The organism is Enterobacter cloacae complex sp. ECL414, assembly GCF_021869685.1.
Taxonomy (GTDB): Bacteria; Pseudomonadota; Gammaproteobacteria; order Enterobacterales; family Enterobacteriaceae; genus Enterobacter; species Enterobacter kobei.
Genome location: NZ_CP091481.1, coordinates 4,181,319 through 4,236,287, shown reverse-complemented (window position 1 = coordinate 4,236,287; position 54,969 = coordinate 4,181,319). Strand labels below are relative to the sequence as shown.

Sequence of the window (54,969 nt, the reverse complement as noted above, 5' to 3'; positions counted from 1 at the left end):
ATGGTTGATTCATGCATCTCGACGGCCTGAGCGATATCCGCCAGTACCATCGGTTTCATATATTCTTCGCCCTGCTCAAAGAATGCCTGCTGCTGTTCGACGATACAGCGGCTCACGCGAAGCAGGGTATCATTTCGGCTCTCCAGACTCTTGATCAACCATCGCGCTTCCTGAAGGTTGCTACGAATATATTGATTATCGGCGTCGTTGCGCGCGCTGGTGCACATGGAGGCGTACTGCTGGTTGATTTGCAGGCGAGGGATGCTGTCAGAGTTCAGTTCAACGACCCAGCGGTCGTTATGTTTTCTGACCAGCACGTCCGGGATCACGTACTCGGGTTCACTCGTCTGGATCGACTGAGCAGGCCGCGGATCGAGGGACTGAATCAGATTCACCGCCTCTTTCAGCACCTCTTCTTTGAGGCGCGTAACGCGCATCAGGCTACGAAAGTCGTGGTTAGCGAGAAGATCCAGATGATCGCTGATGATTAAGCGTGCTTCGTCGAGCCATGGCGTCTCTTTGCTGAACTGAGAAAGCTGGATCAGCAGGCAGTCGCGCAGATCTTTCGCTGCCACGCCTACGGGATCGAAACGCTGAATACGTTTCAGAACGGCTTCAATCTCTTCCAGCTCAATCTCTTCATCGCCCATGCTCTCCAGAATGTCGTCCAGCGTGACGGTCAGATAGCCGGTGTCATCAACGGCGTCGACAATGGAGGTGGCAATGGCACGATCGGTATCGGAGAACGGGGTCAGCTCCACCTGCCACATCAGGTAATCCTGCAGCGACTGGGTGGTTTCGCCCTGATAAACCGGCAGCTCATCGTCCTGGTAGTCTGCACGCGTACCGGAAGGGGTGCCGGCGGTATAAATTTCATCCCAGCTGGCATCCAGAGGAAGCTCGTCCGGCATCTCTTTTTGTTCGAGTGCATCTGCGGTATCGAGCGATTCTGTATCCTGGGACTGCTGTGTATCTACCTCATCATGAAGATCGGCTTGCTCCAGCAGGGGATTGCTATCCAGCGCTTGCTGGAGCTCCTGCTGGAGTTCTAAGGTGGACAGTTGCAACAGACGAATTGCCTGCTGTAACTGCGGCGTCATCGCCAGTTGTTGGCTGAGCCTTAATTGCAAACCTTGCTTCATGTTCAGAGCATTTTTCTCCGGTTCGGCGTTACGTTACCTCTACCCTATCAGAGTCTGAAGTCTTCCCCAAGATAGACGCGCTTAACATGATCGTTTTCGAGGATCTGCTGCGGCGTACCGTGGGCGATAAGATTGCCCTGGCTCACAATGTACGCGCGCTCACAGACGGCAAGCGTTTCACGCACGTTGTGGTCGGTGATCAGCACGCCAAGCCCGCTGTCACGCAGATGCTCAATGATACGTTTAATGTCGATGACGGAGATTGGGTCAACACCTGCAAACGGTTCATCCAGAAGGATAAATTTCGGGTTTGCAGCCAGCGCGCGCGCAATCTCAACACGACGGCGTTCACCGCCGGACAATGCCTGACCCAGGCTGTCGCGCAGGTGCTCGATGTGAAACTCTTCCATCAGCTCGTTGGCGCGATCCTGACGCTGTTCGCTGGTCAGGTCGTCACGAATTTGCAGAACCGCCATCAGGTTATCAAAGACGCTCAGACGGCGGAAAATAGAGGCTTCCTGCGGCAGATAGCCGATGCCACGACGCGCGCGCGCGTGCAGTGGCAGCAGGCTGATGTCTTCATCATCGATGATGATGTTGCCGGCATCACGCGGGACAATGCCAACCACCATGTAGAAGGTGGTGGTTTTACCCGCACCGTTAGGGCCAAGCAGGCCCACAATTTCGCCGGAGTTGACGGTCAGACTGACATCTTCTACGACACGGCGGCCCTTATAGGCCTTCGCGAGATTTTTTGCAGTTAATGTTGCCATAACGAATTAGTTACTCTTCTTCTGTGCCGGGGCCTGACCCTTGCCTTTATCCTGCAGCTGAGACGGAACCAGCACGGTGGTTACGCGTTTGCCTTTCTCGCTGGAGGCCTGCATTTTTTGCTCTTTCACCAGATAGGTGATCTTGTCGCCGGTAATGTTGCTGTCCAGCTGTTCCAGATACGCGTTTCCGGTCAGGATAACCAGGTCTTTCGCCAGCTCATAGTGCATATGCGAGGCGCGGCCTTTCACCGGCTTGCCGTTGTCCTGCATCTGGTAGAAGGTGGCCGGGTTGCCGTAACCATCAATGATCTCTTTGCCCTGCTCGCCACCCGGACGGGTAACGACCACTTTATCAGCGTTAATTTTGATGGTGCCCTGCGTCATCACGACGTTACCCGTGAAGGTGACGACGTTACCCTGCATATCGAGGGACTGAGTGTCAGACTCGATGTGGATCGGCTGGTCGGTATCACCCGTTACAGCAAGCGCGGGGAGACTGGCCGCCAGCATCGCGCTGGCGATAATTACTTTAAGGCTGAGTTTGTTTGTTTTGAATTTCATAGGAGGTTCTAACCTTTTCAATCAGCTCGGCGTTCTTGCTGCGTAAGTTCCCGCGCATTCTTAAACCGCTGGAATTAAATGTTGTGCCATACAGTGTGACCAGATCCTGCGAGGTCACGTCCTGGGTTACCAGGTTGATCTGGGCATTATCGGTCGTAATTTTCCGCAGTTGCGAGTCAGCGGTCAGGGCGTTGACTTCAACGTGGCCATACAGATAAAGCATACGGTCATTTGTCAGTTTGGCCCGATCTGACTTAATTGACCACGTCGGCACTTTGTCTTTATCGAATGTGGTCATGACGGGTTGGGTAAACCACGAAACGCCGTCATCGGAAAAATATTCCACATGCTGGGCAACCAGGCGATAGTTCAGCGCACCTTCCGGGCTATAGACCACGGTGTCGCTGTGATCGCTTTTGTAGGTTGGATCGTTATTGTTGATCACTTCCGTTTGCGTATCGTCGCGATCGGCCAGGTTCACGCCAATCAATACCAGTGCGACAAGCGAAAGCAGAATGATAACCCAACGTCTGGTTTTACTCATATTGATTGCCCTTTGGCCTCATCAAGCTTGCCCTGCGCCAGCAGAAGCAGGTCGCAGACTTCACGTACGGCACCGCGGCCACCGTTGATGTGGGTAACGTAGTCAGCGCGTGGGAGCAGCAACGGGTGAGCGTCAGCAACCGCAATGCTGAGACCGACTTCAGCCATCACTGGCCAGTCAATCAAATCGTCCCCGACATAGGCCACGTTTTCCGGCGCGATCGCCAGTTTACCCAGTAAATCGTTGAACGCTGCCATCTTATCGGATTGCCCCTGATACAGATGGGTAATCCCTAAGGTTTCACAGCGGTCTTCTACCAGTTTAGCTTTCCGCCCGGTGATGATAGCCACCTCGATACCCGAGGTGAGCGCGCAGCGAATTCCGTAGCCATCGCGGACGTTAAACGCTTTCAGCTCTTCGCCATGATTGCCCATGTAAATCAGGCCATCGGAGAGTACGCCATCGACATCAAGGATGAGCAGACGAATATTTTCCGCCTTTGCCATCATCTGGTTACTAACCGGTCCATAACAGGTTGCAAGGGATGCACCCGCATTACTCATTGTCTTATCCTTCATTACACTACGCCTGCGCGCAGCAGATCATGCATATGTACCACACCCAGCAACTGGTCGCCATCGGCAACCATAACTGAGGTGATATGGCGGGACTGCATCAGGTTCAGCACATCCACGGCCAGCGTACCAGGACGCACGCGAATCCCGCCGGGCGTCATGACATCGGCAATGCCAAGTGTACGGACATCTACACCCATGTCGAACACGCGACGCAGGTCGCCATCGGTGAAGATCCCCTGAATTTTCATCAGGTCGTCACACACGACCGTCATGCCCAGATTCTTGCGGGTGATTTCCAGCAGCGCATCACGCAGGGAGGCCTCTTTACTGACGTGAGGGATCTCATCCCCGGTGTGCATAATGTCGTTTACCCGAAGCAGCAGCTTGCGTCCCAGCGCGCCACCCGGGTGGGAAAGCGCGAAGTCCTCCGGCGTAAAACCACGCGCTTCCAGCAACGCAACGGCAAGTGCATCGCCCATGACCAGGGCCGCGGTGGTACTGGAAGTTGGCGCCAGACCGAGAGGACAGGCTTCTTTGGGTACTTTTACGCACAGGTGAATATCGGCTGCACGCGCCATGCTGCTTTCCGGGCGGCTGGTCATGCAAATCAGCGGCACCTGCAGGCGCTTCAGTACCGGGATTAGCGCCAGGATTTCATTGGATTCACCGGAGTTGGACAGCGCGATGACAACATCCTGCGGCGTGACCATCCCCAGGTCGCCGTGTGCGGCTTCTCCCGGGTGGACAAAGAAGGAGGAGGTTCCGGTGCTGGCAAACGTTGCCGCCATTTTGCGGCCAATATGACCGGATTTGCCCATCCCCATCACCACGACTTTACCGGCACAGTAAAACATCTTCTCACAGGCCAGACTAAAATCCTGATTAATGTACTGATCTAACTGCGCCAGACCTTCACGTTCAATCTCCAGAACGTCTTTGCCTGCTTTCTGAAAGTCAAAACCCGGCTGCAATTCTATTTGCGACATAATGCGTTTCCGTTTACCCAGAGAGAAGAGGCGAGAGCCAGTACAGCATCGCCATCCATACGATAAATCCACCTGTCAGCAGCGCACCTGCGCCTTTGCCGATCTGTCGTTGCCGCCGCCAGCAGAGCAGGGCGAATATCACGCTGACCAGCAACATCACTCCGTAATCGCGAGAGAATGCCAGAGGGTTGAAGGGCCCTGGCGTAATCAGGGCCGGCAGACCCATCACAATCGCGATATTAAATATGTTGGAACCGATGATATTACCAATGGCAATGTCATCTTCCCCTTTACGTGCCCCCGCAATGGCGGTGGCCAGCTCCGGCAGGCTGGTGCCGATAGCAATCACCGTCAGGCCAATCGTCAGTTCACTCATGGCGTAAAAGTTCGCCAGCACCGTCGCGTTATCCACGACCATGCGCGTTGCCATCGGCATAATAATCAGCGCGACGCCAAGCCAGAGCAGGGCGACCGGCAGCGTACCTTCGCGCGGGAGTTCGGCGACCTGCTCACGCGTGAGGCTGTCATGACCCAGCTTCTCAGCGTGGCGGGCGATTTTAACACTATACAGCAGCCAAATGACGGCCAGCGCCAGCAGGAAAATGCCGTCGCTGTAGCTCAGTACGCCATCATAAAATACGCAGCCTGCCAGCAGACTTACGATTAACATTAGCGGCAATTCACGGCGCAGAACATCAGAATGCACGCGAAATGGATGGAGCAGCGCCGCCAGGCCCAGGATCAGTAAGATGTTGACGATGTTAGAGCCAATCGCGGTGCCAATTGCAAGGTCTAACTGACCGTGCAACGATGCCGAGACAGAGACGATGATTTCAGGAAGCGACGTGCCAACACTGACAACGGTCATCCCGATGACAACCGGCGGTACGCCCGTCAGGCGACACAGGATTGATGCAGCAAACACTAAACGGTCAGCACTGTAGACCACCAAAAGTAAACCAATTATTAACAGTGCTGTTGCTAAAAGCATCAAAAGTCCTTTCTTCAGGTATACTTGTCGGTCCATCGCGCGGGAATGGCTGGACTGCATACGGTCTGAGGCGTAACGAATTCCTAATTTTGACTTTATGCGCCGGAAAAGTAAAACAAATGCCAGCTTTCGCTAACCTCAATGGCTAATATTCTGTAAAAATGCTGAGTTTAGGGCTGATTCAGGCTGCACGCTTAAACGTGAGCAGGGTAAGAAAGGAACCATAAATGAGCCAAACGATGGCGAATTTAGTCGATGTCCGCGGTGTGAGTTTCTCGCGTAGTAATCGATTGATATTCGATGATATTTCGTTGACCGTACCGCGTGGCAAAATTACCGCCATCATGGGGCCGTCCGGGATCGGTAAAACGACCCTTCTGCGCCTTATTGGTGGGCAGATACCACCTGATAGCGGTGAAATCCTCTTCGATGGCGAAAACATCCCGGAGATGTCGCGCTCGCGTCTGTATACTGTCCGCAAACGTATGAGTATGCTCTTTCAGTCGGGGGCGCTGTTCACCGACATGAACGTCTTTGATAACGTGGCTTATCCGCTGCGAGAACATACCAGCCTGCCGCCTGAACTGCTGAAAAGCACGGTGATGATGAAGCTTGAAGCTGTCGGTCTGCGAGGGGCTGCGAAACTGATGCCTTCAGAACTGTCTGGCGGGATGGCGCGACGTGCCGCACTGGCGCGAGCCATTGCATTAGAACCCGATTTAATCATGTTCGACGAACCGTTTGTCGGACAGGATCCCATCACGATGGGCGTGCTGGTGAAGCTTATCTCTGAACTGAACAGCGCGCTCGGCGTAACCTGTATTGTGGTGTCTCACGATGTACCGGAAGTGTTGAGCATTGCCGATTACGCCTATATCGTGGCGGACAAAAAGATCGTCGCACACGGCAGCGCCCAGGCGCTTCAGGAAAATTGCGATCCGCGCGTGCGGCAATTCCTCGATGGTATTGCTGACGGACCCGTACCGTTCCGCTATCCGGCGGGCGATTATCGTGACGATTTACTGGGATTAGGGAGTTAAGCCACTCATGCTGTTAAATGCGTTGGCCGCCCTTGGACACCGTGGCATAAAAACCATCAGGACGTTCGGGCGTGCCGGATTAATGTTATTCAACGCGCTGGTTGGCAAGCCGGAGTTTCGCAAGCACGCGCCTCTGCTGGTGCGGCAGCTTTATAATGTCGGTGTGCTGTCGATGCTCATCATCATTGTCTCCGGCCTGTTTATCGGTATGGTGCTGGGGCTGCAGGGCTACCTCGTTCTGACCACCTACAGTGCGGAAACCAGCCTCGGGATGCTGGTGGCGCTCTCACTGCTGCGTGAACTGGGGCCGGTTGTGGCGGCGCTGCTGTTCGCCGGTCGTGCAGGGTCAGCACTCACGGCAGAAATTGGCCTGATGCGCGCCACCGAGCAACTCTCCAGCATGGAGATGATGGCGGTCGACCCGCTGCGTCGGGTCATCTCTCCGCGTTTCTGGGCGGGGGTGATCTCGTTACCGCTACTGACTATTCTGTTTGTCGCCGTGGGGATCTGGGGTGGTTCGCTGGTGGGGGTCCACTGGAAAGGCATTGATGCCGGTTTCTTCTGGTCCGCCATGCAGGATGCCATCGATCTGCGAATGGATCTGGTTAACTGCCTGATTAAAAGCGTGGTATTTGCCATTACGGTCACCTGGATCGCCTTGTTCAATGGTTATGATGCCATTCCGACGTCGGCGGGCATTAGCCGTGCAACTACACGTACTGTCGTACATTCGTCGCTGGCCGTACTGGGTCTGGATTTTGTGCTCACCGCACTGATGTTTGGGAATTGAGTTCATGCAAACGAGAAAAAATGAAATTTGGGTCGGCGTGTTTCTGCTGCTGGCGCTGCTGGCCGCACTGTTTATCTGTCTGCGAGCGGCGGATATCACCTCAGTGCGCACCGAGCCGACATACCGTGTCTATGCCACCTTCGATAATATCGGCGGCCTGAAAGCGCGCTCACCGGTGCGTATTGGTGGCGTTGTTATCGGGCGTGTATCAGACATAACGCTTGATGAGAAAACGTATCTGCCGCGCGTTGCGATGGATATCGAAGAGCGTTACAACCACATTCCGGACACCAGCTCCCTGTCAATCCGTACTTCCGGCCTGCTTGGAGAGCAATACCTGGCGCTCAACGTTGGCTTTGAAGACCCTGAGCTTGGAACGACTATCCTTAAAGACGGTAGCGTTATCCAGGATACGAAGTCCGCGATGGTGCTGGAAGATATGATTGGTCAGTTCCTTTACAACAGTAAAGGGGATGATAAAAAGTCTGACGATGCCCCTGCGCAGAGTGAAGACCATACCAACGCTGCGCCGACCCCAGGTGCGACGAATTAATTCAGGAGAAGTCATTCATGTTTAAACGACTGTTAATGGTTGCCATGCTGGTCATTGCTCCTCTGACTGCGGCTCATGCTGCGGATCAAAGCAACCCGTACAAACTGATGGACGAAGCTGCGAAGAAAACCTTCGACCGTCTCAAAAACGAACAGCCAAAAATTCGCGCGAATCCTGATTATCTGCGTGACGTGGTAGACCAGGAACTGCTGCCCTATGTGCAGATCAAATATGCTGGTGCACTGGTGCTGGGACGTTATTACAAAGATGCGACGCCTGCGCAGCGTGAAGCCTACTTTGCTGCGTTCCGTGAATACCTGAAACAGGCGTATGGTCAGGCGCTGGCGATGTACCACGGCCAGACCTATCAGATTGCTCCCGAGCAGCCGCTGGGTGATGCCACCATTGTGCCTATCCGCGTGACGATCAACGATCCTAACGGCCGTCCACCGGTGCGCCTGGATTTCCAGTGGCGTAAAAACAGCCAGACCGGGCACTGGCAGGCCTATGACATGATTGCCGAAGGGGTAAGCATGATCACCACCAAACAGAACGAGTGGAGTGACCTGCTGCGCACCAAAGGTATTGATGGCCTGACCGCGCAACTGCAGTCTATTGCGCGTCAGAAAATTACTCTGGACGAGAAAAAGTAATGTCGCAGCAACTCAGCTGGTCGCGTGAAGGTGAGACGTTAAAGCTGTCCGGTGAACTTGATCAGGACCTGCTGAACCCACTGTGGGATAAACGCCACGACGCGATGCAGGGCGTGACGCTCATCGACTTAACCGACGTCACGCGGGTGGATACGGCAGGTGTTGCGCTGCTCGCCCATCTGGTCGCTGTGGGGAAAAAGCAGGGGACAAGCGTCAGGCTTCATGGCGCGAGCGATAATGTCGTTACCCTTGCCCAACTCTACAATTTGCCTCCGGACGTCCTGCCTCGTTAATATTTTCAGTGCGTTACTTCCGAAAGCCCTGACAGTTTCATCGTCGGGGCTTTTTGCTTGTTTAAGACGACGCCACTTTGCTCTAAGATGTTGGGCTTGTTTTCACTATCAGATGATTAAGAACCCATGGAAAATCATGAAATCCAGACAGTGCTGATGAATGCACTCTCCCTTCAGGAAGCCCACGTCACTGGCGATGGCAGTCACTTCCAGGTTATTGCTGTGGGTGAGATGTTCGACGGTATGAGCCGTGTGAAGAAACAGCAGGCTGTGTACGCGCCGCTGATGGAATATATTGCGGATAACCGCATCCACGCCCTGTCGATTAAAGCGTTCACCCCGCAAGAGTGGGCACGCGATCGCAAACTAAACGGTTTTTGAGCTGAGGGCGACAGGCCCGCAGCACGGTTGAATTTATAAGAGAGCACACAATGGATAAATTTCGTGTACAGGGGCCAACGCGTCTCCAGGGCGAAGTCACAATTTCTGGCGCGAAAAACGCCGCGCTGCCAATCCTCTTTGCTGCGCTGCTCGCGGAAGAGCCGGTAGAAATTCAGAACGTACCGAAGCTGAAAGATATCGACACCACCATGAAGCTGCTCACCCAGCTGGGCACGAAAGTTGAGCGTAACGGTTCCGTCTGGATCGATGCCAGCAACGTGAACAACTTCTCTGCGCCTTACGATCTGGTGAAAACCATGCGTGCATCCATCTGGGCGCTTGGCCCGCTGGTGGCGCGTTTTGGTCAGGGTCAGGTTTCACTGCCGGGCGGTTGCGCCATCGGTGCGCGTCCGGTTGATCTGCATATCTATGGTCTGGAGAAACTGGGCGCTGAGATCAAGCTGGAAGAAGGTTACGTTAAAGCCTCCGTCAACGGTCGTCTGAAAGGCGCGCACATTGTCATGGACAAAGTGAGCGTGGGCGCAACCGTCACCATCATGTCTGCGGCAACGCTGGCAGACGGCACGACCATCATCGAAAACGCCGCGCGTGAACCTGAGATTGTGGATACTGCCAACTTCCTCGTGGCGCTGGGGGCGAAGATCTCCGGCCAGGGTACTGACCGTATCACCATCGAAGGCGTTGAGCGTCTGGGCGGCGGTGTGTATCGCGTTCTGCCCGATCGTATCGAAACCGGCACCTTCCTGGTGGCCGCAGCGATCTCTGGCGGTAAGATTGTTTGTCGCAACGCGCAGCCTGATACCCTGGATGCGGTGCTGGCGAAACTGCGTGATGCAGGCGCGGATATCGAAATCGGCGAAGACTGGATCAGCCTCGATATGCACGGTCAGCGTCCAAAAGCGGTCAATGTACGTACGGCGCCGCATCCGGCGTTCCCAACGGACATGCAGGCGCAGTTCACCCTGTTGAACCTGGTTGCCGAAGGGACAGGCTTCATCACAGAGACCATTTTCGAGAACCGCTTTATGCACGTACCGGAACTGATCCGTATGGGTGCGCATGCTGAGATCGAGAGCAATACCGTGATTTGCCACGGCGTGGAGAAACTGTCAGGTGCTCAGGTGATGGCAACCGATCTGCGTGCGTCTGCAAGCCTGGTGCTGGCGGGGTGTATTGCGGAAGGTACCACGGTGGTGGATCGTATTTACCACATCGATCGTGGTTATGAGCGTATCGAAGACAAACTGCGCGCGCTGGGTGCCAATATCGAGCGTGTGAAGGGCGAGTAATCGTTCCGGCAGCCCCCTGCCAGAGATGACCGGGGGGTTGCTGTTCCTGCTAAAAAGCGCGTTATTCCTGTGGTTCTTTCTTTAACTTTCTATGGCGCATCATGCGCGTTCTGTCGATGAATTCATGGGTAATGGGATCGTGGTAGCGCGAGGGCCAGATCACCCACGGGTGCGTTTCCAGCGCCGTCGCGATAATTAATTCTCCCTTTGGCCAGGGGCGGGTCAGGGCGTTGGCCAGGGTGGAAGAACTCAGACCATGGCGGCGGGACTCTGCTGCCAGTGACGTCCCTCTTTTGCGCAGTGCCGCAATGATATCTGCCGTATGCCAGTCGATAAATTTCGTATCCATAACGCTGTCCTTAAGTGCGGATTCACCTACGCCGTTTCTTCTGAAACGACTGGCTTACTATACCCATTTCAAACTCTTGTTCTAAAAAGTTCGCGTTACTTGAAGGGATATTCAGAATAAGACATGCCTTTATTCATGCGGTCTCTAAACCGATGAATTTACATGAATACGGAATTTACTGGGGTGTTTTAGAACCTCCCCGCGATGGAAACGGGGAGGCGTGAAAGGATTAACGATCGCGTTGAACAGCGATGTGGGCAAGGCCAATAAGGGCATCACGCCACGGGCTGTCTGGAATAACCTGAAGGGCAGCGATGGCTTTATCAGCCTCTTCTTCGGCACGCTGACGCGTCCATTCCAGTGAACCGCAGATCGCCATAGTTTCCAGTACCGGTTCCAGAAGATGGCGACCATTTCCCTGTTCGATCGCCTCACGGATCATTTTCGCCTGATCTGCAGTTCCGTTGCGCATCGCATGGAGCAGCGGCAGGGTCGGTTTGCCTTCGTTCAGGTCATCACCCACGTTTTTGCCGAGCGTTTCGCCGTCCGCACTGTAGTCCAGCAAATCATCAATTAGCTGGAAGGCTGTCCCCAGATAGCGACCATAGTCCTGGAGCCCTTTTTCCTGAGCCTCAGAACAGCCAGCCAGGATGCCGGAGCACTGCGCGGCCGCTTCAAACAGGCGTGCTGTTTTGCTGTAGATGACGCGCATGTAGTTTTCTTCAGTGATATCCGGATCGTTGACGTTCATCAGCTGCAGCACTTCGCCTTCAGCGATGACGTTTACGGCTTCTGACATCACTTCCAGCACTTTCAGCGAGCCCAGGCTGGTCATCATCTGGAAGGCGCGGGTATAGATAAAATCCCCGACCAGAACGCTGGCGGCATTACCGAAGGCGGCATTGGCCGTGGCCTTACCGCGACGCATATCGGATTCATCCACAACATCGTCATGCAGAAGCGTCGCTGTGTGAATAAATTCGATCAGTGCGGCGATCGTGACGTGGGCATTTCCCTGATAGCCAACGGCTCTGGCAGCCAGAATGGCAATCATCGGGCGAATGCGTTTACCGCCGCCGCTGACAATGTAATAGCCCAACTGATTGATCAACTGAACGTCAGAGTTGAGTTGCTCCAGGATTGCTGCATTCACACCCGCCATATCTTGCGCGGTTAACTCATTGATTTTTTCTAAATTCATCGCAAAAGCCGGGCTTTTCATCCTGTTGATCCCATTTTCAATGGGGTAACGAAGGGTTTCGGTTTATCAATAGTAGTGCTGATTGTACTGAAAAAACGGCTCAGATAAACGTTACCGTACGTGTTGTGTTTTTTTTCTTCATGTATTGATGGTAGCACTTGTCAAAGGCTCGCGTTTTGCGTAATATTCGCGCCCTATTGTGAATATTTATAGCGCACTCTGAATCATACGAGGATGTGCGCGGAAGCGGAGTTTATATGTACGCGGTTTTCCAAAGTGGTGGTAAACAACACCGAGTAAGCGAAGGTCAGACCGTTCGCCTGGAAAAGCTGGACATCGCAACTGGCGAATCTGTTGAGTTCGCAGAAGTTCTGATGATCGCAAACGGTGAAGAAGTCAAAATCGGCGTTCCTTTCGTTGATGGCGGCGTTATCAAAGCTGAAGTTGTTGCTCACGGTCGTGGCGAGAAAGTTAAAATCGTTAAGTTTCGTCGTCGTAAACACTACCGTAAGCAGCAGGGCCACCGTCAGTGGTTCACTGATGTGAAAATTACTGGCATCAGCGCCTAAGACCTGAGGAGAGATTTAAATGGCACATAAAAAGGCTGGCGGCTCCACACGTAACGGTCGCGATTCAGAAGCTAAACGCCTGGGCGTTAAGCGTTTCGGTGGCGAATCCGTTCTGGCGGGTAGCATCATTGTTCGTCAACGTGGTACCAAATTCCACGCTGGCAACAACGTAGGTTGCGGTCGTGACCACACTCTGTTTGCTAAAGCAGACGGTAAAGTGAAATTTGAAGTTAAAGGCCCGAACAACCGTAAATACATCAGCATCGTTGCTGAGTAAGGTTTTCTCGGTCCGGTAACGGATTAAAGCCCCGCAACGTGTTGCGGGGCTTTTTACATTGGAAACCCGGAAAATTTTCTGTAGGGAAAACGGGCATGAAGCAGCAGGCCGGCATTGGTATTCTTTTGGCGCTCACGACCGCAATGTGCTGGGGTGCGCTGCCAATTGCAATGAAGCAAGTACTGGAAGTGATGGAGCCGCCTACGGTGGTCTTTTATCGCTTTCTGATGGCAAGCATCGGCCTCGGCGCCATTCTGGCTATCAAAGATAAGCTTCCGCCTTTGCGACTTTTCCGCAAACCGCGCTGGCTGGTGCTGCTGGCTATCGCGACGGGCGGTCTGTTTGGTAACTTCATCCTGTTCAGCTCTTCTCTGCAGTATCTTAGCCCTACAGCGTCACAGGTGATTGGTCAGCTTTCACCTGTGGGCATGATGGTCGCCAGCGTGTTTATCCTCAAGGAGAAGATGCGTGGGACGCAGATTATCGGGGCGAGCATGTTGCTGTGTGGTCTGGTGATGTTCTTTAACACCAGCCTGATCGAAATTTTTACCCGCCTGACGGATTACACCTGGGGTGTGATTTTTGGTGTGGGAGCAGCTACGGTCTGGGTAAGCTATGGCGTCGCGCAAAAGGTGTTATTGCGGCGCCTGGCCTCACAGCAGATCCTTTTTTTGCTGTACACTTTATGTACAGTTGCATTATTGCCGTTAGCAAAGCCGGGTGTCATTACCCAGCTGAGCGACTGGCAGCTGGCGTGCCTCATTTTTTGTGGGCTTAACACGCTGGTTGGTTATGGCGCGCTTGCTGAAGCAATGGCGCGCTGGCAGGCGGCACAGGTTAGCGCATTGATCACGCTGACTCCGCTGTTTACCCTGTTATTTTCAGATTTGTTATCAATGGCCTGGCCCGATGTCTTCGTCAGACCGATGCTCAACCTGTTGGGCTATCTCGGTGCGTTTGTCGTGGTTGCGGGCGCGATGTATTCCGCCATTGGTCATCGTCTTTGGGGACGTTGGCGCAAAAATGAAGCGGTCCCCGCTCAGGCGAATGAGTTACGGAGAGTAAAATGAAGTTTGTTGATGAAGCAACGATCCTGGTTGTGGCTGGTGATGGCGGCAACGGTTGCGTGAGCTTCCGCCGTGAAAAATATATTCCTCGAGGTGGCCCGGATGGCGGCGACGGCGGGGATGGTGGTGATGTGTGGCTGGAGGCGGATGAGAACCTCAACACGCTGATCGACTACCGTTTCGAAAAATCCTTCCGCGCTGAACGTGGTCAGAACGGTCAGAGCCGCGACTGTACCGGTAAACGCGGTAAAGACGTGACCATTAAAGTGCCGGTTGGTACGCGCGTGATTGACCAGGGCACCGGTGAAACCATGGGTGACATGACCAAACACGGTCAGCGCCTGATGGTTGCAAAAGGCGGCTGGCACGGTCTGGGCAACAGCCGCTTCAAATCATCCGTTAACCGTACTCCGCGTCAGAAGACGATGGGGACGCCGGGCGATAAGCGCGATCTGCAGCTGGAGCTGATGCTCCTGGCAGACGTAGGTATGCTGGGTATGCCAAATGCCGGTAAATCGACCTTTATTCGCGCGGTTTCTGCGGCGAAACCAAAAGTGGCGGACTATCCGTTTACCACGCTGGTACCGAGCCTGGGTGTTGTCCGTATGGATAACGAGAAGAGCTTCGTTGTTGCTGACATCCCGGGTCTGATCGAAGGTGCAGCGGAAGGTGCCGGTCTCGGCATTCGCTTCCTGAAACACCTTGAGCGTTGCCGCGTACTGCTGCACCTCATTGATATCGATCCTATTGATGGTTCCGATCCGGTTGAAAATGCCCGGATCATCATCGGTGAGCTGGAAAAATACAGCGAAAAACTGGCGTCTAAACCGCGCTGGCTGGTCTTCAACAAGATCGACCTGATGGATAAAGCGGAAGCGGAAGCGAAAGCTAAAGCGATTGCTGAAGCGATGGGCTGGGAAGATAAATACTACCTGATCTCCGCGGCAAGCCAGGTTGGCGTGAAAGATCTCTGCTGGGATGTGATGACCTTTATCATCGAAAACCCGGTTGTTCAGGCTGAAGAAGCGAAACAGCCAGAAAAAGTCGAATTCATGTGGGATGACTACCACCGTCAGCAGCTCGAAGAGCTGGAAGCGGAAGAGGAAGACGACTGGGACGATGACTGGGATGAAGACGACGAAGAAGGTGTCGAGTTCATCTACAAGCACTGATATCTGTCTAAAGCCCCCATTCCGGGGGCTTTTTTTATTCCAGCGTTGAGGGGAGCCAGCAGCTTGCTATCAGGCCGCCTTCAGCACCGTTCTCCAGCGCCAGCTTACCGCGGTGGAGTTGCAGGATACGCTGTACGATACTCAGGCCCAGGCCGCTACCGCCGTAGCGCTGATCAAGCCGACGGAACGGCTCGGTGATCGACTGTCGATGTGCTTCATCGATGCCGGGCCCCTGATCGCTCACGCTGACCAGCGTACCTCCCGCAACCTCGGTTAGTGCCACGGTGATTGTTGTGCCTGGTGGACTGTAACGTCCGGCATTTTCCAGCAGGTTACGCAGCATCAGTCGCAAAAGCACCGCGTCACCCTGCACCGTAAGGTTACTTTTGGCCGGCCATATCACCGTATGTTCTTTGGCTTCATGCTCAAGACCAAGGGGCGTTATGATCGTGTCCGTCCAGTTAATGGTCTCATAGTGACCGCTCGCCATCGCCTGTCCGGCACGGGCCAGCATCAGCAGTTGTTCAACGGTATGCATGAGCTGATCGATACGGCTGATTAACGTTGTCGCCTGCGGAGAGCCTGACTGCGCCATTAACTCCAGATGAAGCCGGATCCCGGCCAGTGGCGTTCGCAGTTCGTGGGCGGCGTCTGCGGTGAAGAGACGCTCCTGCTGAATGGTACTGTCCAGCCTGGCGAGTAGCTGGTTGAGAGAGGTGGTAACGGCGCCTATTTCTTCCATGTCGGAATACATAGGCAGCGGCGTTAAGTTATCCGCCGAACGGTTAGCGAGGCTGTCGCGGAGTTTATTCAGAGGCCGGGTTATCCAGGTGACCGCCCAGAATGAAAACAGCAGAGTGAAACTGACCATCACCAGGGAAGGGACCAGAAGAGATGCAATCGCCTCGCGGATCTCTTTTTCGACATGGTTATTGCGGGCTTTTGCAGACAGCGTTTCATTCACCAGAAAGCCAATCTGCTCACGACTTTCATGCCACAACCAAATCACGCTTATCAGCTGGAAAAATAACAGAATGACCGCCAGCAACACCATTAATCGCCGACGCATGCTGTTCATTTCTGGCTCTCCAGACGATAGCCAACGCCGCGGACGGTTTTTATCCTGTCTTTGCCAAGCTTGCGACGCAGGTTATGGATGTGGACTTCCAGGGTGTTAGAGCCGGGATCGTCCTGCCAGGAGTAAATGTCCTGTTGCAGCGTTTCACGGTGCACCGTTTGCCCGCTGCGCATAATCAGGCGGGTCAGGAGGGCGAACTCTTTTGGGGTCACTTCAACGGGCTGGGACTGACGCAGTACCTGCTGGGTTTGCAGATTGAGCGTGATGTCGCCGTCCGTCAGCAGATTATCGCTGTGCCCCTGATAGCGCCGGATAAGCGCCCGCACGCGTGCCTGAAGTTCTGCGAGCGCAAAGGGCTTCACCAGATAGTCATCTGCGCCAGCATCGAGGCCGGTAATACGATCTTCAATCGCATCGCGTGCTGTCAGGATCAACACCGGGTTAGCGATGCCGCGCCGACGCCATTGGGTGAGCAGCGTCGCGCCGTCTTTGTCCGGCAAACCCAAATCGAGGATCACCAGACTGTATTCGCCGCTCTGGATCAGGGAATCCGCCTCTGCCGCGGTACCGGCACAATCCAGAGCGTACCCTTCGTTGGCAAGCCCTAGCGCGAGTCCTTCCTGCAATAACAGATCATCTTCAACTATGAGTAGTTTCATCGCTAGTTATTCTGATAAATGTCTTTATAAAGCCTGCTTTCGAAGCGAACCAGCGGAATACGACGGTTGCGCTGATCGGTCGGTTCGACGGCATAGCCGGAAAGATACTGTACGAAGGCCATGCGTTGTCCGCTGGCGGTCGTGATGAACCCTGCAAGATTGTAAACGCCCTGCAGTGAACCTGTTTTAGCGGATACTTTGCCATCTACGCCGGCCGCGTGAAGCCCGGCGCGATACTGCAGAGAACCGTCATGCCCGGCAAGCGGCAGCATTGAAATAAAGTTTAGCTCAGAGTCATGTTGTGCAATGTACTGAAGCACTTGCATCATGGTTGCCGGTGCGATCAAATTATGACGCGATAATCCGGAACCATCGACAGCAATGGTATTACCCAGATCGATTCCCGCCTGTTGGCGCAGGATCTGGCGCACAGCGTCTGAGCCCGCGCGCCAGGTTCCCGGCACGCCAAAACGCGCGTGGCCGATCATGCGGAACACCGTATCAGCAATCATGTTGTCAGACTTTTTCAGCATAATTCGCAGCAAATCGTGCAGCGGAGGCGACTGTTTGCTGGCGATGACCGTTCCGGGCTGGTTGACCTGCGTCTGGCGGAGTAGCGTACCGGAGTAGCTAATGCCTGCCTGCTTCAGTTCATCCTTCAGAATGGCGCCCGCGTAGCTCGCGCCATCTTGTATCGCAAAGGCCAGCGGCAGGGGATCGGCGCGCTGGGTCAGACAGCCGGTGAGCGTGAAACGGTTAAGATCGCCAGGCACCACGTCCAGTTCGCAATACTGGGCATCCGGGGAGCCTTTGGCCAGCGTACGCACCTGGCTAAACATGGTCACCGGGTAGTAGGATGCCACGCGGATAAACGCTAAATCATCCGGTTTGGGCGCGCTGTAAAGGGAAATTGAAAAGCAGTTGCGGTCAACAATCGCGGCGGCGGGTGGTGCGCTAAAGCATTGCGTCATGTCGTTCCACGGCCAGCCTGGCGCTTTATCATGGCTGGCAAAAATCGAGGTGTCGATCAGCACGTTACCCTCGATTTTCGTCACACCGGATTTTTTCAGCACCGCCACCATATTGCGGATATCCTGGCGCTTAAAGGTCGGATCGCCGCCAAAACGGGCGATAAGATCGCCTTTCAGCACACCGCCGTCAATGTTGCCTTTGCTCTCAAGCGTGGTGGTAAAACGAAAGTCAGGGCCGAGCTGAAGCAGCGCGGCGAGGGCAGTGATCACCTTTTGGGTACTGGCAGGCAGCGCCATCTGTTGACTGTGATAGTCAATCTCTGGCGTCTGCGCCCCGACCTTCTGCACCATCAATGCAAGGTTAGCACCTGCGGGTAGCTGATTAATGTACTCATCAACATTCGCGGCCTGAACGCTGAACGCTATACTGGTAGTCAATCCGATGATAAATCTGGAAAATCGCATAATCTCGCGCTAACAACCCGAAAACAAACCGTCATACTACGGTGCATAGCACTGCAAAGTAAACGATGACCCATAGTGAACTTCGCGGTAAAATGCGTATCAAATTGAAAAATTGCTGCTGACCTGGGGCGTTGCTCCCGGGTCGGTTTTCTTTTTGCTTCTTGCCCGCTTAGGGGGGCAGGGGCAGGGAACACTGCTCCCAACAGGAATGTTTAAGAGGTATAACAAATGCAAGCTATTCCGATGACCTTACGTGGTGCCGAAAAACTGCGCGAAGAGCTGGATTTCCTGAAATCCGTTCGTCGCCCTGAAATTATCGCCGCTATCGCGGATGCGCGTGAGCATGGCGACCTGAAGGAGAACGCTGAATACCACGCGGCGCGTGAGCAGCAGGGCTTCTGTGAAGGACGTATCAAAGATATCGAAGCAAAACTGTCCAATGCGCAGGTTATCGATATCACCAAGATGCCTAACAATGGGCGTGTGATCTTTGGTTCAACCGTGACCGTGCTGAACCTGGACAACGACGAAGAGCAGACCTATCGCATCGTGGGTGATGATGAAGCAGACTTCAAACAGAACCTGATTTCCGTGAACTCTCCGATTGCTCGCGGCCTGATTGGCAAAGAGCAGGATGATGTTGTTACCATTCGCACGCCCGGCGGTGAAGTGGAATACGAAATTATCAAGGTTGAATACCTGTAATTCGCATCTCTGGTAAGATGTTGATACATTGTAAAGAAAAGAAAAAGGCCGCATAGCGGCCTTTTATCAACTCAAGGAGCATGGCATTTTGCTCGCCTGCTGACAGAAATCCCTCGTTTCACACAGAAAATGTGTTCGATTCAGGATATCCTTAGCGTGGCAGCGAGATTTTACGCTCTTTAGATGGGCGGTAGAGCACCAGCGTTTTACCGATGACCTGTACATTACAGGCGCCGGTTTCGCGCACGATGGCTTCCACGATCAGGTTTTTAGTGTCTCTGTCTTCAGAGGCGATTTTCACCTTGATCAGCTCGTGGTGTTCCAGCGCTTGTTCAATCTCGGCAAGCACCCCTTCGGTCAAACCATTGTTGCCAAGCATCACTACAGGCTTGAGCGGATGTGCCAGACCTTTAAGGTGCTGTTTTTGTTTAGTACTCAGATTCATCGTATATTTTTGCTTACGTTGGGATTGAAAACGGTTCATTCTACCGCCATCTCCCTTATATCGCCAAATAGCTGCGTAGAAATTTACGTCACAGGCAAGTAACGATGAACCAGGACGGAAATGTTAAATGACAGGTAAAAAGCGTTCTGCCAGCTCCAGCCGCTGGCTTCAGGAACACTTTAGCGATAAATATGTTCAACAGGCGCAGAAAAAGGGGTTGCGTTCCCGTGCCTGGTTTAAACTTGATGAAATACAGCAAAGTGACAAACTTTTTAAGCCGGGGATGACGGTTGTTGACCTCGGTGCGGCACCTGGCGGATGGTCCCAGTATGCGGTAACGCAGATCGGCGGAACGGGCCGAATCATCGCGTGCGATCTTTTACCAATGGATCCTATCGTCGGTGTCGACTTCCTTCAGGGCGACTTTCGTGATGAATTAGTGCTTAAAGCGTTACTTGATCGTGTAGGTGACAGTAAGGTCCAGGTTGTCATGTCAGATATGGCACCAAATATGTGTGGAACACCGGCGGTGGATATCCCCCGCGCCATGTATCTGGTGGAGCTAGCGTTAGAAATGTGTCGTGATGTACTAGCGCCTGGTGGTAGTTTTGTTGTGAAGGTGTTTCAGGGCGAAGGTTTCGAGGAGTATCTTAAGGAAATTCGCTCCCTGTTTGCGAAGGTCAAAGTTCGTAAGCCGGACTCTTCCCGGGCCCGTTCCCGCGAAGTGTATATTGTAGCGACCGGGCGAAAATGATAACCGGTAGATTTCAGGCGAAAGTTTGAATGAAACTGGATATAGAGTATCCTGACGCTGTTTTTAACACAGTTGTAATATGAGGTTAATCCCTTGAGTGACATGGCGAAAAACCTAATACTCTGGCTGGTCATTGCCGTTGTGCTGATGTCAGTATTCCAGAGCTTTGGGCCCAGCGAGTCGAATGGCCGCAAGGTGGATTATTCTACCTTCCTGCAGGAGGTCAATCAGGACCAGGTTCGCGAAGCGCGTATCAACGGACGTGAGATCAACGTTACCAAGAAAGATAGTAACCGTTACACGACTTACATCCCGGTGAACGATCCTAAGCTGCTTGATAACCTTCTGACCAAAAACGTCAAAGTGGTAGGCGAGCCGCCAGAAGAACCAAGCCTGTTGGCTTCAATCTTCATTTCCTGGTTCCCGATGCTGCTTCTCATCGGCGTCTGGATCTTCTTTATGCGCCAGATGCAGGGCGGCGGTGGCAAAGGTGCCATGTCGTTCGGTAAGAGCAAGGCGCGTATGCTGACGGAAGACCAGATTAAGACTACGTTCGCTGACGTTGCAGGTTGTGACGAAGCGAAAGAAGAAGTCGGTGAACTGGTTGAATACCTGCGCGAGCCGAGCCGTTTCCAGAAACTGGGCGGTAAGATCCCGAAAGGCGTGCTGATGGTCGGCCCTCCGGGTACCGGTAAAACCCTGCTGGCGAAAGCTATCGCAGGTGAAGCGAAGGTGCCGTTCTTTACTATTTCAGGTTCTGACTTCGTCGAAATGTTCGTGGGTGTCGGTGCATCTCGTGTGCGTGACATGTTCGAGCAGGCTAAGAAGGCAGCACCATGCATTATCTTCATCGATGAAATCGACGCCGTAGGCCGCCAGCGTGGCGCGGGCCTGGGCGGTGGTCACGATGAACGTGAACAGACCCTGAACCAGATGCTGGTTGAGATGGACGGCTTCGAAGGTAACGAAGGTATTATCGTTATCGCCGCAACTAACCGTCCGGACGTACTTGACCCGGCGCTGCTGCGTCCAGGCCGTTTCGACCGTCAGGTTGTGGTCGGTCTGCCAGATGTTCGTGGTCGTGAACAGATTCTGAAAGTGCACATGCGTCGCGTACCGCTGGCGCCAGATATCGACGCGGCAATTATTGCGCGTGGTACCCCGGGCTTCTCCGGTGCGGATCTGGCTAACCTGGTCAACGAAGCTGCTCTGTTCGCCGCTCGCGGTAACAAGCGCGTGGTGTCCATGGTGGAGTTCGAGAAAGCGAAAGACAAAATCATGATGGGTGCGGAACGTCGCTCCATGGTGATGACGGAAGCGCAGAAAGAGTCCACGGCATATCACGAAGCCGGTCACGCGATTATCGGCCGCCTGGTACCGGAGCACGATCCGGTACACAAAGTGACGATTATTCCGCGCGGTCGTGCGCTGGGTGTGACCTTCTTCCTGCCTGAAGGCGACGCGATCAGCGCCAGCCGTCAGAAACTGGAAAGCCAGATTTCAACCCTGTACGGTGGTCGTCTGGCGGAAGAGATCATTTACGGGCCGGAACATGTTTCTACCGGTGCGTCGAACGACATTAAAGTGGCGACAAACCTGGCACGTAACATGGTCACTCAGTGGGGCTTCTCCGACAAACTCGGTCCGCTGCTTTATGCAGAGGAAGAGGGTGAAGTATTCCTGGGCCGCTCCGTGGCAAAAGCGAAACATATGTCCGATGAGACGGCTCGTATCATCGACCAGGAAGTGAAAGCGCTGATTGAACGTAACTACGGTCGCGCGCGTCAGATCCTGAACGACAATATGGACATCCTGCATTCGATGAAAGATGCGCTCATGAAATATGAGACCATCGATGCACCGCAGATTGACGACCTGATGGCTCGCCGCGAAGTGCGTCCGCCAGCAGGCTGGGAAGACCCAGGTGCTTCCAACAATTCTGACAACAATGGCACCCCGCGTGCGCCGCGTCCGGTCGATGAACCGCGTACGCCGAACCCGGGCAACACCATGTCAGAACAGTTGGGCGACAAGTAAGTCACTGCTGTTGAAGCGTTTGTCTGTATCTCAAACCCTGGAGCTTGCTCCGGGGTTTTTCTTTTTCATTTAACCATATTGATACCAGGGATTTAGCCATGAAACTCTTCGCCCAGGACTCGCATCTCGATCTCTCACATCCTCATGTGATGGGTATCCTGAATGTTACCCCTGACTCCTTCTCTGACGGCGGCACGCACAACACGCTTATCGACGCGGTTAAGCACGCGAATTTAATGATCAACGCGGGTGCTACCATCATTGATGTCGGCGGTGAATCGACGCGCCCAGGGGCAGCGGATGTGTCGGTGGAAGAAGAGCTGGCGCGCGTGGTGCCGGTCGTTGAGGCAATCGCACAACGTTTTGAGGTATGGATCTCCGTCGATACTTCCAAACCAGAAGTGATTCGTGAAGTGGCGAGAGTGGGTGCTCACATTATTAATGATATCCGCTCGCTGACTGAACCCGGTGCAATCGAAGCCGCTGCTGAGTCAGGGTTGCCTGTGTGCCTGATGCACATGCAGGGGCAGCCGAAAACCATGCAGGAGGCGCCGAAGTATGACGATGTCTTTGCTGATGTGAATCGCTTCTTTATTGAGCATATTGAACGCTGTGAGCGTGCAGGCATCCCAAAAGAGAAATTGCTGCTCGACCCGGGGTTCGGTTTCGGTAAAAATCTCTCCCACAACTATGCACTGCTTGCGCGCTTATCGGAATTCCATCACTTCGGCCTGCCGCTGCTGGTGGGGATGTCGAGAAAATCGATGATTGGCCAATTGCTTAACGTAGGGCCGAGCGAGCGCCTGAGTGGTAGTCTGGCCTGCGCGGTCATTGCGGCGATGCAAGGCGCGCATATTATTCGTGTCCATGACGTCAAAGAAACAGTAGAAGCCATGCGCGTGGTGGAAGCCACACTGGCAGCGAAGGAAAACAAACGCTATGAGTAATCGTAAATATTTTGGGACCGATGGTATCCGTGGGCGTGTCGGCGATGCGCCTATCACGCCTGATTTTGTCCTTAAGCTCGGCTGGGCTGCTGGCAAGGTACTCGCACGTCATGGCTCCCGTAAGATCATTATTGGTAAAGATACCCGTATTTCAGGTTATATGCTGGAATCGGCGCTGGAAGCCGGACTGGCAGCCGCGGGGCTGTCAGCTTCCTTTACTGGCCCAATGCCAACGCCGGCCGTTGCGTATCTGACCCGTACCTTCCGCGCGGAAGCGGGAATTGTGATTTCGGCCTCCCATAACCCGTTCTATGACAACGGCATCAAGTTCTTCTCCATTGATGGCACCAAGCTGCCGGATGAAGTGGAAGAAGCCATTGAAGCCGAAATGGAAAAAGAGATCACCTGCGTGGACTCCGCAGAGCTGGGTAAAGCAAACCGTATCGTCGATGCCGCGGGTCGCTATATTGAGTTTTGCAAAGGCACCTTCCCGAACGAACTGAGCCTTGCCCACCTTAAAATTGTGGTGGACTGCGCCAACGGTGCGACCTACCACATTGCGCCAAACGTATTCCGCGAGCTGGGCGCCAAAGTGATCACCATTGGCTGCGAGCCGGATGGTCTGAACATTAACGAGCAGGTTGGCGCGACGGACGTGCGTGCCCTGCAGGCGCGCGTGCTGGCAGAGAAGGCCGACCTGGGTATTGCGCTGGATGGCGACGGCGATCGCGTGATCATGGTCGACCACGAAGGCAACAAGGTTGATGGCGATCAGATCCTCTACATCATCGCCCGCGAAGGGCTGCGTCAGGGTCAACTGCGCGGTGGTGCCGTCGGCACGCTGATGAGCAACATGGGTCTGGAGCTGGCGCTGAAACAGCTGGGTATCCCGTTTGTTCGCGCGAAAGTGGGTGACCGTTACGTGCTGGAGAAGCTTCAGGAGAAAGGCTGGCGCATTGGCGCAGAAAACTCAGGCCACGTGATCCTGCTCGACAAAACCACCACCGGTGACGGCATCGTGGCTGCGCTTCAGGTCGTCGCAGCGATGGCCCGTAACCATATGAGCCTGCACGATCTCTGCAGCGGCATGAAAATGTTCCCGCAGATCCTGGTGAACGTGCGTTTCACGGCAGGTAAAGGCGATCCGCTGGAAAATGACAATGTGAAAGCGGTAATGGCTGACGTTGAAGCGGCGCTGGGAAGCCGTGGCCGCGTGCTGCTGCGTAAGTCCGGAACTGAACCACTGATTCGCGTTATGGTGGAAGGTGAGGATGAAGCGCAGGTGACTGAATTTGCCCACCGTATTGCTGATGCCGTTAAAGCTGCATAAACTTGCACGCTAACTGTTTAAAAAGGCGACTTTTGTCGCCTTTGTTTTAAGCAATTAATGGCTTTTTGCTGTTTTTTTCCGCAGTTGATACAATGGCTCAAAAATGCCCTTGCGAAGGCCATTCGCTTTGGTTAGTATTCACACCCGCTTCAGTGGGAAACAAAATCCTGCTAATTGGTCGAAGCATTGGTATGCGGCAAATCCGCAAGGAACAGGTTGATTATGTACGAAGCTCTTTTAGTTATTTTCCTTATTGTAGCCATCGCTCTCGTAGCGCTGATTATGCTGCAGCAAGGTAAAGGCGCTGATATGGGAGCCTCCTTCGGAGCAGGCGCTTCTGGTACGCTGTTCGGTTCAAGTGGTTCTGCGAACTTCATGACCCGTACGACAGCGATTCTGGCTACGCTGTTCTTCATCATCAGTCTGGTGCTGGGTAATATCAACAGCAACAAGACCAGTAAAGGAAGTGAGTGGGAAAATCTGAGCGCGCCAGCGAAAACTGAGCAGACTCAGCCAGCTGCACCGGCGAAGCCAACCAGCGATATCCCGCAGTAAGTATTCCGTACCGAGGTGGTGGAATTGGTAGACACGCTACCTTGAGGTGGTAGTGCCCTAACGGGCTTGTGGGTTCGAGTCCCATCCTCGGTACCAATATTCCAGAAGAAAGACGTCGAAAGACGTCTTTTTTTTCGTCTGTACTTATTGTTTTCGTAGGCCCGGTAAGCGCAGCGCCACCGGGCAAAATGGCGGGTGGCGCTGCGCTTACCCGCCCTACAAAAGGGCATAAAAAAGGCACCCTAAGAGTGCCTTCTGCATTTCTGAATAGCGATTACTTCTTATCGCTGTGCTCCAGGTTTTCCACCTGCGGCAGGCCGTTACCGGAGCTTGCGGAGAGCAGACCATTCTCAACATAGTTGAACAGCTTTTCACGGGTATCGGTGATGTCCAGGTTACGCATGGTCAGCTGACCAATACGGTCATCTGGCGAGAACACCGACTCACCTTTCTCCATGGTCAGACGCTCTGCTTTATAGGTCAGGTTGTCAGACACGGTGTTCAGGATGGAGTAGTCGTTACCGCGACGCAGTTCCAGAGTGACCTCACCGGTAATGGCACTCGCCACCCAGCGCTGCAGCGCATCACGCAGCATCAGCGCCTGCGGATCGAACCAGCGACCCTGATACAGCAGTTTACCCAGCTGACGACCATGAGAGTGATATTGCTCAATGGTGTCTTCGTTGTGGATCCCGGTCAGCAGACGCTCATAAGCGATATGCAGCAGCGCCATCCCCGGTGCTTCATAAATGCCACGGCTTTTCGCTTCGATAATACGGTTCTCAATCTGGTCGCTCATGCCCAGACCGTGACGGCCGCCAATGCGGTTCGCTTCCAGCATCAGCTCTACATCGTCAGAGAAGGTTTTACCGTTCAGGGCAACCGGATGACCACGCTCGAAACGTACGGTCACCTCTTCTGCCGCGATCTTCACGTTCTCATCCCAGAACTTCACGCCCATGATTGGGTTAACGATCTTCACGCTGGAGTTCAGGAATTCCAGGTCCTTCGCTTCGTGCGTCGCACCCAGCATGTTGGAGTCGGTGGAGTAGGCTTTCTCAACGGACATCTTGTAGTCAAAGCCGCAGGCAATCATAAACTCGGACATTTCATGACGGCCACCCAGCTCGTCGATGAAGTCGGTATCCAGCCAGGGTTTGTAGATCTGCAGCTCGGCGTTGGTCAGCAGGCCATAACGATAGAAACGTTCGATATCGTTACCTTTATAGGTGCTGCCGTCACCCCAGATGTTCACGCCATCTTCTTTCATCGCGGCAACCAGCATCGTGCCGGTAACGGCGCGACCCAGTGGAGTGGTGTTGAAATAGGTCAGACCGCCGGTGGTGTTATGGAACGCACCACACTGAATAGCCGCAATACCTTCCGCGACGAGTTGCTTACGGCAGTCAATCAGGCGCGCGTTTTCTGCGCCATACTCTTTCGCGCGACGAGGAATAGCATCGTAGTCGTCCTCATCCGGCTGACCCAGGTTCGCAGTATATGCATACGGAACCGCTCCCTTCTGGCGCATCCACAGCAGTGCAGCGCTGGTATCCAGGCCGCCTGAGAAAGCGATGCCAATACGTTGTCCTACCGGAAGATGCTTGAGAATCGTCGTCATAGAATAAAACCCTGCTTGATTGACTGATTAGAGACCGCTTTCGCTCTCTTGTGCATTTTTATGCAAAATAAGTGAGTATTCATTTAATCATCTTTTATCGAATACCGGAAGAGACTCGTGCGTTTTTTGTAAAAAATTTGGTCTGTTTCGTCTGATGGAAGTTGGGTTGACAGGTGGGGTCAACTATCAATATACTAAACGCCGATTTTACGTCCCGTCTTCGGTACCAAATCCCAGCATTATTTGCAAATTCTGTCCAAAACGCGTAGAATTTGCCACGTTTCAGGCGCGGGGTGGAGCAGCCTGGTAGCTCGTCGGGCTCATAACCCGAAGGTCGTCGGTTCAAATCCGGCCCCCGCAACCACTTTCCCATAAAGTTCTTTTTCAAATATACTGTGAAGACTCAGAGCCTTCGTAGCTGGATTTGAAAAAATTCTTTCGGAGAGTGCTCCAGGCCACAGTTGTGGCTATAGGGTTCAGTTATCTAAAGCCCCGATTTATCGGGGTTTTTTGTTATCTGACTACAGAATAACTGGGCTTTACGCCCTTTTTTTATGTCTTGGGGGTGGGCTTGTCCACATTAGAGCAAAAATTAACAGAGATGATTACTGCACCGGTCGAAGCACTGGGCTACGAACTGGTCGGCATCGAATTCGTTCGCGGCCGTACATCGACGCTGCGCATCTATATTGATAGTGAAGATGGCATCAATGTTGATGATTGTGCTGATGTCAGCCACCAGGTGAGTGCGGTTCTTGATGTTGAAGACCCAATTACCGTTGCGTACAACCTGGAAGTTTCCTCACCTGGCCTCGATCGTCCGATGTTCACGGCCGAGCACTATGTGCGCTTTACCGGTGAAGAAGTGGCTCTCGTTCTGCGTATGGCCGTACAGAACCGCCGTAAATGGCAGGGAATTATCAAAGCCGTTGATGGTGAAATGATCACGGTGACAGTCGAAGGCAAAGATGAAGTGTTCGCGCTGAGTAATATCCAGAAGGCGAACCTGGTTCCCCACTTTTAACAGTCTGGATTGAGGTGAAAAGCCCGCGATGAACAAAGAAATTTTGGCTGTTGTTGAAGCCGTCTCCAACGAGAAATCACTGCCGCGTGAGAAGATTTTCGAAGCGCTGGAAAGTGCACTGGCTACAGCAACCAAGAAAAAATACGAACAAGAGATCGATGTTCGCGTAGAAATCGATCGTAAAAGCGGTGACTTCGATACATTCCGTCGTTGGGTAATTGTTGAAGAAGTGACCCAGCCGACCAAAGAGATCACGCTGGAAGCGGCACGTTTTGAAGACGAAAGTCTGAACGTGGGTGACTACGTTGAAGATCAGATTGAATCTGTCACCTTTGACCGTATCACTACCCAGACCGCGAAACAGGTTATCGTGCAGAAAGTGCGCGAAGCCGAGCGCGCACTGGTGGTTGACCAGTTCCGCGATCAGGAAGGCGAAATCATTACCGGCGTGGTGAAGAAAGTAAACCGCGACAACATCTCTCTGGAGATCAAATCCGAAGGGATGCCGGGTAACGCTGAAGCGGTGATCCTGCGTGAAGACATGCTGCCGCGTGAAAACTTCCGCCCGGGCGACCGTATCCGTGGTGTGCTGTACGCCGTGCGTCCTGAAGCGCGTGGTGCTCAACTGTTCGTGACCCGTTCTAAACCGGAAATGCTGGTTGAACTGTTCCGTATCGAAGTACCGGAAATCGGTGAAGAAGTCATCGAAATCAAAGCGGCGGCTCGCGATCCGGGCTCCCGTGCGAAAATTGCGGTGAAAACGAACGACAAGCGTATCGACCCGGTCGGTGCTTGCGTCGGTATGCGTGGTGCGCGTGTTCAGGCGGTATCTACCGAGCTGGGCGGCGAACGTATTGATATCGTTCTGTGGGATGACAACCCGGCGCAATTCGTGATCAACGCAATGGCTCCGGCAGATGTGGCGTCTATCGTTGTTGACGAAGACAAACACACCATGGATATCGCTGTTGAAGCGGGCAACCTGGCGCAGGCGATTGGCCGTAACGGTCAGAACGTACGTCTGGCGTCACAGCTGAGCGGCTGGGAACTCAACGTAATGACCGTTGACGACCTGCAGGCCAAGCATCAGGCTGAAGCCCATGCGGCGATCGATACCTTCACCAAATACCTCGACATTGACGAAGATTTCGCCACTGTTCTGGTTGAGGAAGGTTTCTCTACGCTGGAAGAACTGGCCTATGTGCCAATGAAAGAGCTGCTGGAAATTGACGGTCTGGATGAACCAACCGTTGAAGCCCTGCGTGAACGCGCTAAAAACGCACTGACCACCCTGGCACTGGCTCAGGAAGAAAGCCTTGGCGATAAGAAGCCGGCTGATGACCTGCTGAATCTGGAAGGTCTTGATCGTGCGATTGCGTTCAAGCTGGCTGCCCGTGGTGTTTGTACGCTGGAAGATCTCGCTGAGCAAGGCGTTGATGACCTGGCTGATATCGAAGGTTTAACCGACGAGAAAGCCGGCGAACTCATCATGGCCGCACGTAATATTTGCTGGTTCGGCGACGAAGCGTAATAAACTGTAGCAGGAAGGAACAGCATGACTGATGTAACTGTAAAATCGCTGGCTGCTGAGATTCAGACCTCCGTGGACCGCCTGGTACAGCAATTTGCTGATGCAGGGATCCCGAAGTCCGCTGATGACTCGGTGACCGCGCAAGAAAAACAAACCTTGTTAACGCACCTGAACCGTGAGCACGGTTCTACGCCTGACAAGTTAACGCTGCAGCGCAAAACGCGCAGCACGTTGAATATTCCTGGTACCGGTGGCAAAAGTAAATCGGTACAAATTGAAGTCCGCAAGACGCGCACCTTTGTAAAACGTGATCCGCAAGAGGCAGAACGCCTTGCCGCGGAAGAGCAGGCACAGCGTGAAGCGGAAGAACAAGCTCAGCGTGAGGCGGAAGCTGCCGCCAAACGCGAGGCAGAATTAAAAGCTGAACGTGAGGCCGCAGAAAAAGCGAAACGCGACGCCAGTGATAAAGTGAAGCGTGACGCTGCGGAAAAAGACAAAGTGAGCAATCAACAGACAGACGAAATGACCAAAACTGCCCAGGCTGAAAAAGCCCGTCGTGAAAATGAAGCTGCCGAACTGAAGCGTAAAGCCGAAGAAGAAGCACGCCGCAAGCTCGAAGAAGAAGCTCGCCGCGTCGCTGAAGAAGCACGCCGTATGGCAGAAGAAAACGAGAAGAACGGTGTGAATACCGTTGAACCGACTGAAGACACCAGCGACTACCACGTCACCACTTCTCAGCACGCACGTCAGGCTGAAGATGACAACGACCGTGAAGTAGAAGGCGGCCGTGGCCGTGGTCGTAATGCAAAAGCTGCGCGTCCTGCGAAGAAAGGTAACAAGCACGCTGAATCCAAAGCCGATCGTGAAGAAGCACGCGCTGCTGTTCGCGGTGGTAAAGGTGGCAAGCGTAAAGGTTCCGCTCTGCAGCAGAGCTTCCAGAAGCCCGCTCAGGCTGTTAACCGTGACGTCGTGATCGGCGAAACCATCACCGTTGGCGAACTGGCGAACAAGATGGCGGTTAAAGGCTCTCAGGTCATCAAAGCGATGATGAAGCTGGGCGCAATGGCGACCATCAACCAGGTTATCGACCAGGAAACCGCGCAGCTGGTTGCCGAAGAGATGGGCCACAAAGTTATCCTGCGTCGTGAAAACGAGCTGGAAGAAGCCGTAATGAGCGACCGTGATACTGGCGCTGCGGCTGAACCGCGTGCACCGGTTGTGACCATTATGGGTCACGTTGACCACGGTAAAACCTCTCTGCTTGACTACATTCGTTCTACGAAAGTTGCCTCTGGCGAAGCGGGTGGTATTACCCAGCACATCGGTGCTTACCACGTAGAAACCGACAACGGTATGATTACCTTCCTGGATACCCCAGGCCACGCAGCGTTTACGTCTATGCGTGCTCGTGGTGCTCAGGCAACGGATATCGTTGTGCTGGTTGTTGCTGCAGACGACGGCGTAATGCCGCAAACCATCGAAGCTATCCAGCACGCGAAAGCGGCGCAGGTGCCTCTGGTTGTTGCAGTCAACAAAATCGATAAGCCAGAAGCCGATCTGGACCGTGTTAAAAACGAACTGTCTCAGTATGGCGTTATGCCGGAAGAGTGGGGCGGTGAAGCACAGTTCATCCCAGTATCTGCTAAAGCGGGTACCGGTATTGACGACCTTCTGAACGCTATCCTGCTGCAGGCTGAAGTTCTGGAGCTGAAAGCCGTGCGTAAAGGTATGGCGAGCGGTGCGGTGATCGAATCCTTCCTGGATAAAGGTCGTGGCCCGGTTGCAACCGTTCTGGTTCGTGAAGGTACCCTGCTTAAGGGCGATATCGTTCTGTGTGGCTTCGAATACGGTCGTGTTCGTGCGATGCGTAACGAACTGGGTCAGGAAGTGCTGGAAGCGGGTCCGTCCATTCCAGTTGAAATCCTCGGTCTGTCCGGTGTGCCGGCTGCCGGTGACGAAGTGACCGTCGTGCGTGACGAGAAGAAAGCGCGTGAAGTGGCACTGTATCGTCAGGGCAAATTCCGTGAAGTTAAACTGGCTCGTCAGCAGAAATCTAAACTCGAGAACATGTTTGCTAACATGACCGAGGGTGAAGTTCACGAAGTGAACGTTGTGCTGAAAGCTGACGTTCAGGGTTCTGTGGAAGCGATCTCCGACTCCTTGCTGAAACTGTCTACCGACGAAGTGAAAGTGAAGATCATCGGTTCTGGCGTAGGTGGTATCACCGAAACCGACGCGACCCTGGCTGCTGCGTCCAACGCCATCCTGGTAGGCTTCAACGTGCGTGCTGATGCTTCTGCTCGCCGCGTGATCGAAGCGGAAAGCCTGGATCTGCGCTACTACTCCGTCATCTATAACCTGATCGACGAAGTGAAAGCGGCGATGAGCGGCATGCTGTCTCCTGAGCTGAAACAGCAGATCATCGGTCTGGCTGAAGTGCGTGACGTGTTCAAATCACCGAAATTCGGTGCGATCGCGGGCTGTATGGTTACCGAAGGTACCATCAAGCGTCACAACCCAATCCGCGTACTGCGTGACAACGTGGTTATCTACGAAGGTGAGCTGGAATCTCTGCGCCGCTTCAAAGATGACGTTAACGAAGTCCGTAACGGCATGGAATGTGGTATCGGTGTGAAGAACTACAACGACGTACGCGTTGGCGATATGATCGAAGTGTTCGAAATCATCGAGATCCAACGCAGCATCGATTAATTGAGATCGTAGGCCGGGTTAGCGAAGCGCCATCCGGCAATTATTTCAAAAGGGGCTTAAGCCCCTTTTTTGTCTGGAGAATTTATTATGGCGAAAGAATTTGGTCGCCCACAGCGCGTGGCGCAGGAAATGCAAAAAGAGATCGCGCTTATCCTGCAACGCGAAATTAAAGACCCTCGCATCGGCGTGATGACCACCGTGTCCGGCGTGGAAATGTCCCGTGACCTGGCCTACGCCAAAGTGTTCGTCACCTTCCTGAACGATCAGGACGAAGCGGCCGTGAAGAACGGCATTAAAGCGCTGCAGGAAGCCTCCGGGTTTATCCGCTCTCTGCTCGGCAAAGCGATGCGTCTGCGTATCGTGCCTGAGCTGACCTTCTTCTACGACAACTCGCTGGTAGAAGGTATGCGCATGTCCAATCTGGTGACCAGCGTGGTGAAACATGACGACGAACGTCGTGTTAACCCGACGGACGACAGCAAGGAGGACTAATGAGTCGTCCTCGTCGTCGTGGTCGCGACGTGCATGGCGTGCTGCTGCTGGACAAACCGCAGGGGGCATCCAGCAACGACGTGCTGCAAAAAGTGAAGCGTCTTTATAACGCCAACCGGGCGGGCCACACCGGCGCGCTCGATCCGCTGGCGACCGGTATGCTGCCGATCTGCCTGGGAGAGGCGACAAAGTTTTCCCAGTATCTGCTCGACTCCGATAAGCGTTACCGCGTTATCGCGAAGCTCGGCCAGCGCACGGATACCTCCGACGCGGATGGCCAGGTCGTGGAAGAACGTCCGGTGACCTTCAGTGCTGAACAGCTTGACGCTGCGCTGGAGAGCTTCCGCGGGGACACGATGCAGGTGCCGTCGATGTATTCCGCCCTGAAATACCAGGGCAAGAAACTCTACGAATATGCGCGTCAGGGCATTGACGTTCCGCGCGAAGCCCGTCCGATAACCGTGTATGAGCTGCTCTTTATTCGCCACGAAGGTGATGAGCTGGAGCTGGAAGTGCACTGTTCCAAAGGGACGTACATTCGTACCATCATCGACGACCTCGGTGAAAAACTAGGTTGCGGTGCGCATGTTATCTACCTGCGCCGTCTGGCGGTGAGTAAGTACCCGGTTGAGCGGATGGTGACGCTTGAGCACCTGCGCGAGCTGGTTGAACAGGCGGAAGTACAGGGGATCGCGCCAGCAGCGTTGCTGGATCCCTTGCTGATGCCAATGGACAGTCCGGCAGCGGACTTCCCGGTGGTTAATCTTCCTTTAACATCGTCCGTTTACTTTAAGAACGGCAACCCGGTTCGCACGGCGGAAGCTCCGCTGGAAGGGCTGGTGCGCGTGACCGAAGGTGACGACGGTAAGTTTATCGGCATGGGCGAAATGGATGGCGAAGGGCGCGTTGCGCCGCGTCGTCTGGTCGTCGAATATCCGGTCGACGCGTGACGGTGATAACGCCTCATCTTGCGATAAGCAGGGGAGACGAGTAGAATATTGCCGCTTAACGCCTGGTAAATTGTTTAACAATCTGCGAGGCGTACATGGGGTCGCTGAATTAGAGATCGGCACCCTTACATTCTTTATACTTTGGAGTTTTAAAATGTCTCTAAGCGTTGAAGCTAAAGCTAAAATCGTTTCTGAGTTTGGTCGTGGTACTAACGACAGCGGTTCTACCGAAGTTCAGGTTGCTCTGCTGACTGCACAGATTAACCACCTGCAGGGTCACTTTGCAGAGCACAAAAAAGATCACCACAGCCGTCGTGGTCTGCTGCGTATGGTTTCTCAGCGTCGTAAACTGCTCGACTACCTGAAACGTAAAGATGTTGCACGTTACACCGCGCTGATCGAGCGTCTGGGTCTGCGTCGCTAAGTCTTGCGAGTTTCAGAAAAGGGGGCCTGATGGCCCCTTTTTTCAACCAGACGGCAGCAATTCACTGGAAACTATTGTATTGTTGCTATAAATGATCTTCATTGCAGAGGTTCGCGCGGCTAATGAGAGGCTTCACCCATGGGGGTGTCGGTTGTCATTAGTCGCGAGGATGCGAAGAAGGTCGGGTTAAATCGACAGCACGCCGGTGGTGTGCTGTCATACATTTAAGAAAGGACAGAATTTTGCTGAATCCGATCGTTCGTAAATTCCAGTATGGTCAACATACCGTCACGCTGGAAACCGGCATGATGGCACGTCAGGCTACTGCTGCCGTTATGGTAAGCATGGATGACACCGCGGTGTTCGTCACCGTAGTGGGCCAGAAAAAAGCTAAACCAGGTCAGGACTTCTTCCCGCTGACCGTTAACTACCAGGAGCGTACCTACGCTGCCGGTAAAATCCCTGGTGGTTTCTTCCGTCGTGAAGGCCGTCCAAGCGAAGGCGAAACTCTGATCGCGCGTCTGATTGACCGCCCGGTTCGTCCGCTGTTCCCGGAAGGCTTCGTTAACGAAGTACAGGTTATCGCAACCGTAGTTTCCGTTAACCCACAGGTTAACCCGGACATCGTTGCGATGATCGGTGCATCTGCAGCCCTGTCACTGTCTGGTATTCCATTCAATGGCCCAATCGGTGCCGCGCGCGTGGGTTACATCAATGACCAGTACGTGCTGAACCCAACTCAGGAAGAGCTGAAAGAAAGTAAGCTGGACCTGGTTGTTGCCGGTACTGAAGCGGCGGTTCTGATGGTTGAATCCGAAGCAGAACTGCTGAGCGAAGACCAGATGCTGGGCGCTGTGGTCTTCGGCCACGATCAGCAGCAGATCGTTATCCAGAACATCAACGACCTGGTGAAAGAAGCCGGTAAGCCACGTTGGGACTGGCAGCCAGAAGCAGCAAACGACGCGCTTAACGCACGTGTTGCGGCACTGGCAGAGTCTCGTCTGAGCGACGCGTACCGCATCACCGACAAACAGGAGCGCTATGCTCAGGTTGATGTGATCAAATCTGAAGTGACCGCGACCCTGGTTGCTGAAGACGAAACGCTGGACGCTAACGAAATTGGCGAAATCCTGCACGCTATCGAGAAAAACGTTGTTCGTAGCCGCGTACTGGCCGGCGAGCCGCGTATTGATGGCCGTGAAAAAGACATGATCCGTGGTCTGGATGTGCGTACTGGCGTACTGCCACGTACTCACGGTTCCGCACTGTTTACCCGTGGTGAAACGCAGGCCCTGGTCACCGCGACCCTGGGTACCGCTCGTGACGCACAGATCATCGACGAACTGATGGGCGAGCGCACTGACAACTTCCTGTTCCACTACAACTTCCCTCCGTACTCCGTAGGGGAAACCGGCATGGTTGGCTCGCCGAAGCGTCGTGAAATTGGTCACGGTCGTCTGGCGAAGCGCGGCGTGCTGGCCGTGATGCCAGAAGCTGACAAATTCCCGTACACCGTACGTGTGGTGTCTGAAATCACCGAATCTAACGGTTCTTCTTCCATGGCTTCCGTATGTGGTGCTTCTCTGGCACTGATGGATGCAGGCGTGCCGATCAAAGCCGCTGTTGCGGGTATCGCAATGGGCCTGGTGAAAGAAGGCGACAACTTCGTTGTTCTGTCTGACATTCTGGGTGACGAAGATCATCTCGGCGATATGGACTTCAAAGTGGCGGGTTCCCGCGACGGTATCTCTGCACTGCAGATGGATATCAAAATTGAAGGTATCACTAAAGAGATCATGCAGGTTGCTCTGAACCAGGCTAAAGGTGCGCGTCTGCACATCCTGGGCGTGATGGAACAGGCGATTAACGCGCCGCGTGGCGACATTTCTCAGTTCGCTCCACGTATCCACACCATCAAGATCAATCCAGACAAGATCAAAGATGTTATCGGTAAGGGCGGTTCCGTAATCCGTGCGCTGACCGAAGAGACGGGCACCACCATCGAAATCGAAGATGACGGTACTGTGAAGATCGCAGCAACCGACGGCGAGAAAGCGAAATTCGCTATCCGTCGTATCGAAGAGATCACCGCTGAAATCGAAGTGGGCCGTATCTACAACGGTAAAGTGACCCGTATCGTTGACTTTGGCGCGTTCGTTGCCATCGGTGGCGGTAAAGAAGGTCTGGTTCACATCTCTCAGATCGCTGACAAGCGCGTTGAGAAAGTGACCGATTACCTGCAGATGGGTCAGGAAGTACCGGTTAAAGTTCTGGAAGTTGACCGCCAGGGCCGTATCCGTCTGAGCATTAAAGAAGCAACCGAGCAGTCTCAGCCTGCTGCGGCGCCGGAAACTCCGGCTGCTGAACAGCAAGGCGAGTAAGGTTGCCATTTGCCCTCCGCATTGCGGAGGGCCTGGTATCAGGCAGGACGCCTTGTTAAGCCGCCGGGGGACAGGACGTTCATCCAATAGTTGTCTTCGGGAGTGGGAAATGAAGCCTTTTTTGCGCTGGTGTTTCGTTGCGACAGCTTTAACGCTGGCAGGATGCAGCAACTCTGCCTGGCGTAAGAGCGAAGTCCTCGCAGTGCCATTGCAACCGACTTTGCAGCAGGAAGTGATTCTGGCACGCATGGAACAAATTCTTGCCAGTCGGGCTTTAACCGATGACGAACGCGCACAGCTTTTATATGAGCGCGGAGTGTTGTATGATAGTCTCGGTCTGAGGGCATTGGCGCGAAATGATTTTTCACAAGCGCTGGCTATCCGACCTGATATGCCTGAAGTATTCAATTACTTAGGCATTTATTTAACGCAGGCAGGCAATTTTGATGCTGCCTATGAAGCGTTTGATTCTGTACTTGAGCTTGATCCAACTTACAACTACGCGCACTTGAATCGCGGTATCGCATTGTACTACGGCGGTCGTGATAAGTTAGCGCAAGATGATCTGCTGGCGTTTTATCAAGACGATCCTAATGATCCTTTCCGTAGCCTGTGGCTTTACATCGTTGAGCAGAAGCTCGATGAGAAGCAGGCAAAAGAGGCCCTGAAACAGCGCTTCGATAAATCGGACAAGGAACAGTGGGGATGGAACATTGTCGAGTTCTACCTGGGCAACATTAGCGAAGCAACGCTGATGGAACGCCTCAAGGCGGACGCAACGGATAACACCTCGCTCGCTGAGCATCTCAGTGAAACCAACTTCTATTTAGGTAAGTACTACCTAAGTCTGGGGGATAAGGACAGCGCTACGGCACTGTTCAAATTAGCGGTTGCTAACAACGTACACAACTTCGTTGAGCACCGTTATGCATTGTTGGAATTATCGCTCTTGGGCCAGGAGCAAGACGACCTGGCAGAATCGGACCAGCAATAGCTGACGACATAAACATCAGCCCGTAATCTTTTGATTGCCATCACCTTAACTGGTGAGGGCGTTGTTGTTCGTCAATACACCTACTTTGAGCCGGTTCACACTTTTCAATGAAAATTGCTAATCATTTTCACGATGAGCTAAGTAGACTGGCCGCCATTAATATCGAGGCACTTGTACTACATGGCTGAATTCGAAACCACTTTTGCAGATCTGGGCCTGAAGGCTCCTATCCTTGAAGCCCTTAACGATCTGGGTTACGAAAAACCATCTCCGATCCAGGCTGAGTGTATCCCACACCTGCTTTCTGGTCGTGACGTGCTGGGCATGGCCCAGACTGGTAGCGGTAAAACTGCAGCGTTCTCGCTGCCGCTGCTGAACAACATCGATCCGGACCTGCGTGCACCGCAGATCCTTGTCCTGGCTCCAACCCGTGAACTGGCTGTTCAGGTTGCTGAAGCCATGACGGAATTCTCTAAACATATGCGCGGCGTAAACGTGGTAGCCCTTTACGGTGGCCAGCGTTATGACGTGCAGTTACGCGCCCTGCGCCAGGGCCCACAGATTGTTGTCGGTACGCCGGGCCGTCTGCTGGATCACCTGAAGCGCGGTACGCTGGATCTCTCTAAACTGAGTGGTCTGGTACTGGACGAAGCAGATGAAATGCTGCGTATGGGCTTCATCGAAGACGTCGAAACCATCATGGCGCAGATCCCAGAAGGTCATCAGACCGCGCTGTTCTCTGCTACCATGCCAGAAGCGATTCGTCGTATCACCAAACGCTTCATGAAAGATCCTCAGGAAGTGCGTATTCAGTCCAGCGTCACCACTCGCCCGGACATCAGCCAGAGCTACTGGTCTGTGTACGGCATGCGCAAAAACGAAGCGCTGGTACGTTTCCTGGAAGCGGAAGATTTTGATGCGGCGATTATCTTCGTGCGTACCAAAAACGCGACCCTGGAAGTGGCTGAAGCGCTGGAGCGTAACGGCTACAACAGCGCAGCACTGAACGGTGACATGAACCAGGCTCTGCGTGAGCAGACGCTGGAGCGCCTGAAAGACGGTCGTCTGGATATCCTGATTGCAACCGACGTGGCAGCACGTGGTCTGGACGTTGAGCGTATCAGCCTGGTTGTTAACTACGACATCCCGATGGATTCCGAGTCTTACGTTCACCGTATCGGCCGTACCGGTCGTGCGGGTCGTGCGGGCCGTGCGCTGCTGTTCGTTGAGAACCGCGAGCGTCGTCTGCTGCGTAACATCGAACGCACCATGAAGCTGACTATTCCAGAAGCTGAACTGCCAAACGCAGAACTGCTGGGCAAACGCCGTCTGGAAAAATTCGCCGCGAAAGTACAGCAGCAGCTGGAAAGCAGCGATCTGGATCAGTACCGTGCACTGCTGTCGCAGATTCAGCCTACGGCTGAAGGCGAAGAGCTGGACATGGAAACCCTGGCTGCGGCACTGCTGAAAATGGCGCAGGGCGAACGTACTCTGATCGTGCCACCTGATGCGCCAATGCGTCCTAAGCGTGAATTCCGTGACCGTGACGATCGCTTTGAACGTCGTGGCGACCGTAACGATCGTGGCCCACGTGGTGACCGTCCAGAGCGTGGTGGTGAAGACCGTCCACGTCGTGAACGCCGTGAAGCGGGCGATATGGAACTGTACCGCATTGAAGTGGGCCGTGATGATGGTGTTGAAGTTCGTCACATCGTTGGCGCGATCGCTAACGAAGGCGACATCAGCAGCCGTTACATCGGTAACATCAAGCTGTTCGCATCCCACTCTACCATCGAGCTGCCAAAAGGTATGCCGGGCGAAGTACTGCAGCACTTTACTCGCACCCGCATCCTGAACAAGCCGATGAACATGCAGCTGCTGGGCGATGCTCAGCCACGTCCTGACCGTGGTGGCGAACGTCGTGGCGGTGGTCGCAGTTTCGGCGGCGAGCGTCGTGAAGGCGGTCGCACAGAAGGTCGCGGTGGTGAAGGTCGTCGTTTCTCCGGCGAGCGCCGCGAAAACCGTGGCCCACGCCGTGAAGAAGGCACCAGCCGTCGTCGTTTCGGTGACGCGTAAGCCTTACGCTTCTGACGTAAAGTAAAATATACAGCCCCGATAAATGCTATCGGGGCTTTTTTTATTCCCTTTGTACTCTTGTACTGGTACAGTGCGTCACACTAAAATGCAGAACCGCATAATTGACTGGAGAAAAGGCTGTATGGCGACACTAACCACCACCCAAACGTCACCTTCGCTGCTTGGCGGCGTGGTGATCATCGGCGGAACCATTATAGGTGCCGGGATGTTTTCCCTGCCTGTGGTCATGTCCGGTGCGTGGTTCTTCTGGTCGCTGGCGGCGCTGGTCTTTACCTGGTTCTGTATGCTCCATTCCGGGCTGATGATCCTTGAGGCGAACCTCAACTACCGCATTGGCTCCAGCTTCGACACCATCACCAAAGATCTGCTGGGCAAGGGCTGGAACCTGGTAAACGGGCTTTCCATCGCGTTTGTGCTCTACATTCTGACCTACGCGTACATTTCCGCGAGCGGTTCGATACTGCACCACACCTTTGCTGAGATGTCGCTAAACGTTCCGGCGCGTCTGGCGGGTCTGTGTTTTGCTCTGGGCGTGGCCTTTATCGTCTGGATGAGTACCAAAGCGGTGAGCCGCATGACGGCGATTGTGTTGGGCGCAAAGGTCATCACCTTCTTCCTGACCTTCGGTAGCCTGCTGGGGCACGTCACGCCCGCCACGCTGTTTAATGTCGCGGAAGTGAATACTTCCTACACCCCGTACCTGCTGATGACGCTGCCGTTCTGTCTGGCATCGTTTGGCTACCACGGTAACGTGCCGAGCCTGATGAAGTACTACGGCAAAGATCCACGCACCATCGTGAAGTGTCTGGTCTACGGTACGCTGCTGGCGCTGGGCCTGTATGTGATTTGGCTGCTAGGGACGATGGGCAACATCCCGCGTCCAGAGTTTATCGGCATTGCGCAGAAGGGCGGTAACATTGATGTGCTGGTTCAGGCGCTGAGCGGCGTGCTGAACAGCCGCAGCCTGGATCTGCTGCTGGTGATCTTCTCCAACTTTGCCGTGGCGAGCTCTTTCCTGGGCGTGACGCTGGGTCTGTTTGACTACCTGGCGGATCTCTTTGGCTTTGATGATTCTGCGATGGGGCGTTTCAAAACGGCGCTGCTGACGTTCCTGCCGCCCGTTGCGGGGGGGCTGCTGTGGCCGAACGGTTTCCTGTACGCCATCGGCTATGCGGGTCTGGCGGCAACCATCTGGGCGGCTATTGTGCCGGCGCTGCTGGCGCGTAAATCACGTAAACGCTTCGGTAGCCCTAAATTCCGCGTCTGGGGCGGCAAACCGATGATTGCGCTGATTCTGCTGTTTGGGGTGGGTAACGCGGTGATTCACGTGCTGTCGAGCTTTAATCTGTTGCCGGTATACCAGTAAAACGTGCGGCTTGCTCCCTCACCCCGACCCTCTCCCAAAGGGAGAGGGAGCAAAGCAAAAAACTACCCCACCAACTCCTCTTTCACCTGCATCGCCAAATCAAACGAATGCAAACGCGCCTGGTGATCGAAAATCTGGCCGTTAACCATAATCTCATCCGCCTGCGTTTCACGCAGCACCGCTTCCAGACCGTGTCGCACTTTCGCTTTATCCCCCACCAGCGACATGCTCAGCGCCTGCTGCACGCCATACTGCTCAGAGGCAGACCACAGCTGATGCATATTCTCCACTGGCGGTGGAAGTTGCCCGGTCTCACCGCGGCGCAGCTTCACAAACGCCTGCTGCATGGAGGTAAACAGGAATTCAGCATCGCGATTACTGTCGGCGGCAATGATGTTAATACACACCATCGCGTACGGTTTCTCCAGACGTTCAGACGGTTTAAAGTTCGTACGATAGAGATGCAGAGCCTGATGCAGCATATCCGGTGCGAAATGCGAGGCAAACGCAAACGGCAAACCCAGCTGCGCGGCAAGCTGCGCGCTATAAAGACTTGAACCCAGCAGCCACACCGGGATCTTCTCGCCGTAGCCCGGCACCGGGCGCACGTGTGGGTTCGGATCGCGCGCGTCAAACCAGTCAACCAGTTCAGCCACATCGCGCGGGAAGTTGTCGATATCGCCGCTCATATGGCGACGCAGGGCGCGCATGGTCGGCTGGTCGCTACCCGGCGCACGACCCAGCCCCAAATCAATACGGCCAGGATAGAGGGTATTCAGCGTGCCAAACTGCTCGGCAATCACCAGCGGGGCGTGGTTCGGCAGCATCACGCCACCGGAGCCCAGATGCAATGTCGTTGTGTTCGCCGCCAGATAACCAATCAGTACCGAGGTGGCGGCGCTGGCAATGCCGACCATGTTGTGGTGCTCGGCCAGCCAGTAGCGATGGTAGCCACGCTTTTCAGCCAGTTGAGCCAGATCGAGAGAATGCGAAAAGGCTTCTCTGGCCGAGGAGCCTTGTGGGATCGGCGCCAGGTCCAGCACCGAAAACGAAAGGGTTTTGTCAGTCATAACAGCTCACTTTGTCGACGGTCAGTCTTTAATACTGCATTAAAAAATGATAACCGTTGTTAACAAAGTGAGCTTTTTTTAGGCCTGCAGTTCCAGCCCGGCCAGGCGTTTCCAGTAACCATTACAGTCGCTGTTTGCCGTTAGCGGCAGCGGAGCTGCGCCGTTTTCATTTGCGCGGAAGGCGTCCAGCATCGCGAACACGCCGGTATCCAGAGGGGATAAACGCACTATGTCCACCAGGCCGTCCATCGACGCCAGTTCGTTGCCCAGGTTATAGACATAGCCGCTCATGGTCTGAATCCCGTTCAGGACAAACACCTGCTGATTTTCCTGGGATAGCACGCTGCGCCCGTTCGGGTACTTGATGCAGCAGGTTTCACACTCGTCTTTCGGGCGGTCTTCCGAACGCGCGGTAAAGCAGCGCGCGGAATAAGCCAGCGGAAGATGGCCGTAGCTCAGCACTTCCACTTCAAACTGATTGCGAATGCCGAGATCGTCACACTGCGTCAGCAGGTTTACCAGCCAGTCGCGGGAGAGTTCCACCGGCATACACCAGCGCGTCATTCCCTGTTTGAGCAGCAGGCGCAGCGTGACGGCGTTATAGCAGTTCAATGCATGACCCGCGACGAACGGTAACTTACGTTCGGCGCACATGTTCACCACGCCCAGGTCGCTCGCTTCCAGCAGGAATTCACCGTTTTCAACGTAGCGTTTCAGTTCACCCAGTTCGGACGAGGCTTGCACCAGCGCGAGCGTCGAGAGCACCACCTGTTTACCGCTTCCGGCGAGACTTTTCGCCATCTCCAGCCAGTCGCCCACTTTGGTGGCGCGGCGCTTGCTGCACACGGCTTCACCGAGATAAATCACATCAGCGCTGCTGGTGGCGGCCTGTTGGTAAAAATCTTCCAGCGTCTCTTTTGGCCAGTAGTAGAGCACCGGTCCTAATGAATATTTCATGGTTATCTCACTGCCATTTACGGTGATACGCGCCAAGCGTCGTTTGCGTGCCTTCGGACATAGAACCGAGCGTCTCCATCCAGGTTGCCTGCGGAGCATAGTTTTGCGGGTCCGCCATGCAGCGGTCGATAGCCTGACGCCAGACTTTCGCCACTTGACTCACATAGGCCGGGCTACGCTGGCGACCTTCAATTTTTACCGAGGCAATATTCGCCGCCAGCAGTTCCGGCAGCAGCTCCAGCGTGTTGAGGCTGGTAGGCTCTTCCAGCGCGTGGTAGCGCTCACCGTCAACCAGATATCGGCCTTTGCATAACGTTGGATAACCCGCGTTTTCGCCGTCCTGATAGCGGTCAATCAACACTTCATTCAGGCGTGATTCCAGCCCCTGCGGGGTTTGTTGCCAGCGGACAAAGCGGGCAGGAGAGCAGGCCCCAACGGTATTGGGTGATTCACCGGTTAAATAAGAAGAAAGGTAGCAACGGCCTTCGGCCATGATGCACAGGCTGCCAAAGGCAAAAACTTCCAGCGGCACTGGCGTGACGCGCGCGAGTTGCTTAACCTGATGAATGGAGAGCACGCGGGGCAGCACCACGCGAGCGACGTCAAAGTGTTGATGATAAAAACGCACGGCCTCTTCATTCGTGGCGGATGCCTGAACAGAGACGTGGCGCTCAATATGCGGATAGCGTTCTGCCGCATACTCAAGCATGGCGAGGTCGGCCAGGATTAACGCATCGGCACCCAGCTGTGCGGCCATATCCACCGCGCGCTGCCAGCGGGCATAGCCGTCAGGATGCGCAAAGGTATTAATGGCAATATGCAGTTTGCGGCGGTGCTGGTGAACGAAGTTAACGGCTTCCTGAAGCTTTTTCTCCGTAAAGTTGAGGCCAGCAAAATGGCGGGCGTTGGTATCATCTTTCAGCCCGATATAGACCGCATCGGCCCCATTTTCGATGGCCGCCTTAAGCGCCGGTAGGTTACCGGCAGGGCAGAGCAGCTCCATAAATTATCCTGATGTAGTCGATCGCAAAATTGTTAACGAGCTGGGATTTTAATTAACCCCTGGGCGACAATTTTTGATTTAAGGCAGCTAATGGCGTATTGATGACACCAATAATGAGCGTCACCGGACGACGGTTTGTTGATTTACGCCGCTATGTTGTGCGTCGGATATGGCAAAATAGCGGGACTATTGCTATCAGGGAGTAAAGCTCGTGCTGGATAAACTGCGTTCACGTCTCGTACAATTCGGTCCATCAATGCTGAGCGTGCCAGTGAAACTGGCGCCGTTCGCGCTAAAACGTCAGGTGCTCGAGCAGGTCCTGAGCTGGCAATTCCGCCAGGCGCTGCAGGACGGCGAGCTGGAGTTTCTGGAAGGCCGCTGGCTGAGCATTGAGGTGCGTGACATCGGGCTGCGCTGGTTTACCTCGGTTGAGAATGATCAACTCATTGTGCGTGAGTCCGCCGAGGCGGATGTGAGCTTTAGCGCCAGTGCCAGCGATCTGCTGATGATCGCCGCGCGTAAACAGGATCCGGATACGTTATTCTTCCAGCGCCGTCTGGTCATTGAAGGCGATACGGAGCTGGGTCTGTACGTGAAAAATTTAATGGATGCCATTGAGCTGGAGCAGATGCCGAAAGCGCTGCGCGTGATGCTGATGCAAATGGCAGATTTCGTTGAGGCTGGGCTGAAAACCCCGCCTGACAGTAAACACACTTCAGTAGGTGAGCCATGCTGATTCGAGTCGAAATTGGGATTGATGCACCGGGTATCGATGCGTTGTTACGCCGCGCTTTTGAGAGCGATGCGGAGGCCCAACTGGTCCACGATCTCCGTGAAGACGGCCTGATTACTTTAGGGCTGGTAGCCACCGATGACGAAGGTCAGGTTGTTGGCTATGTTGCCTTCAGCCCGGTAATTGTTCAGGGCGAAGATCTGCAGTGGGTAGGCATGGCACCGCTGGCGGTCGATGAGAACTATCGCGGCCAGGGCCTGGCGCGCCAGCTGGTGTATGAAGGGCTGGACTCGCTGAATGAGTTTGGCTATGCCGCCGTGGTCACGCTGGGCGATCCGGCATTTTATGGCCGCTTAGGCTTCGAGCAGGCCGCGCATTACGATCTGCGCTGCCGCTGGCCGGGTACCGAATCTGCCTTCCAGGTACATCGCCTGGCGGATGATGCCCTGAACGGTGTGAGTGGCCTGGTTGATTACCACGATCACTTCAATCGTTTCTGAGCAGGCTTTCGCGTAGCGCCTCAAATGAGCCGTCTCCGGTAACGAGGCGCTCTTTCTGGCGCTTCGTCAGCTGTTTAATTCGGTATTCCAGCCTGAGCGCCAGCGACCTGTCGCCGACGGCGGCGTAAAAAGCCAGCTGAAGTTCACCTTTCCCCCGCAGCGCTTTTGCCCCTTTCCCCGTTTGATGTTGTAAAAAACGCCGCGCCACATCGGTAGTGATCCCGGTGTAGAGTGCGTTATCAGCGGTTCGGACGAGATAGAGAAACCAGCACACGGTAAACAGATTCAGTATGTTAAGGTGAACGCACCATAGCATGAGAGAGAGCGAAAATGGAAACACTGGCAGCCATTAACCGCTGGCTGGCGAAGCAGCATGTCGTCACCTGGTGCGTCTGTAAAGACGCAGAGATGTGGTGCGCGAACGCCTTTTATTACTACGATCCCGAGCGTGTAGCCTTCTATGTCATGAGCGAAGACAAAACGCGGCATGCGCAAATGACCGGCCAGCAGGCGAAGGTGGCGGGTACGGTAAATGGCCAGCCCAAAACGGTCGCGCTGATCCGTGGCGTGCAGTTCAAAGGAGAGATCCGTCGGCTGGAGGGAGAAGAGAGCGACGCGCGCCGTAAGCACTACACGCGCCGCTTCCCGGTTGCCGCTGCGCTAAAAGCCCCGGTGTGGGAAATCCGCCTCGATGAGCTGAAATTTACCGACAACACGCTGGGCTTTGGCAAGAAGCTTCACTGGCTACGCGCCGAGCAGGCGTAGCGCTTCCCGGTTAAACGCCGGAAGATCGTCCGGGGTCCGGCTGGTGATCAACTGGTCTTTGTCGTTGACCACTTCCTGATCGTAAAACTCAGCCCCCGCATTTTTCAGATCGATCACGATCGGTTTCACCGCCGTCAGCTTACGTCCGCGGACCACGTCGGCGCTGATCAGCAGCTGCGGGCCGTGACAGATAGCAAAGACCGGTTTTCCGGTAGCGACAAAGTCACGTGTGAAAGTGACGAAACGCTCGTCCCCGCGCAGTGAATCCGGTGAATGGCCGCCGGGTAACAGCAGGGCGTCGAAATCAGACGGGCTGACGTTATCGATGGTTTCGTCGATGGTCACGCTGGCTTCGCCCTTATGGCCTTTCACCGTTTTGCCCGCTTCTTTCTCAATGGTAATGACCTCATGTCCCGCCTTGCGGAATGCCTCTGCAGGAGAGGTGAATTCTGAATCTTCAAACTCGTCGGTAATCAAGACTGCGATTTTCTTGCCCATGCTTCCTCCGTTGTTTTGGCTTCAGACTGATTTTTCTCCGCTTGTGGTAAATACTTACCTGTAACAGACTTCTAAGTGTGGTCGACCACGCTGAGTTCGCAAACGGACAATTCTGTAAAGGGGATACGATGAGCCAGGTACTGATTACGGGCGCAACCGGGCTGGTCGGCGGGCATCTGCTGCGGCTGCTGATCCAGGATCGCCATATTAACTATATCGCCGCACCGACGCGTCGCCCGCTGCTGGATATCTCCGGCGTCTTTAACCCGCACGACCCGCAGCTCACCGACGCGCTGGCGCAGGTGCAGGACCCGATTGATATCGCCTTTTGCTGCCTCGGTACGACGCGGCGTGAGGCGGGCAGTAAAGAAGCCTTTGTCCATGCGGATTACACGCTGGTGGTGGATACCGCACTGACGGCGAAAAAATTGGGGGCAAAGCATTTTCTGGTGGTCAGTTCGCACGGCGCGAGCACCGGCTCGCCGTTTTTTTACAACCAGGTGAAGGGCAAGATGGAAGAGGCGCTGATTGCCCAGAAGTGGGAATATCTGACCATTGTGCGGCCTTCCATGCTGATGGGGCACCGCGACGAACGGCGCTTTAACGAGTCTGTTTTCGCTCCGCTGTTTCGCATCCTGCCGGGTAACTGGAAGTCCATTGAGGCGCGGGATGTCGCGCAGGCGATGCTGAAAGAGGCGCTGGCACCGTCGCAGGAAGGGGTCAATATCATCCCTTCGGCAAAACTGCGTGAAATCGCGCAGGGCGAGGCGTAAACTTCTCCGGCTTATTCAATAACACTCTCCGGGGAATGGTATGACTGGTCAGTCTTCATCTCAGGCGGCGACACCTGTCCAATGGTGGAAGCCCGCACTCTTCTTTCTCGTGGTCATCATTGGCCTCTGGTATGTGAAATGGCAGCCGTACTATGGCAAGGCCTTCACCGCCGCTGAAACGCACAGCATTGGTAAATCGATACTCGCGCAGGCGGATGCCAGCCCGCTGAAGGCGGCGTGGGATTACGCCATGGTCTACTTCCTGGCTGTCTGGAAAGCTGCGGTATTAGGCGTCTTGTTGGGGTCGCTGATTCAGGTACTTATTCCGCGAAACTGGCTGGTGAAAACCCTCGGGCAGCCACGCTTTCAGGGCACCCTGCTGGGGACGATTTTCTCTCTGCCGGGCATGATGTGTTCATGCTGTGCAGCCCCTGTGGCCGCAGGAATGCGCCGTCAGCGTGTCTCGATGGGCGGTGCGCTGGCGTTCTGGATGGGCAACCCGCTGCTCAACCCGGCAACGCTGGTGTTTATGGGCTTTGTGCTCGGCTGGCATTTTGCGGCTATCCGCCTGGTTGCCGGGCTGCTGACGGTGCTGGTGGTGGCGACGCTGGTGCAAAATCTGGTGAAAGAGAAAGCGCCAGAGCCCGCTTCTGTTGAGCTGGACATCAGCGAGCCGCAGGGCGGTTTCTTTGCCCGCTGGGGTAAAGCGCTGTGGCAACTTTTCTGGAGCACCATTCCGGTTTATATCCTGGCGGTTCTGGTGCTCGGCGCGGCGCGCGTCTGGCTGTTCCCGCATGCGGATGGCGCGATTGATAACACGCTGATGTGGGTGATTGCAATGGCCGTTGCTGGCTGCCTGTTTGTGATCCCAACGGCGGCTGAAATTCCGATTGTTCAGACCATGATGCTGGCTGGCATGGGCACCGCGCCCGCGCTGGCGCTGCTTATCACCTTGCCGGCCATTAGTTTGCCGTCGCTTGTCATGCTGCGTAAGTCTTTCCCGGCAAAAGCGCTGTGGCTGACAGCGGGGCTGGTAGCGTTAAGTGGGGTGCTGGTGGGAAGCATTGCGCTTCTGTGAAAAAAAAAAAGCCCGGTGGCGCTACGCTTACCGGGCCTACAGTGAGGTTTTTTTTATTTGATGTAAGTAAACGCGGTGGTGACGTGCTTCACGCCGCTGACCCGGCTGGCGATATCCGCTGCCGCTTTCCCTTCACGGTCGGTAACCAGACCCAGCAGGAACACTTCACCGTTTTCGGTCGTCACTTTTACGTTTGAGGATTTCACCTGATCTGAACCCAGCAGCTGGGAACGGACTTTTGTGGTGATCCAGGTGTCAGACGACGCCGTACCCAGGCTGATTGGCTGGCCCTGACGGATTTCATTGAAGACTTCCGTAGTGCCCTCAACGCCCATGGCGATCTGTTTCGCGCGGCTGGAGAGTTCGGTATTCGGTGACTGACCCGTCAGCAGGACTTTGCCCTGATAAGCCGTCACGTTGATACGCGCTTCTTTCTTAATTTGTTCGTCTTTCGACAGCGCACTGTTGACGCGCAGCTCCAGCGTACCGTCATCCACCTGCGTTCCTACAGAGCGTGGATCGGTCGCCGCTTTGGTGCCTACTGCGGCAGTACCCACGACAGCCGCAGCGATACATCCCTGAAGCAGCAATGCAGACATAAGGACTGCGAGGGTCGATAAAGCCTTCATAAAAACTCCTTAATCATCCTGGTGAGGGAAAAGCGTGTTATCGATCAAATCGCATAAGCAGTTTACCGTGAGCATATGCATCTCCTGAATGCGTGCGCTACGGTGAGACGGAATGCGGATTTCCACATCCTGCGGCCCCAGCAGACCCGCCAGTTCACCACCGTCATAGCCGGTTAAGGCGACGATAGTCATGTCACGGGTGACCGCGGCTTCAACGGCTTTGACAATGTCCCGGCTGTTGCCGCGCGTGGAGATGGCCAGCAGCACATCACCGGCATGCCCCAGGGCGCGCACCTGCTTTGCGTAAATTTCGTCATGCAGACGATCGTTAGCAATCGCTGTTAAGACCACATTATCGGTATTAAGTGCAATGGCAGGTAAACTCGGGCGTTCGGTTTCAAAACGATTAATCATGCTGGCAGCAAAATGCTGTGCGTTGGCGGCTGAGGTACCGTTGCCACAACAGAGGATTTTGTTGCCATTAAGCAGGGATTGCACCAGCGTCATTGCAGCACGAGAGATCGCGTCCGGAAGGGCTTCCGCCGCGGCAATCTGAGTCTGGATGCTTTCTGTGAAGCACACTTTAATTCTTTCGAGCACGTTATCCCTTTTAAATCGTAATTATGCGTCTTCGCCAAAAGCGTTTTTAAGCCATTCGATCTCATTTCCGGTGAAGGCTATCACATCGAACCGGCAATCCACAGTATCAAAACTCCCATTATGGCGGGCAAGCCACAAGTGGGCAGTCTGTAATAATTTATGTTGTTTGGCGAGCGTCACGCTGGCGGCAGCACCGCCAAAACGGGAAGACTGTCGAAAGCGGACTTCTACAAACACAATCACCTGACCCTCTTTCATGATCAGATCAATTTCGCCGCCACGTCCGCGAACGTTAGCGGCGATAAAATGCAGTCCTTTGCCTTCAAGCCAGCGACGCGCTTTTAACTCCCACGCATCGCCGGTCTCTTTACTGCTTAACTGGCCGGGACGATTTGTCCCTGCTGGTATTTGAGCCATGATAACTTCCTGTTGATCACGCAGTCCTGCGTCGCGGTCAGATCGCCGGTGTTGCCGTTAAGCTCAAAGCCCGGTACCTGACGCATCTGGGTAAAGTGGTTCGCCAGCGCCCATGCATCGACTCCCATGGCATACAGACGCGCCAGTGAGTAGTCGTTACGTACGCTGCTCAGCGCCTGCTGCATCAGCGCCGGGTTGCTGCCCGCGAGCATCGGAATTTCACTGTACTGCAGGCCGTCCATTTCCAGACGGAAATCGGGGCCAGCGGTGCCTTGCGCGCTGCGGGAACTGGCATAGAGCGTTGCGCCGCTCTGGCTGCCGTTACGCATCGCAATCATCGGTTTGATAAAGGCGATCTCTTGCGGTGTGGCAACGATATAAGCCGCATCCACTTTTCCACCGCCGCCGATCTGCGCGTCGGTAGGTGGGGCAGGGATGGTCAGCCCACCAATGGTCACGCCCTGCTGCTGTGGCAGGCTGGCGGTCACCGGGCTGCCATTAAGCGCGATACCCGCTCCGCCGTTTACGCCCGCGCGCAGTTCTGAGACGGAACCGAATTTCTGCTGCAGCACGATACCGCCGCCCAGCTTCTGCCACTCATCGGCGAAGGCATTCGCTACGCGATCGCCCAGCGTACTGCGCGGGATGAGCAACAGTGGAGCCTGTTTACCCTGCTCGTGGATATGACGTGCCGCATCGCGAGCTTCGTCTTCCGGAGAGAGCGCGAAGTAGCAAATATTGGCCCGGTTCTGAACCTGCTCCGGCTGGTTGAGCGCCAGCACGTTTAGCGTGGTATTGCTCTTCATCAGCTCTTCCACGTTGTTTTTCAACAGCGGACCGACAACGATGCTCGCCCCGTCCTGTTGCACCTGAGCCAGTACCTGGTCAAGCGGCTGCGAACTGGTGTCGTAAATTTTCAGTTCGGTGCCAGGATTAGCGCTGGTGGTCGCCACGGCCTGCGGCTGCGCGGCAGGTGGAGTGGTTGGTTGTGCTGGCTGTTGTTGAGTTTGTTCTGCTGTTGCCTCAGGCACTGCAGGAGAAGCAGGTGTCTCCACTGGCGCCTGTGTTGCTGGTTCTGCAGCAGGCGGAGGCGTCGTCGGTGCGGTCACCGGGTTTTGCATCGTGCCTTGCGCCGGGGTTTGCGCCGTGGTGAGATCGCTGGTCTCGGCGGCGGAAGGGCTGACAACATCGTTCACGTTGGCCGCCTGTGCTGCCTGCACCGGCACCGCGCTGCCCGTCACCGGCATGGTGCCGTTTTTCGCCGCTTCAAAGCCCTGTTGAATCGTACGGCCAAACACCGCCGCCTGACCATTCAGCGGCAGAAGCAGTGCAATTTTGCTGGTCGATGCTGGCTTAAAGTTCTGCACGTTCACCAGCTGGGTTGGCAGCATTTTGGCGCCCGGGTTTTGCGGGTAGCGAGTCTGCCAGTCGGTAATACCGGCCTTCAGCATCTTAGGGTCGGTGCGGTTGTTAAACCACATCTGTTGGAGATCAAGCCAGCCCTGCAGCACGTTCTCATCCGCGTTGATGACCAGCGCCTTTGCCTGATCCGGGGTCATGGCGGCAAGAGCCTGCCAGGTGGCATCAATATTTTTCTGCTTGTCGGCACCGGCAAGCAGCGGTTCCTGAGCGATAAGCGCGCGGAGCAGCGTCAGGGAAGGACGCCCCTGTTCAGCGGTGATACCCGCCTGCCAGAAGCGTGCCTGCTGGTTTTTATCCAGCGCGCTCAGGTCGATGCTACCCAGGATCTTTTTCGCGCCGTCATACTCTTTCTGCGCGACCTTCAGCTCGGCAGAGAGCAGGCTCTGCTCAAGACGCTGGGTATCGTTAAGATCTTTCGGCAGCTGGCCGAACAGCTCTGCAGCCTGCTGGGTTTTTCCCTCTTTCAGCAGTGCACGAATGGCGAGTAATTGCCAGTTGATCCTGGTATCATTTGAACTCTGCGACATTTGTTGCAGATAAAAGCCAGAATCAGCCTGAGCGGAACCCTCAAGATGGGCGGTGCTCTGGTCAGGTGCCTGGGTGCCGCAGCCTGCAAAGATCAGGGCTGCCAGCAGAAGCGGCACGCTGCGCGTGGCTTTTTTTCGAAAAAACGTTAACGGTACCATACTGTATCCAGTGATTTTTTTTACGCAATGCTCAATATTAAATCGGCAATACGGACGAAACAATGAAACAACACGAAACGGCAGATAATTCTCAAGGCCAGCTTTATATTGTACCTACTCCTATCGGGAATTTGTCTGATATTACCCAACGTGCACTCACTGTATTGCAAGCCGTTGATTTAATTGCGGCTGAGGACACTCGTCATACCGGTTTACTGCTGCAGCATTTCGCGATTAACGCCCGTTTGTTTGCCCTGCACGATCACAATGAGCAACAAAAAGCCGACACGCTGGTGGCGAAGCTCAAGGAGGGGCAGAACATTGCGCTGGTCTCCGACGCGGGAACGCCGCTGATTAACGACCCCGGCTACCATCTGGTGCGTACTTGCCGTGAAGCCGGCATTCGCGTTGTGCCCCTGCCGGGACCGTGCGCCGCGATTGCTGCGTTAAGCGCCGCAGGTCTGCCGTCTGACCGTTTCTGCTATGAAGGTTTTCTGCCCGCCAAATCCAAAGGCCGTCGCGACGTCTTAAAAGACCTGGAAGCGGAACCGCGCACCCTGATTTTCTATGAATCCACCCACCGCCTGCTGGAAAGCCTGGACGATATGGTGACCGTCTGGGGTGAGTCCCGCTACGTCGTGCTGGCGCGCGAGCTGACCAAAACCTGGGAAACCATTCACGGCGCACCGGTGGGTGAACTGCTGGCGTGGGTGAAGGAAGACGAAAACCGCCGCAAAGGTGAGATGGTGCTGATTGTCGAAGGGCATAAAGCAGAAGAGGATGCCCTGCCAGCCGATGCGCTGCGCACGCTGGCATTGCTACAGGCCGAATTGCCGCTTAAAAAAGCGGCTGCGCTGGCGGCGGAAATTCACGGCGTGAAGAAGAATGCCCTGTATAAGTACGCGCTGGAGCAGCAGGGGGAGTAAGCCCCAGCCGTCTTTTTGCCGGGCGGCGGCTGCGCCTTACCCGGCCTACAGATCTGAACACTTTTTATTTTCCTGGCACCGCCTCAAACACCAGCGTTTCCAGCGGTTGTAGCGTAATCACCACGGCGTTTTTGTATTGTCCCGGTACGGTTGCATTACGGCCATATACCGCTCTCAGACTAAACTGCGCTGCCTCTCCTGTCGGGATTTCGAAATCTTTCGCTAAATCCAGATAGTAGGTTTGCGGCTTGTCCGACGGGTTTCGCAAACCAAGAATGGCTTTGTCTTTATTCCATGACGCCCAGCCGTAAACCTGAAGCGCCGTCGGGTCTCCGCCTATCCAGTGGGTATCCACCAGCACGCTGGCGTTTTCCCGCGACCATTTTGCCGCCTGCGCAAGGGTATCCCACTTCGCCTTGTTCAGCATTGAAGGAGTGATATACAGCTCCTGCAGCTGCGTGCCGGTCGCGAAGTAGCTCCAGACCTGATCGGCAAAATCGCTGTCCGTTTGTACTTTCTCCAGCCCGTAATAGGCGTTTTCCGCGCTGACGATCCCGTGGTACATCAGCGAGTTCAGCGGGAACAGCGGGCCTTTGCGCACAATGGAGCGGTACGTTTCGGCATCGCGGTAGGTCATCCACTGCTGTACCGGCGTGCCGGGCCCGTACAGGTTAATGTCATCGCCCTGGCGCCAGATCGAGTCGGCGTAGAACAGCCAGGATGGGCTGGCGTTGGTGCCGGTCGTCAGGTTGATAAACAGATTTGGGTTGGCGCTGCGCATGTTATGTAGCAGAGCGATAGAGGCGTCAAAATCCGAGGCAAACGGGCTGCCCTGGATATGCGCGTTGGCATTACCCATCCCGTCCAGCTTGAATGAGGTAATGCGTTCGTTTTTGATAAGCTTAACGATCTGCTCATTGAAGTTCTTAAAGTAGTTCGGTCCTGACAGGGCCAGCTTCCCGTCGACGGTTTCAAACCCATACTCTTTTGCATGCGAGACGCGAACGTCGCGAGGCTTGTTGTAGCCTCCCCACGGCGAGAGCCACAGTCCGACCGAGCTGTGCAGGCTGTCGGCTTTTTCCCGAACCTTGCCAAAACCGTCGCTGAATGCCGGGCCAAATAGCCAGCGCCCGGTAAGGTCGTCCCAGCCGTCGTCCAGCAGGAAGGCGTCCAGCGCCACGCCGCGTCCGGTAATGAACTCCTTATTCCACTCGTCCATCCGCCCCAGAACATCCTGCTCGGTGTACGGATTGAAAAAGCCGATATCCATCCAGCTGTTGTAGTGCAGATAAGGCTTGTACGGTCGCGGACGCACGGCATCAATAAACTGGTTCACGCTGCGGCGCAGCTGGCTGATTTCCGGGAAGGTGCCGAACCAGGTGGTAAAGCTGACCGGCGACTCTGGCTGGATCGGCGTTTTCAGTTCTACGTTGAGATTGGTGGTCGCTTCATAGGCGTAAGTGTTAACGATGGGCTTGTCCGGCAAAATAAAGAACGAATCAGCAACGATCGGCGAGCTGTTGATCGCCCCGTCAACATAGGGTGCCTGAGACTGCTTTTTCGTCGGGAAGAAGGTAATTTTCGCCACGTCTCGCGGCTGGCCGACTGCGGCAACGGTGTAGTCGATGCTGGAGTATTTTCCCTTCACCAGGTTCAGCTTCACCGTTACGTTAAAGTCCGGATGGGTAAAGTCGACGACAATAGCGTTGTCCTGCTTTTCGACGTGCTTAATGGTGAAATCCGCGGTGTGGATTTTTGTCTCGTCCGGCAGCGTCAGGAAGAACAGTTCCTGCGGCGTGAGCGGATGGTTAGCCTTATTGTCCTTAACCACTACCGTTGAGTTTGCGTCATCAAATGACAGAGCAATATTGTCGTTATTGAGCACGTAGTTGGTGGCCAGAGCACCGTGAGAAACAAACAGGGCCAGCAGCGAGAGAGTGAGCACTTTTTTCATCGGTTAAGATCCTAATCAGAAATGCTTCAGCATTCGGTTGATGGATTGCTCCAGCCAGTAGCGCTGGGTGCCGAAGTTAATCCGCAGGTAGTTTTCGCCGTTTTGCACGTAGTGGCTGCCGTCTTCAATCACGACACCGGCCTGCTGGGCGAAATGTTGGGTCAACTCTGTGGCGCTGCGGTCGTCGGCG

At 54.6% G+C, this 54,969-nt stretch carries 59 protein-coding genes and 2 tRNA genes (2 of these 61 running past the window's edge); 36 read left to right on the top strand and 25 right to left on the bottom strand.

Going from position 1 to position 54,969, the window contains the following annotated elements:
- The 7 genes in view from rpoN to L3068_RS20370 are tightly spaced (at most 47 nt apart) and all read right to left on the bottom strand, a layout consistent with a single transcriptional unit that may run on beyond the window.
- A protein-coding gene (rpoN, locus tag L3068_RS20400) for an RNA polymerase factor sigma-54 (RefSeq protein WP_117581487.1) crosses the window boundary here: on the bottom strand, positions 1-1,142 show its 5' portion. 292 nt of this gene lie to the left of the window's left edge; the window shows 1,142 of its 1,434 coding nt (coding positions 1-1,142); its start codon is at positions 1,140-1,142; its stop codon lies off the left edge, out of view.
- 47 nt (positions 1,143-1,189) lie between these two features.
- Positions 1,190-1,915 carry an LPS export ABC transporter ATP-binding protein gene (gene lptB, locus L3068_RS20395; RefSeq protein WP_014885395.1) on the bottom strand — a complete coding sequence of 242 codons (726 nt, stop codon included), beginning with the start codon at positions 1,913-1,915 and terminating at the stop codon, positions 1,190-1,192.
- 6 nt (positions 1,916-1,921) lie between these two features.
- The gene (lptA, locus tag L3068_RS20390; protein ID WP_023331402.1) at positions 1,922-2,476 is read right to left on the bottom strand and encodes a lipopolysaccharide ABC transporter substrate-binding protein LptA; all 555 of its coding nucleotides are present in this window, start codon (positions 2,474-2,476) and stop codon (positions 1,922-1,924) included.
- Positions 2,445-3,020 carry an LPS export ABC transporter periplasmic protein LptC gene (lptC, locus tag L3068_RS20385; RefSeq protein ID WP_117581485.1) on the bottom strand — a complete coding sequence of 192 codons (576 nt, stop codon included), beginning with the start codon at positions 3,018-3,020 and terminating at the stop codon, positions 2,445-2,447. The genes lptA and lptC overlap by 32 nt, the downstream gene beginning before the upstream one ends.
- The gene (gene kdsC / locus L3068_RS20380; RefSeq protein WP_014885392.1) at positions 3,017-3,583 is read right to left on the bottom strand and encodes a 3-deoxy-manno-octulosonate-8-phosphatase KdsC; all 567 of its coding nucleotides are present in this window, start codon (positions 3,581-3,583) and stop codon (positions 3,017-3,019) included. The genes lptC and kdsC overlap by 4 nt, the downstream gene beginning before the upstream one ends.
- Before the next feature lie 14 nt (positions 3,584-3,597).
- Entirely contained in the window at positions 3,598-4,584 is a 987-nt protein-coding gene (kdsD, locus tag L3068_RS20375) for an arabinose-5-phosphate isomerase KdsD (protein ID WP_014885391.1), read from the bottom strand.
- Positions 4,585-4,597: 13 nt separating this feature from the next.
- Complete coding sequence (locus L3068_RS20370; protein WP_117581483.1) at positions 4,598-5,575, bottom strand: calcium/sodium antiporter; 978 nt, start codon at positions 5,573-5,575, stop codon at positions 4,598-4,600.
- 227 nt (positions 5,576-5,802) lie between these two features.
- Here L3068_RS20370 and mlaF point away from each other — a divergent pair, with 227 nt between their 5' ends.
- From mlaF to murA, 7 genes are all read left to right on the top strand, one after another.
- Positions 5,803-6,615: a phospholipid ABC transporter ATP-binding protein MlaF gene (mlaF, locus tag L3068_RS20365; protein ID WP_014885389.1), complete on the top strand. Its 813-nt coding sequence runs from the start codon at positions 5,803-5,805 to the stop codon at positions 6,613-6,615.
- A 7-nt stretch (positions 6,616-6,622) separates the two neighbouring features.
- Positions 6,623-7,405, top strand: a complete 783-nt coding sequence (gene mlaE, locus L3068_RS20360) for a lipid asymmetry maintenance ABC transporter permease subunit MlaE (RefSeq protein WP_010436044.1) — start codon at positions 6,623-6,625, stop codon at positions 7,403-7,405.
- 4 nt (positions 7,406-7,409) lie between these two features.
- Positions 7,410-7,958 carry an outer membrane lipid asymmetry maintenance protein MlaD gene (gene mlaD / locus L3068_RS20355; RefSeq protein WP_014885388.1) on the top strand — a complete coding sequence of 183 codons (549 nt, stop codon included), beginning with the start codon at positions 7,410-7,412 and terminating at the stop codon, positions 7,956-7,958.
- 17 nt (positions 7,959-7,975) lie between these two features.
- The gene (mlaC, locus tag L3068_RS20350; protein ID WP_014885387.1) at positions 7,976-8,611 is read left to right on the top strand and encodes a phospholipid-binding protein MlaC; all 636 of its coding nucleotides are present in this window, start codon (positions 7,976-7,978) and stop codon (positions 8,609-8,611) included.
- Positions 8,611-8,904 (top strand): lipid asymmetry maintenance protein MlaB, encoded by a 294-nt coding sequence (gene mlaB / locus L3068_RS20345; RefSeq protein WP_014885386.1) that lies wholly within the window; start codon positions 8,611-8,613, stop codon positions 8,902-8,904. Before mlaC ends, mlaB begins: the two co-directional genes overlap by 1 nt.
- A gap of 126 nt (positions 8,905-9,030) precedes the next feature.
- Positions 9,031-9,285: a BolA family iron metabolism protein IbaG gene (ibaG, locus tag L3068_RS20340; protein WP_008501458.1), complete on the top strand. Its 255-nt coding sequence runs from the start codon at positions 9,031-9,033 to the stop codon at positions 9,283-9,285.
- 50 nt (positions 9,286-9,335) lie between these two features.
- The gene (murA, locus tag L3068_RS20335; RefSeq protein ID WP_032635434.1) at positions 9,336-10,595 is read left to right on the top strand and encodes a UDP-N-acetylglucosamine 1-carboxyvinyltransferase; all 1,260 of its coding nucleotides are present in this window, start codon (positions 9,336-9,338) and stop codon (positions 10,593-10,595) included.
- A gap of 61 nt (positions 10,596-10,656) precedes the next feature.
- Here murA and sfsB read toward each other — a convergent pair whose 3' ends face one another.
- The gene (gene sfsB / locus L3068_RS20330; RefSeq protein WP_063862168.1) at positions 10,657-10,944 is read right to left on the bottom strand and encodes a DNA-binding transcriptional regulator SfsB; all 288 of its coding nucleotides are present in this window, start codon (positions 10,942-10,944) and stop codon (positions 10,657-10,659) included.
- A gap of 229 nt (positions 10,945-11,173) precedes the next feature.
- Entirely contained in the window at positions 11,174-12,145 is a 972-nt protein-coding gene (gene ispB / locus L3068_RS20325) for an octaprenyl diphosphate synthase (protein ID WP_032629753.1), read from the bottom strand.
- Positions 12,146-12,402: 257 nt separating this feature from the next.
- On the opposite strand from ispB, the gene rplU reads away from it, so the two are divergent.
- From rplU to cgtA, 4 genes are all read left to right on the top strand, one after another.
- The gene (gene rplU, locus L3068_RS20320; protein WP_003025032.1) at positions 12,403-12,714 is read left to right on the top strand and encodes a 50S ribosomal protein L21; all 312 of its coding nucleotides are present in this window, start codon (positions 12,403-12,405) and stop codon (positions 12,712-12,714) included.
- A 19-nt stretch (positions 12,715-12,733) separates the two neighbouring features.
- On the top strand, positions 12,734-12,991 hold the full coding sequence (gene rpmA, locus L3068_RS20315) for a 50S ribosomal protein L27 (RefSeq protein ID WP_004385076.1): 258 nt from the start codon (positions 12,734-12,736) through the stop codon (positions 12,989-12,991).
- A 95-nt stretch (positions 12,992-13,086) separates the two neighbouring features.
- Complete coding sequence (locus tag L3068_RS20310) at positions 13,087-14,061, top strand: DMT family transporter (RefSeq protein WP_063862169.1); 975 nt, start codon at positions 13,087-13,089, stop codon at positions 14,059-14,061.
- Complete coding sequence (gene cgtA / locus L3068_RS20305; RefSeq protein ID WP_014885381.1) at positions 14,058-15,230, top strand: Obg family GTPase CgtA; 1,173 nt, start codon at positions 14,058-14,060, stop codon at positions 15,228-15,230. Before L3068_RS20310 ends, cgtA begins: the two co-directional genes overlap by 4 nt.
- A gap of 34 nt (positions 15,231-15,264) precedes the next feature.
- Here cgtA and pmrB read toward each other — a convergent pair whose 3' ends face one another.
- Genes pmrB through dacB form a run of 3 tightly spaced genes read right to left on the bottom strand, consistent with a single transcriptional unit; the run spans position 15,265 to position 18,403 of the window.
- The gene (pmrB, locus tag L3068_RS20300) at positions 15,265-16,308 is read right to left on the bottom strand and encodes a two-component system sensor histidine kinase PmrB (RefSeq protein ID WP_014885380.1); all 1,044 of its coding nucleotides are present in this window, start codon (positions 16,306-16,308) and stop codon (positions 15,265-15,267) included.
- Positions 16,305-16,967 carry a two-component system response regulator PmrA gene (gene pmrA / locus L3068_RS20295; protein WP_014885379.1) on the bottom strand — a complete coding sequence of 221 codons (663 nt, stop codon included), beginning with the start codon at positions 16,965-16,967 and terminating at the stop codon, positions 16,305-16,307. The genes pmrB and pmrA overlap by 4 nt, the downstream gene beginning before the upstream one ends.
- A 2-nt stretch (positions 16,968-16,969) precedes the next feature.
- On the bottom strand, positions 16,970-18,403 hold the full coding sequence (gene dacB, locus L3068_RS20290; RefSeq protein ID WP_047026835.1) for a serine-type D-Ala-D-Ala carboxypeptidase: 1,434 nt from the start codon (positions 18,401-18,403) through the stop codon (positions 16,970-16,972).
- Positions 18,404-18,631: 228 nt separating this feature from the next.
- Here dacB and greA point away from each other — a divergent pair, with 228 nt between their 5' ends.
- Positions 18,632-19,108 (top strand): transcription elongation factor GreA, encoded by a 477-nt coding sequence (gene greA / locus L3068_RS20285; RefSeq protein ID WP_014171793.1) that lies wholly within the window; start codon positions 18,632-18,634, stop codon positions 19,106-19,108.
- A gap of 151 nt (positions 19,109-19,259) precedes the next feature.
- On the opposite strand, the gene yhbY is transcribed toward greA, so the two are convergent.
- On the bottom strand, positions 19,260-19,553 hold the full coding sequence (yhbY, locus tag L3068_RS20280; protein WP_003861814.1) for a ribosome assembly RNA-binding protein YhbY: 294 nt from the start codon (positions 19,551-19,553) through the stop codon (positions 19,260-19,262).
- A gap of 127 nt (positions 19,554-19,680) precedes the next feature.
- Here yhbY and rlmE point away from each other — a divergent pair, with 127 nt between their 5' ends.
- The 6 genes from rlmE to L3068_RS20250 all read left to right on the top strand — a co-directional run bounded on the left by rlmE (position 19,681) and on the right by L3068_RS20250 (position 25,272).
- Positions 19,681-20,307, top strand: a complete 627-nt coding sequence (rlmE, locus tag L3068_RS20275) for a 23S rRNA (uridine(2552)-2'-O)-methyltransferase RlmE (RefSeq protein WP_003861812.1) — start codon at positions 19,681-19,683, stop codon at positions 20,305-20,307.
- A 102-nt stretch (positions 20,308-20,409) separates the two neighbouring features.
- Positions 20,410-22,344, top strand: a complete 1,935-nt coding sequence (gene ftsH / locus L3068_RS20270) for an ATP-dependent zinc metalloprotease FtsH (protein ID WP_013098921.1) — start codon at positions 20,410-20,412, stop codon at positions 22,342-22,344.
- A gap of 98 nt (positions 22,345-22,442) precedes the next feature.
- A complete protein-coding gene (folP, locus tag L3068_RS20265) occupies positions 22,443-23,291 on the top strand; it encodes a dihydropteroate synthase (protein ID WP_117581481.1) in 849 nt (282 codons plus the stop codon).
- On the top strand, positions 23,284-24,621 hold the full coding sequence (glmM, locus tag L3068_RS20260) for a phosphoglucosamine mutase (RefSeq protein ID WP_014885376.1): 1,338 nt from the start codon (positions 23,284-23,286) through the stop codon (positions 24,619-24,621). Before folP ends, glmM begins: the two co-directional genes overlap by 8 nt.
- 222 nt (positions 24,622-24,843) lie before the next feature.
- The gene (secG, locus tag L3068_RS20255; RefSeq protein WP_003861803.1) at positions 24,844-25,176 is read left to right on the top strand and encodes a preprotein translocase subunit SecG; all 333 of its coding nucleotides are present in this window, start codon (positions 24,844-24,846) and stop codon (positions 25,174-25,176) included.
- A gap of 9 nt (positions 25,177-25,185) precedes the next feature.
- Positions 25,186-25,272 (top strand) — tRNA-Leu (locus L3068_RS20250).
- 178 nt (positions 25,273-25,450) lie between these two features.
- Here the strand turns inward: L3068_RS20250 and argG are convergent.
- Positions 25,451-26,797 (bottom strand): argininosuccinate synthase, encoded by a 1,347-nt coding sequence (gene argG / locus L3068_RS20245; protein ID WP_014885375.1) that lies wholly within the window; start codon positions 26,795-26,797, stop codon positions 25,451-25,453.
- 287 nt (positions 26,798-27,084) lie between these two features.
- On the opposite strand from argG, the gene L3068_RS20240 reads away from it, so the two are divergent.
- The 12 genes from L3068_RS20240 (at position 27,085) to mtr (ending at position 40,768) form a co-directional block, all read left to right on the top strand.
- A tRNA-Met gene (locus L3068_RS20240) sits at positions 27,085-27,161 on the top strand.
- A gap of 207 nt (positions 27,162-27,368) precedes the next feature.
- Entirely contained in the window at positions 27,369-27,821 is a 453-nt protein-coding gene (gene rimP, locus L3068_RS20235; protein ID WP_014833432.1) for a ribosome maturation factor RimP, read from the top strand.
- A 28-nt stretch (positions 27,822-27,849) separates the two neighbouring features.
- Positions 27,850-29,352 (top strand): transcription termination factor NusA, encoded by a 1,503-nt coding sequence (gene nusA / locus L3068_RS20230; protein ID WP_014885374.1) that lies wholly within the window; start codon positions 27,850-27,852, stop codon positions 29,350-29,352.
- A 24-nt stretch (positions 29,353-29,376) separates the two neighbouring features.
- Positions 29,377-32,064: a translation initiation factor IF-2 gene (gene infB, locus L3068_RS20225; RefSeq protein ID WP_014885373.1), complete on the top strand. Its 2,688-nt coding sequence runs from the start codon at positions 29,377-29,379 to the stop codon at positions 32,062-32,064.
- A gap of 87 nt (positions 32,065-32,151) precedes the next feature.
- Positions 32,152-32,556, top strand: coding sequence for a 30S ribosome-binding factor RbfA (gene rbfA, locus L3068_RS20220; RefSeq protein WP_014885372.1), 405 nt, complete (start codon positions 32,152-32,154; stop codon positions 32,554-32,556).
- Positions 32,556-33,506: a tRNA pseudouridine(55) synthase TruB gene (truB, locus tag L3068_RS20215; RefSeq protein ID WP_014885371.1), complete on the top strand. Its 951-nt coding sequence runs from the start codon at positions 32,556-32,558 to the stop codon at positions 33,504-33,506. The genes rbfA and truB overlap by 1 nt, the downstream gene beginning before the upstream one ends.
- A gap of 154 nt (positions 33,507-33,660) precedes the next feature.
- A complete protein-coding gene (gene rpsO / locus L3068_RS20210) occupies positions 33,661-33,930 on the top strand; it encodes a 30S ribosomal protein S15 (RefSeq protein WP_003861789.1) in 270 nt (89 codons plus the stop codon).
- Positions 33,931-34,172: 242 nt separating this feature from the next.
- Positions 34,173-36,311 (top strand): polyribonucleotide nucleotidyltransferase, encoded by a 2,139-nt coding sequence (gene pnp, locus L3068_RS20205; RefSeq protein WP_023331391.1) that lies wholly within the window; start codon positions 34,173-34,175, stop codon positions 36,309-36,311.
- A 109-nt stretch (positions 36,312-36,420) separates the two neighbouring features.
- Positions 36,421-37,305, top strand: a complete 885-nt coding sequence (nlpI, locus tag L3068_RS20200; RefSeq protein WP_013098912.1) for a lipoprotein NlpI — start codon at positions 36,421-36,423, stop codon at positions 37,303-37,305.
- A 107-nt stretch (positions 37,306-37,412) separates the two neighbouring features.
- On the top strand, positions 37,413-37,493 hold the full coding sequence (yrbN, locus tag L3068_RS20195) for a protein YrbN (RefSeq protein ID WP_097397692.1): 81 nt from the start codon (positions 37,413-37,415) through the stop codon (positions 37,491-37,493).
- Positions 37,486-39,381 carry a DEAD/DEAH family ATP-dependent RNA helicase gene (locus L3068_RS20190; RefSeq protein WP_014885369.1) on the top strand — a complete coding sequence of 632 codons (1,896 nt, stop codon included), beginning with the start codon at positions 37,486-37,488 and terminating at the stop codon, positions 39,379-39,381. Before yrbN ends, L3068_RS20190 begins: the two co-directional genes overlap by 8 nt.
- 142 nt (positions 39,382-39,523) lie before the next feature.
- The gene (gene mtr / locus L3068_RS20185) at positions 39,524-40,768 is read left to right on the top strand and encodes a tryptophan permease (RefSeq protein ID WP_117581479.1); all 1,245 of its coding nucleotides are present in this window, start codon (positions 39,524-39,526) and stop codon (positions 40,766-40,768) included.
- Positions 40,769-40,830: 62 nt separating this feature from the next.
- On the opposite strand, the gene L3068_RS20180 is transcribed toward mtr, so the two are convergent.
- The 3 genes from L3068_RS20180 to ubiU form a co-directional block, all read right to left on the bottom strand.
- Positions 40,831-41,838: a luciferase-like monooxygenase gene (locus tag L3068_RS20180; RefSeq protein ID WP_117581477.1), complete on the bottom strand. Its 1,008-nt coding sequence runs from the start codon at positions 41,836-41,838 to the stop codon at positions 40,831-40,833.
- 78 nt (positions 41,839-41,916) lie between these two features.
- The gene (locus L3068_RS20175; RefSeq protein ID WP_117581475.1) at positions 41,917-42,795 is read right to left on the bottom strand and encodes a U32 family peptidase; all 879 of its coding nucleotides are present in this window, start codon (positions 42,793-42,795) and stop codon (positions 41,917-41,919) included.
- A gap of 7 nt (positions 42,796-42,802) precedes the next feature.
- Positions 42,803-43,798, bottom strand: a complete 996-nt coding sequence (gene ubiU, locus L3068_RS20170; RefSeq protein WP_117581473.1) for a ubiquinone anaerobic biosynthesis protein UbiU — start codon at positions 43,796-43,798, stop codon at positions 42,803-42,805.
- Positions 43,799-44,009: 211 nt separating this feature from the next.
- Here ubiU and ubiT point away from each other — a divergent pair, with 211 nt between their 5' ends.
- Entirely contained in the window at positions 44,010-44,534 is a 525-nt protein-coding gene (gene ubiT, locus L3068_RS20165; protein WP_014885365.1) for a ubiquinone anaerobic biosynthesis accessory factor UbiT, read from the top strand.
- Positions 44,528-45,031, top strand: coding sequence for a GNAT family N-acetyltransferase (locus L3068_RS20160; protein ID WP_014885364.1), 504 nt, complete (start codon positions 44,528-44,530; stop codon positions 45,029-45,031). The genes ubiT and L3068_RS20160 overlap by 7 nt, the downstream gene beginning before the upstream one ends.
- On the opposite strand, the gene L3068_RS20155 is transcribed toward L3068_RS20160, so the two are convergent.
- Positions 45,018-45,347, bottom strand: a complete 330-nt coding sequence (locus L3068_RS20155) for a GIY-YIG nuclease family protein (protein ID WP_023331388.1) — start codon at positions 45,345-45,347, stop codon at positions 45,018-45,020. The genes L3068_RS20160 and L3068_RS20155 overlap by 14 nt on opposite strands.
- Positions 45,348-45,361: 14 nt before the next feature.
- On the opposite strand from L3068_RS20155, the gene L3068_RS20150 reads away from it, so the two are divergent.
- Positions 45,362-45,796 carry a YhbP family protein gene (locus L3068_RS20150; protein ID WP_117581471.1) on the top strand — a complete coding sequence of 145 codons (435 nt, stop codon included), beginning with the start codon at positions 45,362-45,364 and terminating at the stop codon, positions 45,794-45,796.
- Here L3068_RS20150 and L3068_RS20145 read toward each other — a convergent pair.
- The gene (locus tag L3068_RS20145) at positions 45,776-46,294 is read right to left on the bottom strand and encodes a type 1 glutamine amidotransferase domain-containing protein (RefSeq protein WP_014885361.1); all 519 of its coding nucleotides are present in this window, start codon (positions 46,292-46,294) and stop codon (positions 45,776-45,778) included. The genes L3068_RS20150 and L3068_RS20145 overlap by 21 nt on opposite strands.
- A gap of 128 nt (positions 46,295-46,422) precedes the next feature.
- On the opposite strand from L3068_RS20145, the gene L3068_RS20140 reads away from it, so the two are divergent.
- Positions 46,423-47,067 carry an NAD(P)H-binding protein gene (locus L3068_RS20140; RefSeq protein ID WP_014885360.1) on the top strand — a complete coding sequence of 215 codons (645 nt, stop codon included), beginning with the start codon at positions 46,423-46,425 and terminating at the stop codon, positions 47,065-47,067.
- 40 nt (positions 47,068-47,107) lie between these two features.
- A complete protein-coding gene (locus L3068_RS20135) occupies positions 47,108-48,145 on the top strand; it encodes a permease (RefSeq protein ID WP_014885359.1) in 1,038 nt (345 codons plus the stop codon).
- Positions 48,146-48,198: 53 nt separating this feature from the next.
- Here L3068_RS20135 and dolP read toward each other — a convergent pair whose 3' ends face one another.
- The 4 genes from dolP to L3068_RS20115 are packed head-to-tail and all read right to left on the bottom strand — an operon-like array spanning position 48,199 to position 51,899.
- Complete coding sequence (dolP, locus tag L3068_RS20130; RefSeq protein WP_014171764.1) at positions 48,199-48,774, bottom strand: division/outer membrane stress-associated lipid-binding lipoprotein; 576 nt, start codon at positions 48,772-48,774, stop codon at positions 48,199-48,201.
- Positions 48,775-48,783: 9 nt separating this feature from the next.
- Positions 48,784-49,374 carry a DnaA initiator-associating protein DiaA gene (diaA, locus tag L3068_RS20125; protein ID WP_003861754.1) on the bottom strand — a complete coding sequence of 197 codons (591 nt, stop codon included), beginning with the start codon at positions 49,372-49,374 and terminating at the stop codon, positions 48,784-48,786.
- Between the two features lie 21 nt (positions 49,375-49,395).
- Entirely contained in the window at positions 49,396-49,791 is a 396-nt protein-coding gene (locus L3068_RS20120; RefSeq protein WP_045268605.1) for a YraN family protein, read from the bottom strand.
- Positions 49,749-51,899, bottom strand: coding sequence for a penicillin-binding protein activator (locus tag L3068_RS20115; RefSeq protein WP_117581469.1), 2,151 nt, complete (start codon positions 51,897-51,899; stop codon positions 49,749-49,751). Before L3068_RS20115 ends, L3068_RS20120 begins: the two co-directional genes overlap by 43 nt.
- Positions 51,900-51,961: 62 nt before the next feature.
- Here L3068_RS20115 and rsmI point away from each other — a divergent pair, with 62 nt between their 5' ends.
- Positions 51,962-52,825, top strand: a complete 864-nt coding sequence (gene rsmI, locus L3068_RS20110; RefSeq protein ID WP_014885356.1) for a 16S rRNA (cytidine(1402)-2'-O)-methyltransferase — start codon at positions 51,962-51,964, stop codon at positions 52,823-52,825.
- A gap of 64 nt (positions 52,826-52,889) precedes the next feature.
- On the opposite strand, the gene L3068_RS20105 is transcribed toward rsmI, so the two are convergent.
- Positions 52,890-54,779, bottom strand: a complete 1,890-nt coding sequence (locus L3068_RS20105; protein WP_023331384.1) for an alpha-galactosidase — start codon at positions 54,777-54,779, stop codon at positions 52,890-52,892.
- A gap of 15 nt (positions 54,780-54,794) precedes the next feature.
- Positions 54,795-54,969: the 3' portion of a MalY/PatB family protein gene (locus L3068_RS20100; RefSeq protein ID WP_023331383.1), read on the bottom strand. It continues 998 nt past the right edge of the window; only the last 175 of its 1,173 coding nucleotides appear in the window; the start codon falls outside the window, past its right edge; its stop codon occupies positions 54,795-54,797.

What these genes read in the sequence shown, in the direction of transcription:
- lptB (WP_014885395.1), bottom strand. Translation starts at nt 1,915, where the DNA reads ATGGCAACATTAACTGCAAAAAATCTCGCGAAGGCCTATAAGGGCCGC.
- lptA (WP_023331402.1), bottom strand. Translation starts at nt 2,476, where the DNA reads ATGAAATTCAAAACAAACAAACTCAGCCTTAAAGTAATTATCGCCAGC.
- lptC (WP_117581485.1), bottom strand. Translation starts at nt 3,020, where the DNA reads ATGAGTAAAACCAGACGTTGGGTTATCATTCTGCTTTCGCTTGTCGCA.
- kdsC (WP_014885392.1), bottom strand. Translation starts at nt 3,583, where the DNA reads ATGAGTAATGCGGGTGCATCCCTTGCAACCTGTTATGGACCGGTTAGT.
- kdsD (WP_014885391.1), bottom strand. Translation starts at nt 4,584, where the DNA reads ATGTCGCAAATAGAATTGCAGCCGGGTTTTGACTTTCAGAAAGCAGGC.
- L3068_RS20370 (WP_117581483.1), bottom strand. Translation starts at nt 5,575, where the DNA reads ATGCTTTTAGCAACAGCACTGTTAATAATTGGTTTACTTTTGGTGGTC.
- mlaF (WP_014885389.1), top strand. Translation starts at nt 5,803, where the DNA reads ATGAGCCAAACGATGGCGAATTTAGTCGATGTCCGCGGTGTGAGTTTC.
- mlaE (WP_010436044.1), top strand. Translation starts at nt 6,623, where the DNA reads ATGCTGTTAAATGCGTTGGCCGCCCTTGGACACCGTGGCATAAAAACC.
- mlaD (WP_014885388.1), top strand. Translation starts at nt 7,410, where the DNA reads ATGCAAACGAGAAAAAATGAAATTTGGGTCGGCGTGTTTCTGCTGCTG.
- mlaC (WP_014885387.1), top strand. Translation starts at nt 7,976, where the DNA reads ATGTTTAAACGACTGTTAATGGTTGCCATGCTGGTCATTGCTCCTCTG.
- mlaB (WP_014885386.1), top strand. Translation starts at nt 8,611, where the DNA reads ATGTCGCAGCAACTCAGCTGGTCGCGTGAAGGTGAGACGTTAAAGCTG.
- ibaG (WP_008501458.1), top strand. Translation starts at nt 9,031, where the DNA reads ATGGAAAATCATGAAATCCAGACAGTGCTGATGAATGCACTCTCCCTT.
- murA (WP_032635434.1), top strand. Translation starts at nt 9,336, where the DNA reads ATGGATAAATTTCGTGTACAGGGGCCAACGCGTCTCCAGGGCGAAGTC.
- sfsB (WP_063862168.1), bottom strand. Translation starts at nt 10,944, where the DNA reads ATGGATACGAAATTTATCGACTGGCATACGGCAGATATCATTGCGGCA.
- ispB (WP_032629753.1), bottom strand. Translation starts at nt 12,145, where the DNA reads ATGAATTTAGAAAAAATCAATGAGTTAACCGCGCAAGATATGGCGGGT.
- rplU (WP_003025032.1), top strand. Translation starts at nt 12,403, where the DNA reads ATGTACGCGGTTTTCCAAAGTGGTGGTAAACAACACCGAGTAAGCGAA.
- rpmA (WP_004385076.1), top strand. Translation starts at nt 12,734, where the DNA reads ATGGCACATAAAAAGGCTGGCGGCTCCACACGTAACGGTCGCGATTCA.
- L3068_RS20310 (WP_063862169.1), top strand. Translation starts at nt 13,087, where the DNA reads ATGAAGCAGCAGGCCGGCATTGGTATTCTTTTGGCGCTCACGACCGCA.
- cgtA (WP_014885381.1), top strand. Translation starts at nt 14,058, where the DNA reads ATGAAGTTTGTTGATGAAGCAACGATCCTGGTTGTGGCTGGTGATGGC.
- pmrB (WP_014885380.1), bottom strand. Translation starts at nt 16,308, where the DNA reads ATGAACAGCATGCGTCGGCGATTAATGGTGTTGCTGGCGGTCATTCTG.
- pmrA (WP_014885379.1), bottom strand. Translation starts at nt 16,967, where the DNA reads ATGAAACTACTCATAGTTGAAGATGATCTGTTATTGCAGGAAGGACTC.
- dacB (WP_047026835.1), bottom strand. Translation starts at nt 18,403, where the DNA reads ATGCGATTTTCCAGATTTATCATCGGATTGACTACCAGTATAGCGTTC.
- greA (WP_014171793.1), top strand. Translation starts at nt 18,632, where the DNA reads ATGCAAGCTATTCCGATGACCTTACGTGGTGCCGAAAAACTGCGCGAA.
- yhbY (WP_003861814.1), bottom strand. Translation starts at nt 19,553, where the DNA reads ATGAATCTGAGTACTAAACAAAAACAGCACCTTAAAGGTCTGGCACAT.
- rlmE (WP_003861812.1), top strand. Translation starts at nt 19,681, where the DNA reads ATGACAGGTAAAAAGCGTTCTGCCAGCTCCAGCCGCTGGCTTCAGGAA.
- ftsH (WP_013098921.1), top strand. Translation starts at nt 20,410, where the DNA reads ATGGCGAAAAACCTAATACTCTGGCTGGTCATTGCCGTTGTGCTGATG.
- folP (WP_117581481.1), top strand. Translation starts at nt 22,443, where the DNA reads ATGAAACTCTTCGCCCAGGACTCGCATCTCGATCTCTCACATCCTCAT.
- glmM (WP_014885376.1), top strand. Translation starts at nt 23,284, where the DNA reads ATGAGTAATCGTAAATATTTTGGGACCGATGGTATCCGTGGGCGTGTC.
- secG (WP_003861803.1), top strand. Translation starts at nt 24,844, where the DNA reads ATGTACGAAGCTCTTTTAGTTATTTTCCTTATTGTAGCCATCGCTCTC.
- argG (WP_014885375.1), bottom strand. Translation starts at nt 26,797, where the DNA reads ATGACGACGATTCTCAAGCATCTTCCGGTAGGACAACGTATTGGCATC.
- nusA (WP_014885374.1), top strand. Translation starts at nt 27,850, where the DNA reads ATGAACAAAGAAATTTTGGCTGTTGTTGAAGCCGTCTCCAACGAGAAA.
- infB (WP_014885373.1), top strand. Translation starts at nt 29,377, where the DNA reads ATGACTGATGTAACTGTAAAATCGCTGGCTGCTGAGATTCAGACCTCC.
- rbfA (WP_014885372.1), top strand. Translation starts at nt 32,152, where the DNA reads ATGGCGAAAGAATTTGGTCGCCCACAGCGCGTGGCGCAGGAAATGCAA.
- truB (WP_014885371.1), top strand. Translation starts at nt 32,556, where the DNA reads ATGAGTCGTCCTCGTCGTCGTGGTCGCGACGTGCATGGCGTGCTGCTG.
- rpsO (WP_003861789.1), top strand. Translation starts at nt 33,661, where the DNA reads ATGTCTCTAAGCGTTGAAGCTAAAGCTAAAATCGTTTCTGAGTTTGGT.
- nlpI (WP_013098912.1), top strand. Translation starts at nt 36,421, where the DNA reads ATGAAGCCTTTTTTGCGCTGGTGTTTCGTTGCGACAGCTTTAACGCTG.
- yrbN (WP_097397692.1), top strand. Translation starts at nt 37,413, where the DNA reads ATGAAAATTGCTAATCATTTTCACGATGAGCTAAGTAGACTGGCCGCC.
- L3068_RS20190 (WP_014885369.1), top strand. Translation starts at nt 37,486, where the DNA reads ATGGCTGAATTCGAAACCACTTTTGCAGATCTGGGCCTGAAGGCTCCT.
- mtr (WP_117581479.1), top strand. Translation starts at nt 39,524, where the DNA reads ATGGCGACACTAACCACCACCCAAACGTCACCTTCGCTGCTTGGCGGC.
- L3068_RS20180 (WP_117581477.1), bottom strand. Translation starts at nt 41,838, where the DNA reads ATGACTGACAAAACCCTTTCGTTTTCGGTGCTGGACCTGGCGCCGATC.
- L3068_RS20175 (WP_117581475.1), bottom strand. Translation starts at nt 42,795, where the DNA reads ATGAAATATTCATTAGGACCGGTGCTCTACTACTGGCCAAAAGAGACG.
- ubiU (WP_117581473.1), bottom strand. Translation starts at nt 43,798, where the DNA reads ATGGAGCTGCTCTGCCCTGCCGGTAACCTACCGGCGCTTAAGGCGGCC.
- L3068_RS20160 (WP_014885364.1), top strand. Translation starts at nt 44,528, where the DNA reads ATGCTGATTCGAGTCGAAATTGGGATTGATGCACCGGGTATCGATGCG.
- L3068_RS20155 (WP_023331388.1), bottom strand. Translation starts at nt 45,347, where the DNA reads ATGCTATGGTGCGTTCACCTTAACATACTGAATCTGTTTACCGTGTGC.
- L3068_RS20150 (WP_117581471.1), top strand. Translation starts at nt 45,362, where the DNA reads ATGGAAACACTGGCAGCCATTAACCGCTGGCTGGCGAAGCAGCATGTC.
- L3068_RS20145 (WP_014885361.1), bottom strand. Translation starts at nt 46,294, where the DNA reads ATGGGCAAGAAAATCGCAGTCTTGATTACCGACGAGTTTGAAGATTCA.
- L3068_RS20140 (WP_014885360.1), top strand. Translation starts at nt 46,423, where the DNA reads ATGAGCCAGGTACTGATTACGGGCGCAACCGGGCTGGTCGGCGGGCAT.
- L3068_RS20135 (WP_014885359.1), top strand. Translation starts at nt 47,108, where the DNA reads ATGACTGGTCAGTCTTCATCTCAGGCGGCGACACCTGTCCAATGGTGG.
- dolP (WP_014171764.1), bottom strand. Translation starts at nt 48,774, where the DNA reads ATGAAGGCTTTATCGACCCTCGCAGTCCTTATGTCTGCATTGCTGCTT.
- L3068_RS20120 (WP_045268605.1), bottom strand. Translation starts at nt 49,791, where the DNA reads ATGGCTCAAATACCAGCAGGGACAAATCGTCCCGGCCAGTTAAGCAGT.
- L3068_RS20115 (WP_117581469.1), bottom strand. Translation starts at nt 51,899, where the DNA reads ATGGTACCGTTAACGTTTTTTCGAAAAAAAGCCACGCGCAGCGTGCCG.
- rsmI (WP_014885356.1), top strand. Translation starts at nt 51,962, where the DNA reads ATGAAACAACACGAAACGGCAGATAATTCTCAAGGCCAGCTTTATATT.
- L3068_RS20105 (WP_023331384.1), bottom strand. Translation starts at nt 54,779, where the DNA reads ATGAAAAAAGTGCTCACTCTCTCGCTGCTGGCCCTGTTTGTTTCTCAC.